Consider the following 57,671-nt stretch of genomic DNA (forward strand, 5'->3'; position numbering starts at 1 on the left):
TAATAAAGCTTTAAAGTCCTTTACCTCTGATAGAGGAAAAGAATTTTCTTGCTATAAAGATGTAGAAAAGATGGGAATAGATTTTTACTTTGCAGATCCATATTCTTCTTGGCAACGAGGTTCTAATGAGAATAGTAATGGTCTTTTTAGGGAGTATTACCCTAAAAAGACTAATTTGAATAATATTAATTTGACTGAACTAATTGAAAATTTAGTCCAATTGAATAATAGACCAAGAAAATGTCTAAATTTTTCAACACCATTCGAAGCATTATTACACGAGATTAATTTATTGAGTTAGGTGTTGCACTTTTATTTGCAATTCACCATATTAATAAACATATTTACAATTAATGTCAATACAGCTACTACTAAGGTTACCATCATACTTATCTCCATCTTCCTCTACATCTCCCTTTCTTCTATTATTTTTACCCCATCAAGTTGACTTCCCAACCACATTTTTATACCATCTCCGTAGCACTCCGCTTCTATTATATGCACATTATCTTTTGACTCTAATATTTTTGCTGTTGGTAGTCTATCTAAGGCAGCTTCTAATGAAGATCCACTAAATTCAAATATAATTTTTTTTAGTTTTCCTCCGTACATAAACTGGATTCTTTTTCTAAATTCTCCTTCATCAAATTTATTTCTATAAGGTATATAAAATGTTTTATCCGTATATTCTATATTACTCATTCTATCTATACGGAATACTAATGGTATATCTTCTTCACTTTTTAAACTATACGCTATTAAATAAAAGTAATATTCAGAGAACATTATAGCAACTGGCTTAACTTCTTTTTTAGTTTCCTTTTTATCCATTCTCACATAATCGTATTTTATAATGCAATTTTCTTTAATTGCGGCTGATAAGTCCCAAATTACATCTAATAAATCTTTCCCGTGCTGTAATTCAGTATAAGAATATTCTTCTCCTTGTAACAACCTACTAACAATCACCTTTGATTCTCTACTTAACTGGTTGAATAATTTCTTTAATAATGTAGACAACTCTTTTTTATTAAATGCTCTGCTTTCTAATAGTATTTTACTCACTGCCAAAATATCTTGTTGGGTTAGATTATTTTGATTTTTATCTATTGATACATATTTATATACTTTTTTGTCATAGTCATAATCTATCTTGTATTCACCTATTTCGTTTTTCTTTTCATAAAGATACATACGAAGCTCATCAATATCTCTTTGAATGGTTTTTTGTGATACACGATATTCTTTTGCTAAATCACCCTTTACTAATTTTTCTCCACGCCTGAATCTGTCATATATTTCTAAAGCACGAAATTTTTTATCACGTAATTTTTTGTTAACATTTACCTTTTCCATTTTATCTCCTAAAAACTTTTAATAAATTTTCAATTTTATATTTATATATTAAAAATAATCTTTGCACAATTATTTTGCTGTATAACAACAAAGCATTAAAATATTTTTTATAATTTTATATTATCCAACGCAAATTCCAAGTCAAACTTTAAATTTTTCAACTTGGAATCTGCTCTAATTATAAACTTCAAAAGTATAACCCTTTTCTATTCTTTATTATAACATATGCAGTAGACGTTATATGTCTATTGGACAAAATTTTTAATTTTTTTATAAAATTTTTTCTATCTATTTTTTCTTTACGTGATTAATAATAAAAAAACTATATTAATTTCTTTGATATTATAAACATTTTCATATGAAAATACCTTTTATTAAGTAAAATTTTTATAATTTTTCTAAGCCTTTTAAATTATATGGCGTTAATTGATAAACTTGGTTTAACCAATTATGGTAAAATAGATATGCTACACCACGCCATCTATTTTTTACTTCTTTTGTATCATCATCTTCTGGATAATAATTAAACGGAACTTTTATATCTAAACCATTATCCTTATCTCTTACATATTCATTATGCAAAGTATTAGCTTCATATTCAATGTGACCCGTTATAAATATTTTTCTAAGATCTTTTGAAGAAATTAATAATGTTCCTGCTTCCTCTGACTTAGCTAAAATATCAATCTCCGAAATTTTCTTCAGCTTTTCTTCTTCTATTATAGTATGTCTAGAATGTGGGGCTAAAAATGTATCGGTAAATCCTCTTGTCAAAGAATGATTTTCTATTAAAGTACTATGTTCGAAAATTCCAAAGATTTTTTCCGAAACTTTTTCTTTTTTTATTCCATATTCGTAATAAAGATTTGCTTGTGCTGCCCAACATATATTTATTGTAGAAAATATATGTGTCTTACTCCATTTGAAGATTTGTTTTAATTCTTCCCAATAATTTACCTCTTCATATTCTAAATGTTCTACAGGCGCACCTGTTATTATAAGTCCATCATAATATTCATCTTTTACTTCTTCAAATGTTTTGTAAAATTTTTCTAAATATGAATTTTCTGTATTTTTTGAAACATGGGTTGCCATGTGAAGAAATTCTATTTTTATCTGCAACGGTGAGTTCCCCAACAATCTTAAAAGCTGTCGTTCTGTTTCTTCTTTTTTAGGCATTAGATTTAAAATTAAAATTTTCAGTGGTCTTATATCCTGATTTTTCGCCCTAACCTCCTCTATTACTATAACTCCTTCTTCTATTAAAGTATTTTTTACTGGTAAATCATTCTCAATACATATTGGCATAAAACTATTCTCCTTTTCTACTTTTTTCTATATCACTAAGTCAAAAAATATATTATGACAAAATTAGCTATGTTTATTTTTTAGGTTTTGTTTTATAGTGTGGATAATCTACACTACTAAGAGTAATAATCTGACTTTTTTCAAATAAAAAACTCGCCACTATTGTATAAAAATACAATAGGGACGAGTATATCGTGTTACCACCCTTGTTTATGTCTATCTCTCAATAAACATCTCTATCAGTACGTATTCATACTGTCTGCTATATCGTGCATAGACGTGCCTACCTATTAGATAAACAAAAACTCCAAGACCATTTTCAATTAGCCGTTACATTATTTTCTCACACCACCCGAAAACTCTCTGTACATAACCTAACTAATTTACTTATCTTTTCTACGTTAATTATATTAAATTAACTATAAGTATAAATAATATAAATAACTTTGTCAAGAAAATTACATAATCATTTTTTTATAAAATTTTACAAATTGTATGCTTCTAATTCAAAATCTTCACCATTGTAATTAAGAATATTTACGCTAGTATTTTTTACATGTTCTTCACTAGGGCGTAAGTTTTTACTATCTAAAAAGATTCTTATACATGCACCGTGACAAACTACTATAATTTTTTCATCTTTGTGCTGTTGATATTTTTCTTTTAGAAAATTCTCAACTCTTTTTGCGATATTCTCATCTTCTTCAACGGTATCAAATCTTCTGCATCACGCCCAGCATGCCACTCTTCATAGGTAGCACCTTCAAACTTGCCGTAATGCTTTTCAATAACACGTTCATCTTTTTCAATTAAAAGTTCGCTGTTATTTGAACCATCTAGCATGTATCGGCATGTATCATAAGCTCTATCCATTGTACTACTAAATGCTGCATCCAACTTCACTCCTTGAAGTTTTTTAGCAGCTTCTTTTGCTTGTTTGATCCCAGTTTCATTAAGTGGAATATTAGTATGACCTTGTACTAAAAAGTTTTTATTATAGTCAGTTTCTCCATGTCTTACTAAATATATTTTCATCTCTATCTCCTATTCAAAAATAAAATCTTCGTCTTCAATTGACTCTACATTCATACTAACTACATAACCATCACCTTTTACACTGAAGAAATCGTGGTTTTTTGTAGTGGTATTCATTGCATTTTCGATAATAGGATTTATTTCTTTATCTTCAAAATATCCAGGATATCCTAGATTTGCTAAAGCACGATTGGCATTATATTCGACATAATCTTTTACCTCTTCGTATAAACCAATTTCTCCATAAATATCTTTTGTATACTTCAATTCATTTTCGTATAAATCTAATAATAATTTATACATTTCTTTATTTGCTCTTTCTTGTTCTTCTTTAGTTAAGGTTTTAAAAATTTCTTGAGCATCAAATCCAGTAAAACTTCCATGAATCGTTTCGTCTAACAAAATTTTACGAATAATTTCTCCTGATGTTGTAACTTTTCCTTGTCCTGCTAAATATAATGGGTAGAAAAATCCACTATAAAAAATGTAACTTTCTAAAAATACAGAAGCTACTCTTGCCATATATAAGTCGTAAGTTTCTACTTCAGGTTTAAATAATTTCATATAATAATTTTCAATAAGTTTAGCTTTGAATTGAAGCTCACTATTATTCGGAACCCATTCATCAAGTAAATAATCTGTTTCTTGACTTGAAATTAAAGATGTGAAGATAGTTGAATAACTTTTAGCATGTATTTGTTCCATCATCCCCATAAAACTATAGACAGCTTGTTTACGCATATCTTCAGTATGAAGTGACACCAAAGGCATACCTATATCCCCTTGTTGAGTATCAAGACCAGTTAGCCCTGCAAGAACCTTTTTATATGCTTCACGTTCTTTTTCATTTAAATCTTCATTCCAACTTTTTATATCCTTTGATACTTTAAATTCAGTATCAACCCAAAATTGTGCAATATTTTGACGCCAATACATAAATGTCAAGTCGTCTTGTTTATTCCAGTTTACTGCTTTCATTTATAAATATCCTCTCTTTATTATATTGCACATGAAGTACATTCTTCTACTGAAAGAAGTTTATTTCTTGTATAATACAACGATTTCAGTCCTTTGTGGTGTGCGTAAATATAGTATCTTGCAAGCTCTCTTGTTGTGATATCCGAATTTACGTATAAAATTACAGAAATACCTTGGTCAACATGTTCTTGAATCACTGACATTAAGTCTATTAATTTCATTTGATCCATAGTAAATGCAGATTTATAGTACCACTGAGTTTTTGGACTTAAGTACGGCATTGGATAAAATGTTTCTGCATTCCCATAAGTTCTACGTTCTATTTTATCAACTATAGGTAGTACACTTGATGTTGAATTTTGAACATAAGAAATACTTTGAGTTGGTGCTATTGCCATTCTATATGCATGGTACAATCCATTTTCTTTAATCCTATTTTTCAAACTATGCCAATCTTCTTTTGTTGGAATATATATTCCTTCAAATAATTCCTTAACTTTTTCTGATTTTGGCATATAGTCTTTTTCTATGTATTTTGTGAAGTAACTTCCATTATAATAATCAGATTTTTTGAAGTCTTTAAATGTTTCTCCACGTTCTTTAGCAATTTGCATCGAGCGTTCCAATGTATAGTAATTCATCATCATAAAGAATACGTTAGCAAAATCTTTTGCATCTTCACTATCATAAGCAATTAAATTTTTTGCTAAATAACCATTTAAGTTCATCGCACCCAACCCAATCGAATGAAATTCTTCATTTGCTTTTACAACACCAGGTGCATTTTTTATTTTTGTTGAGTCACTTACAAAAGTTAGAGCATCCATTCCAGAATAAATTGATTCTTTTATTTTTTTACTTTCCATAACATTAACAATATTTAATGAAGCAAGATTACAAGAAATATCACGTTTTATAATATCTCCTTCACCATAATCTTTAATTATAGAAGTCTCCTGAAGTTGGAAAATCTCCGTACATAAATTACTCATCTTAACTTGACCAATTTCACGTAATGCATGATTTTTATTGGCATTATCCTTAAACATTAAGTATGGATAACCAGATTGCAACTGAGTTTGAGCAATAAGATTTAACATATCACGAGCATCATATTTACGTTTTAGAATATTCTCATTAGCTACAAATTCATCATAATATTTAGCTAAATCTATATCATCCAATACTAAACCATATTCTTCATAAATAGAATGTGGACCAAACATGTAAAAATCTTTATTTTCTCTTGCTAAATCAAAAAATAATGAAGGAACGATAATTCCTGTAGAAATAGTAGGAAGACGAAGCTCTTCATCAGCATTAACTTTTTTAGTATCCAAAAATTCCAAAACATCATAGTGGAAAATATTCAGATAAACAGCTCCTGCTCCAGGACGTTGACCTAGTTGATCAGCATAAGCAAAGCCTTGTTCTAAGGATTTAGCCACAGGAATAACACCTTTAGCCACTCCTTTTATACCTTTAATACTTTCTCCACGAGCACGAAGTTTTGATAAGTTAATTGCAACTCCTCCACCAATTTTTGAAAGTTGTTTTGCAGTTGAATCGATATAGTTAATAGAATTTAGCGAGTCTCCAACTTCTAATAAGAAACATGAGACAAGTTCACCACGACGACTTCTTCCAGAATTTAAAAATGTTGGTGTAGCTGGTTGAATTCTTTGTTCAAGCATGGCAATCATAAGTTCTTTTGCCAAAGTTACATCACCATCAGCTAAGTACATAGCTACTATAAATACATGTTGGTTAAAATTTTCTAAATATTGTTTTTTATCATTAGTTTTTAATGCATAATCTTTATAAAATTTACTCGCCGCCATATAACTCTTAAATTCAAATTTAAAATTGGCCGCAAGTTCTAAACATTCTAAAATTTCATCTTCTATATATTTATCAAATATATTATAGTAAAAATTCTCTTCTACTAGATATTTTAATCTTTTTATTTCTGAACTAAACTTTACAGTTTTATAATCAACCTCACGAAGAAATTCAGCAATAGCTTCTTGATCTTTTTCTAATTTAAAAAAACCATTATCTCCTCTTTTAGTTACTTCATTATTTAGTTCAATATGGTTAAATTTTTCCATTCTTTATACTCTCCAAGTAAATTTTCTTAAATTTTATTAAATCTTTTGTATTTCCATGTAATTCTATTTTCATAAGAAGCGGCACATTATATTGTTCGCTTATAGTTTCAGCAGCCTTTGCAAATCTATTACCCCAATTTCTATTACCACTTCCCACCACACCTTTAAGATGGTTGTGATTTTTTTCTAAAAAACTTTCAACATCTTCGGGAATTTTACCAAAACCAATCGTCGGGGTTACTAGTATATAATCAAAATCTACATCATAATCTATTTCCCATAAATCAACAACATCCTCTTCAGGGATTTTGCACATATCAACAAATCTTTTACAATTACCTGTTAATGAAAATACAATCACTTTCACCTTTCTCACGCTCCCAGTAAAAAAATATTTCCGATATTTCCCGGAAATTTAAAACTTAATATTTATTATACACTTTATTAAATCTTTTTTCAACAGTAAAACTTTGGAATTTATTACAAAAAAAATTTATAAAAAATTTTTACTTTATTTAATATTTAAATCATTATTTATCTCTTACTTCTTGTTTTTATTAAAGAAAATATTTTTTTGGATTAATTTAAAATAAAAAACCACTTCAAAAATAAAGTAGTTTTCTCTAGTATCAGGATAAAAACTAAAATTTCAAATTTCTTAATCTTTTATCTACCCTTTATTAAAATATGCTAATTACTTTTATTGCTCGTCCTTCTAGCAAACTCTGAAAAATAAAATTTATCTACCCTATGACGGCTTTCTGTATAATGAAGAAAATCTGTTCCTTCTGTATAAACATCACTTCTAAGAACTGCTATGTGTTCATTTCCGTTTAAGTCTATGTACCTGATATCTTCCTCACTTACACGCTCTATTTTAAAATCTTTGTTACCGTAAGAAATTTTAATACCAAGATCTTTTTCTAAATATTCATACAACGATTCTTCAACACGTGCTGTTGGTAAATTACCTATGATATTCTTTTTAATATAATCTTTATCTAAAATTACGGCTTCCCCTTCTATTATCCTTTGTCGTAAAAGATAAATCAATCTCTCCCCTTTTTTAACAAAACCCAACTTTATTAAAAATTCTGGAGCTTCAACTTCTTCATTTATTAAAACTTTAGTTTCAGTTTCTAAATTTTGAAGTTCTTGTCTTTCTTTAAAACTTATTAAGCCCGTAACAGGAACTCTATATTTATGCACATCCAAAACTATTGAACCTTTACCTTGAATCTTATGAATATATCCATTTTCTAGTAATAATAGTAAAGCTTTTCTTATAGTTTCCCTAGATACATCATACTCTTTTGCTAAGTCATTTTCGCTTGGCAGCAAACTATTAGACCTATACTCTCTACTTTCTATTTTTTCTTTTAACTCTAAATAGATCTTAAAAAACTTATTCATGATTTCCCCCAAATAAATATATCTGTAAACATTTTAACACAATTTTATATAATTATAAATATTTTTTACTCAAAAATTAGATTTTCAATCAATTTTTTGTTAAAAACTACAAATATGTAAACCAAAAATTTTTATTTCTATTCTCTGTAAGGTTGAACAAAATAAAAATTTTAATTTTAGATCCTACGTTCCTAACTTTTCTATGTTATAATTAAAAAGTATGGAGGAAATTAAATGAAAAAAACTATTATATATTTTCTTATAACAATTCAAAATATTACTTTATTTATTAGTTCTATACTAGCTATAATTTTTTATAATTGTTTTAATATTGAATTTTATAAAAAATTTTACCAACAAGAAAATTTAGCTAGCTTTATAGGAACTAATTATGATGAACTATTAAAAAACACAACCAATCTTTTGGATTATTTAAATGGAAAAAATTCTTTAAATAAAAACTGGTTTACCGATAAGGACATTTTACACATGATAGATGTAAAAGATTTATATGACACCAGCTTTAAGTTTATGATTTTTGGATTTATTATTTTTTCTATAACTACTACACTAATAATATTTCTTAGTCGTTCAAAAACTTTAAACTACATAACTGCGTTATTTAATAAAATTTTATTATGTTTTATTCTTTTAATTGGTTTACTGGCTGGTATTATTTCCACTAATTTCAATTCTTTCTGGATTAAATTTCATACAACATTATTTTCTAATGATCTTTGGTTACTTAGCCCAGATGAATCTAATTTAATAAAAATGGTACCTGAAGAATTTTTTATTAGTTTAATCGAAAAAATAATTATTCAAGTCCTACTATTATTTATTTTATTATTTATTCTAAATTTAGTTGTTAAAAAAAAGGTTAATAAACACTAGGGTGTATAACTTCAAAAGATTCATTTTGCCTCGATATTTATTATTAAACCTTTGTTAATTTTATTAAGTATGGATTAAAAATTTTATTTAAGTTTAGAATGTGTTATAATTAATTCTAACTTATTTAAAAATTTATGAAAGGATATTCTAATGGCAGATAAAGATAAAAATGTTATTACTGAAGATAAAGTAACTTTTAGATTGTGCGATGCTTGCTTGGGTGTTAATTTAAAAACATTAATCCCAAAACTAAAGAAAAAAGCACCTAATGCAGAATTTATAATTGGCTGTCAATCTTATTGTGGACCTGGTCGAACTCAAACTTTTACCCTTGTTAATAGTAGAATTTGTATTGCTGATACCGAAGTGGAACTTATGCCTCTTGTTGATGAAAAACTTCGTGATCGTATGAGTGCAGAAGATGAGGAAAAATATAGAAAACGTCTAGAAAGAAGACTTGAACGTACATTCTACTTTATTGTTCCTGAAAATGTTACGGTGAATATTGGAGAAGATGTTGCTATTGATAAAGAAGGAGTTATAGCACGAAAAGCTGGAAAATCTTACCTTGATATGCTTACGATAGAAAGTAATTTCAACAAAAATATCCCTGGAACTTACGAAGTAGTTTATAAAGTTGATATTGATGGAAAAGAACATAAAAGAACTAGAACTATTGTCGTGAAAAATGAAAGCGAATAATAATTTTAATCTATAAAATATAATAACTATAAAAGCTTTTAACCTTGTACATTTAGTCATTGTTTATTTTAATATATTTTTGTTAATAAAAATAATATTATCCTTAAATAATGAAAACAAACCCCTGATTTTTTTGAAATACATTTTATTTTTTATTAAAGTGTGTTATAATATAAGTAAAGACATACTAAGTCGGGAGGTTTTGACTATGGAAAACAAATATTCTAAAATATTGGTCGCAGTTGACGGTTCTAAACAGGCTGAGTGGGCCTTTAAAAACGCTGTAGCTATAGCACGAAGAAATGAAGATGCTGAACTTTATATTGCTTCTGTTATTGATGCAACAATCGCTACTTCTGGTTTATCAGATCCTTATATTTTTAATTCTTTCTACAAACGTACTAAAGAATTAGTTGATAGCTATGTTGAATCTGCTAAAGAAGATGGTCTTACTAAAGTTTATGGAATCGTTGAACAAGGTATTCCTAAAATTGTTTTAAGTGAAGATATTGTTGATGAAAAAGGTATAGACCTTGTAGTTTGTGGTTCTTCAGGATTAACAGGGTTCAAACGTATGCTTATGGGGTCAGTATCTGAAGGTATCGTAAGATATGCTAAATCAGATGTTATTATTATTAAACAACGCTCTATTCCAGAAGGATTCGAAGCTACAATAGCTAAAAAATTCCAGGAAGAACAAGATAAATAAAAAACACTAACAGCTTCTAGATGAGTTTTATCTAGAAGCTGTTATTAAGTTTTTTATCAACTGTCTTTATTATAAAATTAATTTTTCTATTCTAGTATATTTTCTTTACATTTAAACTATCATAATTTAATGCTGCTAATTGAACTGAACTCGGACCAAAATATTTTACATAGTCGTGAAGTTGTTGAATTTCATTATAAACATATACTCTATCACCTAATCTTATATTTTCATCAATTTCTACTACCAAATGACTCATCATAGTTGAATATATATTTTTCTCTTTATTGTTTATTATACAAGTATTGTTTTTTAATCTGTCTCTTAATATTCCATCACCATATCCTATATTAACTATACCAACTTTTTTATTTGTATCAGCTATGTAAGAATTAGAATAACCTATACACTCTCCTTTTTTCAAAGAAACTATATTGATTATTTCTCCATAAACTGTAATCGGTGGAAATATTTTTAGTCCTTCTAACCTAACTGGATATTTTTTAATATTATATGGCATTGCTCCATAAAGAATTATCCCTAGACGAACATGAGTAGCTTCTTTGAATACTCCATCTCTCAAAAATGACGCGCTATTTTGTAAATGAATAACTTCAAAATCATGTTTTTTTGTAGCTTCTTTTAGTATCTCTAAAACAAGTTGTTTTTCTTTCTCGTATAATCCATTAAATTCATCAGCAAATGCAAAATGCGACCAAAATCCTTTTAATTTCAATTTATTGTCCTGGCAAAATTTTATTATTTCTAAAACTTCTTCTAAATTTTTCGCTCCCGCTCTACGCATACTTCCAGCAAATTCTAACTGTAGTGTTAGGTCTCTTATACTATCTAAATTTTGCTCTAAATATTTTAAACTTGGTATATTTATTTCGATATTATATTTTTTTGCAACGGTAAAATCATACATAGGATTTAATAAAAAAATTTGTGCTTCTTGTCCTAACTCATTTCTTATTATTTTGCATTCTTCAATTTTTGTTGTTGCAAAATAATTTATTCCTACTTCCGAAAAAACTTTTACACACTCTTTAAGATTAAGATTATAAGCATTATTTTTCACTACTGCTACAATATTTTTTGCCTGTTCTTTTAAATTAAATGCATTTTTTTTAATATTATTATAATTTATTTCTAATGTCGCCATAACTCTCCTTTAAATTTTAAAAATGATGGACTCAAAAATCATGATTTTTTTAATGATATTCTAATACAAACTTATATCCATTTTTTATATCACTTTGCTCCTTTAAGGCTCACAAGAGAACTTATCAAAGAAACTCTAATCAATATGCCTTCAATACAAATAGATTAGTAAGTTTCTACTAATTTTATTAAGTTAAGAGAAAAACTCTGAACATAACAAATAAAAGATTACATTATTTCTACTGGGAAATAGCTTACAAGCCTGATTATTTAGGATATATTTTTTGTTCTGAAAATTAATATCACCCTAGGTTAAAAATTTCGAATTTTTGAGAAATTCTTACCTATGTCTGTTTATTATAGTTCTCTATTATACCCAAATAATATTTTACTCCAATTTTTAGAATCTTCTCATCAAAATTAAATGTAGGAGTATGCAACCCAGAAATAAAGTTCTTCTTTTCATTTTTTAAACCTAAAAAACTGTAATTAATTGGAGAAAGTCTACTAAAGAACGAGAAATCTTCTCCATATAAATAGGCTTCTTCTAATTCTATATAGTTTATATTTTTTTCTTCTACTACTTTTCTTATAACTTCATAAGGTTTTTTATCATTTATAACTGCTGGATAACCTTCTGCAAATTCTACTTTTATCTCTGCTCTTGTCAAATATTCTAAACCCTTTTTAGTATCTAGTATAGCTTTTTTTATAATTTCTAAATCACTCATACTATATGTACGAATTGTGCCTTCTAGGTAAGCATTTTCTGCGACCACATTCATGGCATCTCCTCCATACATTTTCCCAATATGAATTATGTTAGTGTTTTTCGCTTTGGTATGAAGTGAATTTAACTTTAACATTTCTCGATAAAACATAGTCGCTACATTTAAAGCATCTACTCCATTATTTTTTAAACCTACATGAGCAGCTTTACCTTTGATATAAATTCTATACTCATTAGCACTTGCCATAATTTCATTTGGTTTAGAAACAATATATTCTTCAGGATAATCTGGATTCATATGAAGCGCATAGCTTGCTAATATATTATAATTTGAAAAGTCGAAATCATTTATTAAAAGATTACCACCTCCAAAAGTTTCTTCTGCTGGTTGAAATACAAAAATACTATTTACTTTTGTTTTATTATTTTTATAGTACTCAGCTGCTTCTATAACGCTTCCCAACAGCATTGTAGTATGACCATCATGACCACATGCATGCATCACTCCATTATTTTTTGATTTAAAATCCACATCATTTTCTTCTAAAATGGGCAATGCATCAATATCTGCTCTGAAAAGCACAGCATCTTTTGTTTGTTCGCTAGCACTTAATATAACTACTAGACCTGTTTCTAAAGTTTCATTATATTTTATATTGTAATCATTTAAAACATTTACAATATACTTTTTTGTTTCATATTCTTTTAGCGATAATTCTGGATATTCATGTAAATATCTACGCCAATTTTTTAAATTTTCTTCAGTTATTACTTTCATTTTTCTAACCTAATTTTTGATATATTATAAATTTCTAAGTTCTGCAATAATATCTACTTTTTCTTCTGCTACTTCATCTCTTGTTTTAATAACTTTTGCTGGAATACCTGCCACTACATCTCCACTCGCTACATCTTTTGTTACAACACTTCCCGCCGCAACTACAGCATTATCTCCAATCTGAACGCCTTCTAAAATCACAGCATTAGCACCGATAAGGACATTATTCCCAACTCTTACTGGTATTGCATTAGCCGGCTCAATAACGCCTGACAAAACAGAGCCTGCACCAATATGGGAATTTTCTCCAACTTCAGCACGTCCACCCAAAATTGCATTCATATCAATCATAGTATTTTTTCCAATTTTAGCACCAATATTTATGACTGCTCCCATCATGATAACAGCATTATCTCCAATACTTACATGATCACGAATAGAACAACCAGGCTCAATGCGTGCATTGAATCGTGTAAAATCTATCATTGGTACACCACTATTACGACGATCGTTTTCTAAACGGAAATTTTTAATCATTTTTTTATTAGATTCTAAAAATTCATTCCAATCCTCTAAATCAGCAAAAATAATTTTTGAATTTCCTTCTCCAAAAACTTCCAAGTTTTTTGGGAATTCTACTTGATTATTAAAATTCACATAAACTTTTACTGGTGTTTTCTTTTTTGACGTTGCTATAAATTTGATTATTTCTTCTGTTGATTTCATTCAATTCTCCTAATCTTCCTCAAATATTTTTATTATAAATTTTATATTACACTACAAGTAAAGTCAAGTTACCATTTTTCAAAAAAGTAAGGAAATAAGTAATTCTTTTGACAATCATGGCGAGTTTATCTTCTGCCTATTTCCCCATTTTTTATTAAACTACTCTATTCCCAAAACATCTTTCATTGAATATAAATTTGGTGTTTTTTGATTCACTAACCATTTGGCCGCAGTTACAGATCCTTTTGCAAACATTTTCTTACTGAGGGCGGTATGTTTGATTTCGATCATCTCATCTTCTCCTGCAAAAATTACTTCATGTTCACCTACTATAGTTCCACCACGTACCGCATGAATTCCTATTTCTTTTTCTGTTCGTTTCATATCTCCATGTCGCCCGTAAACACGATTATATTGCTCTGCATCTTTAACTGCATCTACTAACATCTTAGCTGTTCCACTTGGTGCATCAATCTTTTTATTATGATGTTTTTCTATTACTTCTATATCGTAGCCAAGCAATAACTCACTGGCTTTTTTTACTAATTCAACTAGAACATTTACACCTAAACTATAATTCCCTGCATAAACTACTCCAACTTCTTTTGCTAATTTTCTAATTAAATCTAATTCTTCTAAAGTATGACCAGTTGTCGCTATTACAACTTTTGTCTTTGTTCTAATTGAATACTCTACTAATTCATTCGTTCCTGTATGATGTGAAAAATCAATAATTACATCAGCTATTTCATTCACATCACTATACGAAATATAAGTAGGAAATTTTTCCTTTAACAGTTCACGTCCGACTCCTGCCACAATTTCTAAATCTGTACTTTCTTCAATATAATTTTTTAAAACTTGGCCCATTGTGCCATTATATCCACTTAAAATTACTTTCATACTATTCTCCTTTTTACGAATTAAGTCTTGTAATCTCTTGTTCAAGTTTTGTTGCTAAAGTTGGTGCAACATGTGTCATAGGCAAACGATAGTTACAGGCAGATTTTCCTATTAACTCTACACATTTTTTCACTGGCATTGGGTTTGGTTCAGCAAATAATAAATGAATAAAATCTAAATATTTCAACTGTAAATCCATTGCTTTATCAACTTGTCTTTCTAATGCATATTTGCACATTAAGTGAGTTGCTCTTGGATAAACATTCGCAAGAACTGAAATAGTCCCTTTCCCTCCCGCCAAAATAATCGGCACATTAATATCATCATTTCCTGAGTAAATATCTATACTATCCCCACACAACTTTCTTACAGCTAGCGTGTGCGAAATATCTCCAACTGCATCTTTATATGCTACTATATTTTTATGTTTTGATAAATGAAGAATTGTTTCAGGTGTCATTACTTGGCCAGTTCTTCCTGGGACATTATATAAAACTATTGGAGTATTAACACTGTTTGCAATTTTTTCAAAATGCTCAATTAAACCTTGTTGACTTGTTTTTATATAATAAGGTGTTACTACTAATAATCCATCTGGTCCAAGCTTTTCTATTTCCTTACTTAGTCTTATGGAGTGATTTGTATCATTAACTCCACTTCCTGCAATAACTGGTACACGCCCATTTATTTGTTTTATCGCAAAGTCTATTACCGCTATTTGTTCATCATCTGGCATCGTTGAGCTTTCACCAGTTGTCCCTGCCACAACTATCGCATCAGTTCCTTCACTAATTTGAAATTCTATTAATTCTCCAAAAGTTTTATAATCCACACTTCCATCTTCAAAAAATGGTGTTACTATCGCTACCGCACTTCCTGTATAAATTGTCATAATTTTTTCTCCTTGTTCTATATTTTTACTAATATTATTGACATTACAAAATTAAATATCATTCCTTAATAAATCTTCAACCGTTTCACCTTTAACTACTAGTCTACTACTTCCATTTTTTACAAACACAACTGGTAATTTTGGTAATCTATTATAGTTACTACTCATACTATAATTATATGCTCCTGTTGATGATATTAATAATAAGTCTCCTGATTCCACCTTTGGTAATTTCACATCCATCACTAACATGTCTCCTGATTCACAACATTTTCCTGCTATCGTATAAACAGTATCTTTTTCTTTATCCATTTTATTTACAATAGCAGCTTCATACTCAGCTTTATAAAGCGCATAGCGTGGATTATCTGCCATTCCTCCATCTACAAAAACGTACTCTCTTCCAGCAAAAGTTTTCTTCACTCCACCTACAGTGTAAAGTGTACTACCTGCATTACAAACTAAACTACGTCCTGGTTCAATAATAACTTTATTAAGATTTAAATCAAAATTTTCACTTTCTTCTTCGATAACTTTTATAAATCTTTGTAAAAATTCAGCGAGTTCAAACGGTTTATCTGCATCTGTATAATAAACTCCAAATCCACCACCAAAGTTTAAAACTTTAATAACTATGTTTAATTTATCTTGAACCTTTTTACTAAATTCCATAACTACTTTGACAGCTTCAAAGAAGGAAGATTCTTCAAAAATTTGCGAACCTATATGGGAATGAAAACCTAAAAAATTCAAATGACTTTGACGATTAATATCATCAATTAAATCAAAGATTGTATCATCATAAACTGAATATCCAAATTTTGAATCGTCTTTAGCTGTTTTTATATATTCATGGGTATGAGCGTCTATACCTGTGTTAATTCGCAAAATTACATCAATAATTTTATTATTTTTTTTCGCAATTTCATTAATTATTTCATATTCGTAGTCATTGTCAAGAACGATTGTTCCTACACCAACTTCTATTGCATATGCCAGTTCTTCAAGGGTTTTATTATTTCCATGAAAATATGCTTTTGACATATCAAATCCTGATTTTATAGCAGTATAAATTTCACCTAAAGATACTACATCAACACCCAATCCCTCTCTACTTGCAATACGCAATACTTCTAAACAGCTAAATGCCTTCGATGCATAAAGGATTTCTGTTTTAAATTTACTACTTTTAAAATTATTTATAAAAATTCTACATTGTTTTTCTAACAAATTTTCATCATAAATATATAGCGGTGTTCTATATTTTTTCTTTAAATCTCCTACCCTGACACCAGAAATTGATAATTCTCCATTCAAAACATTCATTCCATTAAAAAGTTTCACTTACATTCTCTCCTTTTAAATACATATATAAAAATAGACTACAAGAACAAAAGGTTCCTGTAGTCTAGTCTATAACTATTCTATATCCTCTTGCCCTTATTATAAAAAGCTCACCATAAAGAAAATGGGCATTTTCTAATGACAGTGTTATACCTATTCGATATAACCCCAGTGAAAAAATCACTTCGGCGATGCTACCTTTTAAATTAGTCATCGCGGCCTCTTTTTATAATACTTAATCTATTTACTTAAGAAAGATGATAACATATATAATTATTAATGTCAATTATTTTTTTGCTAATTTTTAAAAGTTTTCTGAAAATATATAATAAAAGTAATTGTGTATTTATATGATTTCACTTAGTTATGATTAAAACCAAAAATTTTATAATAAAATTTGTTTTCCTCATGAATTCGAATTATATGATTTTTCTCTAAGGAATTATTCGACTGTCCGTCTATAAATAATAATTTTATATACTAGTAAAATAAGAAGTAATAAATCAACAAAAAGACTGGCAAAATAATATATAGCTGCATTAGTATTACTCCTTACACCACTTTCATCTTCATAAAGATGTCCCTGAGAACTAAAAACTTCTATTTTATCACCCATACTATATGAAAATCCTCTTTTAACATTTTCTAATTCTTTGCTAACTCCCTTATCAAGAACGGTAATTTTATATTGTATTCCAGCTCTTGTAAGTTCAGACTCGACATTACTTACAATAACCTCTACTTTTTCATAATTTATGGCAGTCTGATTAACATTACACCAGAGACATACACTAAAAATAATACCAGCTAACAATAGTATTGTGCGAACAACAATACTTCTTCTGATCTCTTCTTTCATTTTTTATCTCCTATAATACCTATACTATATTTACTCTCAATTACTTATCTAATATACTATTTCATACCCAATAGTTCACTTTCTTCTATTTCCTTTAATGTTATACCATTCTTATTTTTCCGATCTACTTTTCCATTTGTATACCCACCCAATACAAATGCTCCTGCATAAGATGAACTACTTAATAATTGATTACTCATCAATACACTATTTTTAATAATATTTTTACCCTTTGTCATAACATCTCCTATAAGATCATACAATATATTACTCTTAATTATAACATATAGCTATAATAATTGAAAAATACAATCAGTTAAAAGTAAGGTTAAATAAAATTTACTGAGTTAAACGCAGTCAAATCTCCACATTTAATATTAAAAAGTACATTCGTTATCTAGATAAAATTCTACTTCAATAATAGTTTAATATTTTTACACATTTTTTGAGAAAATAAGAAGCAAAGTTTTCTTGTTTCAATACATTCAAAATTTACATATTAAGGGTATCTCCGTCCCAAGCCTCAAAAAGTATTTCCAAATAAATTTTGTTTGAACTTAACTATTTAAAATAGTTTCTTAAGACAAAGATCTTTTTAATGTTAACTTATACTAATTACAAAATTACATATTTAATTTTGACTGCAAAAAAACAAGATACAAAAATTCAATCTTGTATCTTGTTTAAAAAATTAAAAATAAAGTTTTTTCAATTAATTATTTTCTTTTAAGAAATCAACAACTTTTTGAATTGATAATTCCGCACGTAGATCTTCTATACTAATACGTTCTCTTACACCATCATCTGTCATTGAGTACATTTCAGCTAGTTTTTTAACCTCAGCATCTATTTCTTCATCTGTTACTTCAACTTTTTCAGTTTCAGAAATTTCTCCTAATACAAACGAAGTTTTTATTTTATTTTCTGCATCTGCTCTCATTTCAGATTTTAATTCATCCGAAGACTTACCTGTGAATTGCTCATATAAATCAAATGATAATCCTTGACGAGATAAGTTTCCTGTAAATTGTTCAAACATGGAATCTACTTCTTGATCAATTAATTTTGCAGGTACTGATAATTTTGCATTTTCCACTACTGTAGAAATTACTTTATCTGAGTAAGTTTTTTCTGCCAAATCTTCTTTTTCTAATTTGATTTCTTCTTTTAATTTTTCTTTGTATTCTGCTACAGTTGATGCTGATTCTTTTGAAAATTCTTTAACAAATTCATCTGTTAATTCTGGTAAAACTTTTTCTTTTACATCATGAATAGTAACTTCAAATCTTGCTTCTTTTCCTGCAAGATCAGCAACTTGGTAATTTTCTGGGAATGTTACATTAACCTCAGTATCAACTGGTGCAACTTTTCCTTCTAATTGTTCCTCAAATCCTGGGATAAATGAACCTGATCCAAGTTCTAATTCATAACCTTTAGCTTCTCCACCATCAAATGCTTTATCACCAATATATCCTTTAAAGTCGATTACAACAGTATCACCTTTTTTAGATTCTTCTTCTTTTACTTGCCATTCAGCTTCACGACTTAAAATACCATTAACTCTTTCTTCCACATCTGTTTCAGATACTTCCACAACTTCTTTTTCTATTCCTAAGTTTTTATATTCTCCAAGTTCAACATTAGGTTTTACAGTTATTGTTGCCTCAAATTGAACACCAGTTTCTTTGCTAATTTCTTTAACATCAACATCAGGCATAGCAAGTGGTGAAATTTCTAATTCACTAATCGCTTTAGTATATGCTGTTGGTAATACAAAATCGACAGCTTCTTGGAATAATGACTCTTCTCCATACATTTTGTTAAAAACAGTTCTTGGTAATTTTCCTTTCCTAAATCCTGGTGCATTTACTCTTTTAACCACTCTTGCAAATGCTCTATCTAATCCTTTACCAAAATCTTCTTTCGATGCTGAAAAAGAGATAACTACTTTTCCATCTTCTTTGTTTAAAATTTGTGACATTTATTCTTCCTCCAAAACACTTCTAAGTATCATAAAAATATTAGTATAAAATACTAAAAACTCTTGATTTATTATATAGTAAATGCTCTAAAAAGTCAATCATTAGTATTATAAACATCATATTTCTATAAAGTTTTTTAATAAAATTTATTTTATTCTTTTTTAAAGAATTATAAGTATATAAAAACTAATTTTTTTAGTAATTTATAAAATAAGGGTCGTTCAAAAAGCAAAATTCTCATAAAATCACATCAATTATACACAGAGATAATAACTCACCTGTCTTCAAGTTTACTTCATCAAGAGTTTCTTTTAACCAAATAAAACCAATAGATTCTTGTTGACTTGTTTATTCTAAAATTTATATAGATTAGAGTTCTCTTGAGTATTTTTCTCAGAAGATACTGTCCACATTTTTTCTCCGCAGGAAAAGTTTGCATGTAATGATTTTTAAAATCTTATTATCAAGAAATTATGTTTTTCAAATCAATCCTCACCTATCTTCCATTTAAAAATTGTGTGAATTCTTTTATTAATTTATCATTTTCTCTATGAAGTAGGAAAATATGTTTCTAATAAGCTATAAAATCTCTTTGTATGATTTGTCTCCAAAAGATGTGTTAATTCATGCACAACTATATGCTCTAGACATTCTATAGGATATTTTATTAATTCTTCATTTATCCAAATTCTTTTTTTTATTGTATTACAAGTACCCCATCTTGTTTTCATTTTTTTGATTCTAAGTTCTTCTACTCTTATATTCATGAGAACTTCATACTTCTTTACAAAATCTAAACTTTTGTTATACAAAATTTCTCTTAAGTTTTTACGGAAAATTTTTTCCAAATCTTGCATGGGATTCCTAGTACCCAAAAGTATTTTATTGTCTTTAACTAAAAAATAATCTTTATTACTTTTTAAAATAACTAGTTCTTTTTCTTCCCCAAAAATAAAGTATTTCTCCCCTGTTTTATATTCTCTTTTTTTCGGTATAGTGTTTAAAATATTACTTCTTCGTTTTTTTATTTCTAATATATTATCGAAAACTAATTTTTTTATAATATAATTTTGAGTTCGAAGTGGTGCGCTTACTACTACATCACCATTTTTTTCTACTTTTAGATATATATTTTTCATATTTTTTCTGTATTTTATTGTTATATCCAAATCTTTCACTTTTATAATTTTTTTCAAATTAACCTCCTCTATATTTTCATTGTTCAAGAAATATTTTTTCTAGCACCCTAAAAATATTATTTCAATTCAGCACCTACTAAGGCTGTACCTATTCTTATATGAGTCGCTCCTTCTTCTATAGCTATTTTATAATCATTACTCATCCCCATTGACAAAAATTCACATGGTGCATAAATTAATTCTAAATTTTTGATATCATCTTGCAATTCTTTTAATTTTTTGAAACAATTCCTTATAGTTTCTTCATCGTCAACAAAAGGTGCCATAGTCATAAGTCCTACTACTTTTATTTTTGGATACTTTTCTAGTGATTTTATAAAATCAACTACTTCTTCAACTTTTAGTCCATGCTTACTTTCTTCTCCTGAAACATTTACCTGTACAAAACATTTAATTACTTTTTCAGCTCTTTTATTTATTTCTTGTGCTAAACTTTGTCTATCAAGTGCATGGAAATAGTCTACCTTATCTATAACATCTTTTACTTTTCTAGTCTGTAAACTTCCAATCAAATGCCAAATTTGATTAGGAAATTTTGCTTTTCTTTCTAAATAATTCACTGATCTATTTTCCGCAAAATTTGTTAATCCTACTTTTTGAGCTTGTTCAACACGTTCATCGCTCACGTACTTAGTAACTGCTATTAATTTTATATCTTCAAAATTTCGATTACTTTTTTTGCAAATCTGTAAAATATCTTTATTTATTTTTTCAAAATTTTCTTTAACATCCACTTTTTTCAATACCTCTTCTCTTTTATTCATTACTATACTCTACTAGTTTTATATTATCATATTTTTATTAAAAATAATTAAAAAAAGAAAATTTTCCCATAAAAAATAAGTAAAGATTAATTCAAAAGATAGTAAATTTTTTTCAACTTCGAATTAATCCTTACCCATTTTATTTAAATTTATTTTCTAGCAACCAACTCTAGAGTTTTCTCTGCTTCAATTTTTGTGATAGTTTCACTGTTATATGTTCCCTCTATCCAATCTTGAACTTGGTTATCATAATATGGGCTCATAAAATGTCCACTCTGTCCTGGTCCTACAATATGATGACCTGTCTGATTTTCAAAATCATAAACAAATCTCCAAGATGCACCATGATTCACCAAACCTTCTTCATTTTGCTTCGCTGCTTGAACGGTTACCTTAGAACCTGAAATCGGAGATTCTTTTGGGTTTAAGAAATATGCTAGTATATCAGACGATTTTGATAGCGGATGTCTAAAACCTAATTTATGCTCTTCTCCCCATTTCCAAGAAGAAATATTTTCTCCGTATTTATTTTTTAGTTCAGATATTGTATCATTTAGACTATTTTGTAAAATAGTGTTTAAACCGCCCTTTTCTTCTATAAGATTTACTTTTTTACCATTTATAGCATCTCTCAATATCTTATCTACATAACTCTCTTTGTGAGGCATAAACTTGTATACTTCTTCACTCATTTTATCCTTAAGAATAGTTTCTCTTATTTTTTTCATCCATGTATCATAAATTAATGGAGCTGCTTCATTTTTATCATCAATATAATTCCACGATTTTAAAGTTTCATACACATCTTTTTTTGAAATTTTATTTTCGTCTACATTTTTTAATAAATCTGAAAGAAAGTCTACTGCATACAGATTTTTAGTATCCATCTGCAATTTTTTCATATCGTCAACTGTTAAATTATTTTTCTCTGATAAAAATTCATCTATTCTTGCTTTTCTATATGGTTGAGCCCAAACATTAGAAGTATGATACGATGTTTTAATAGTTTCCGTATTTGCTGTTGATATAAACCCTTCCTTAGGATTTACAACTTTTGGTAATTCATTATAAGGAACATAGCCATTCCAACCATATTCACTACTGTATCCTGGTACAGGTAGATTCCCATCTCCTTTTTTACGAATTGGCACATTCCCATTTGATTTATATGCAATATTTCCGTTATTATCTGCAAAGACAAAATTTTGAGCTGGTGCTTTAAAATCTTCCAATGCTTTTTCAAATTCTTCCCAGTTTTTTGCTTTATCAATTTTTAAAATTGCTTCTAATTCTTGAGTAGATTCTAAAGCTGTCCACTGCATTGAAAAACTTTTATCATTTTGTCCCAATGGTTTTAACAATTCATCAATTATAGGTCCATGTTTTGTCCTCACAACTTCAAAATCTTCCTCATTTTCACCTTTGACTTTAATTTTATATTTATCAACCTGTGCATTATAATACTCTCCATCATATTCAAATCTATGAGGGTTATTCTTATCCTTTTTTTCTATATATAAATCTTGGACATCAGGTCCAAAATTAGTAACGCCCCATGCTATATTTTCATTATGACCTAGTATAATTCCTGGAATCCCCGGAAAAATTACCCCTGATACTTTGTGCTCTGGTGTTCTAAGACTCATCTGATACCAAACCGATGGTGTTGATAAACCCAAGTGAGGATCATCTGCAAGAAGAGGTTTCCCCGATTTTGTTTTTTTACCAGATACAACCCAGTTGTTACTACCATTCTCCATCGGAGGGCGTGGAATTTCTGACAATTTTTTATCAATTTTTACATCTAACCCTAAGTTCGCATTGATAATATCTTCATTATCTTTATTTTTAGAAAAACTTTCTGGCAGTAATTGTTTTAAATTTTCTTTACCTAAATTATTTAAAACCCAATTATTAAAACCCAAATGATCCCAATGTCCACCTAAATCATATGCCATATATTTTCCTATCGTCAACGAATCAATAGGAGTCCAATGCTCTGGCTTATATCCTAAAAGTGAAAATTCATAAGGCAGTTTGTTATTTTTTATTGCTTCATCTATATATGCATTAACACCTTCTGCATAATAATCTAAAATTTTCTTCGCTTCATCTGAATAACCTTCATAAGAATCCTCAGCTGCTCGTCTTAAAGAAAATATTAAAAACTTTTTATCATTTTCTAGTGCTGCCTTACCAACGACTTCTGATAATCTACCACTAGCCTGTCTTCTTGCTAGATCCATCTGGAATAATCTATCTTGTGCATGTACGTACCCTTGTGCTTTGTACAAATCTTTTTCATTTTTTGCTTCTACTGTTGGAATTCCTTTTGCATTTCGATAAATTTTTACATTCTCATCTAAAACACTAACATTTACTTTCCCTTCTACTGTTGGTAATGATTTATTAAGAAAATAATATCCGTAACCAACACCTATCATAATCAAAGCTAATAAAAATATTAATGATCTTCTTATAATCCTAAAAATTTTCTTTTTCATAATACCTCCTAGTAACTTATGAATAAATATATTTTAAATTATATTCCTATTATAATATTTTTGCAAACCATGTTTTATTAAAAATATTGGTATTTATTTGTCGTAAATCCTTTAATAATTAATTATATATCATAAAATCTACTTTGATTATCTTTAATTATTTAAATAAATATTTTAAAATATCAATCTAAGATTTATATATTCATAATTATCTTTATTATCTTTTTTTATAATTTAGTAAAAATAATTTTATTAATCTTCTTTAGTTAATTTATATTTTTTTAAAAATTTTTTCTTCCAAACTAAAAAATAGAATTAGAAATTTTTATTCTCTAACTCTATTTTTTATCATATTCTTTTCTGCATTCCTAGTTAATATAATTCTTAAACCTAGGAAGAAGTATATTATACAACTTATAAACAAAATTCCTAAACTAAAAATAAGTAACAAGATACTATAAACTAAAAGTAAAAATGCAACAATGTTATGATTTATACCTTTTTTAAGCATAACAAATGTTAATAACAAAAATAAAAATATTAATAATGCAAAATATAACCATGCTAATTGTCCCATTACTTGAAAAATAAAATGCATGTCTTTTGTAGAAACATTAGCACTATCTTGTGTAAGTTTTGTTTGTTCACGTATTTGGTCTACAATCTTCGTTCTTAAGTATTCATTTCCCACATAACTTTTAAATAACTTTACAGTTGTTCCTAAAAAAATTATATACGCAATATACACCACATTTGCAACAAGTAGTAAAATTTTTTCCAGTTTATCAAAAACCATCTATTTGTCACCTTTTCCTCTGCATTTAGAACAGGTTCCATAAAACGAGAAAGAATTATCTTGAACTTCAAATGAATATTCTTTCTTCATGTATTCTATAAGTTTATTAAATATAGGATTTGAAACTTTCTCTATAGCATTACATTTTGTACATATCAAATGGTGATGAAGCTCTCCATCAATAGATTGCCTCAAATGATATTTAGAGACACCATTACTAAATGATATTTTTTCCAAAACATTTAGCTCATAAAAAATATCTAAAGTTCTATATACAGTTGCTATCCCAATATCTGGAGTTTTTTCTTTCAAAATAAAATATAATTCTTCAGCACTAAGGTGCAAATCATTATTTTCTACTAAAATTTCTACTATTTTCTCTCGTTGCGGTGTCAACTTATACGGAGATTTTTGAATGGTTTTAATTATCTCATCGTAAATACTCATATATTAATCTTTACCCTTCCTTGTTTTCAAATAAGCCAGTGCCAACATAGTTTTACTATCTGTTATTTCATTGTTGTCTAAAAGTCTAAAAGCATCTTGCAATTTATATTTTTTTAAATTAATAAATTCATCTTCATCTGGACTTTGTTCACCTGCATATTCTAATTTATCCACATAATAAATAGTAATAAGCTCTGAGCTATACCCTACAGCAACATGAACATCACAAAGTTTTTCCAATCTACTTTCATCCACTACATAACCAGTCTCTTCCTGGAGCTCTCTTATTGCCGAAGCTTTTTTGTCCTCTCCAGCTTCCAGTTTCCCAGCAGGAATTTCCAAAGTTACTGCTTCTATCGCTTTTCTGTATTGTTCTACAAAAATAATCTCATCATCTTTAGTAAGAGCGAGAATAGCAACAGCCCCACGATGATTAATCAACTCACGCTTAGAGGTTTCTCCATTTGGTAAACTTACGGTATGAACTTCTACATCAAGAACTTTACCTTTAAAAATCTTTTCTACACTAATAGTTTTTTCTTCCAAATTTTTTCCCATAATTTCCTCCAAATTATAATTTATATTCAGCTAAATCATGTGCAATATGAACTTCTATGTTAGTTGATAGACTATTACAGGCTTCCAATTCATCTTTTTTATCATATCTTGCACTTATATGTGTTAAAAATAACCTTTTTACTTTACTTTTAGAAACCAATTTTTCAATATCCAAAATGCTTAAATGAAAATAATTACTCGCAAGTTTTGAATCTTTCTTACTAAGATATGTACACTCCGAAATAATTATATCACTGTCTTTAACAAAACTTTCTAATTCTAAAAAATATTTTGTATCAGGAATTATAACAATTTCTTTTCTTGGTTTATCCTCAGCCAAAAAATCTCTTGAATTATATAAGATACCATCAAACTCAAAAGAATCTTCATTCTTAATGATTTTATAAAACGGTCCTGGCATAATTCCAAGTTTTTTTAATTTTTCTGCATTCAAACTGCCTTTTTGGGTTTTAAAAACAATTTTATAACCATAACATTTTACATTATGTTTCAGAGGATAAGTATGCACTTCTACAGTTTTATTATCTATTATACACTGTTCAGTAGAAAATTCAACGTATTTGATACTATAAGTTAGTGAACAATATGTGAACTTTAAATTTTCCTCAACAAACTCTTTTATTCCCACTGGACCATAAATTGTTATATCCGAATTTTTATTATCTAAAAGAAAACTTCGTGATGACAAGAAGCCTATAAGCCCCAAAATATGATCTGCGTGGAGATGACTTATAAATATTTTTGAAATTTTTGTAGGTCTAATATTTGTTTTTAAAATTTGATGTTGTGTTGCTTCTCCGCAGTCAAACATCCAACACTCCTTTAATTCTTGCATAAAATTAAAAACAAAACTCTGTGTATTCCTAAATTTAGCAGGTAGCCCTGCCCCTGTTCCTAAAAATTGTAATTCCATCGAACTTCCTCAAAATTAATAAAATTATTTTATGTAGCAATTTAAATATATATTTAAAATTTTGTTGCAATGATAGTTGTTATTTCTACAATTTAACTACAAAAATTTGTGCATCTTGCAAACAAGTAATAACGTGTTCTACTCCTGCTGGAATTTCTAAAAGTTCAAACTCTGAAAGTGATTCTACTTCTTCTTCAAAAGTAACAGTAATTTTTCCACTAACATTGAACAACAAAATATTTTTATCATTACTATAAGAATCTGTTTGATTCCCTACCTTCAAATTCATATGTACTACTTGGTACTTTTCATTTTCTAAAATTATTCCACCTAACAATGTATTTTTATCCAATTTTATTTTTTTCATTTTTTATCTTCCTTTACGTTTATATATTCCATCTTCTTCAATCATAATTAACTTATTTTTGAATAATCTTCCTACAGCACGTTTAAAACTACCTTTACTCATTCCAAATACAGCCTTGATATCTTCAGGAGAAGATTTATCTGTAAAATCACAATAACCATTATTTTCAATGTAATCTAAAATTGCTTGTCCATCACTATCCATTCTCTCATGTGCTCGTGGTAAAAACGAACCATTAATTTCACCATTATCTTTAAAACCAATTACCCTAAGAGTGGTTTTCTCTCCAAGGCGTGGTTCACGCTCTCTTTCAGATTCATGAACAAAAATTTTATACCCCTCTTTTGATAATAAAAACGTTCCAACTCTCATAAGACGATATGGATATGCTTCAATATCCTGATTTTTCAAATCTTTAGTTGCCTTTGAATACAATGAAGCTACAATAGTTTCAGTTGCAAGTCGTGCAAAAAGTTGACCACTATAATCACGTCTTAGAGTTATAAACAACTCATCGCCTTCCTTTGGCCAAACACTTCTAAGCTTTGGTAAGTCTTCTGCCAAGAGTGGAATTTCACGAGAAAATCCTATATCTAATCCTACTTTATCCTCTTCTACTTTTACTACCTTACTAAAAGCATAATCCCCATATATAACCTCTGGGATATTTGGTGTAGCAAAGAGTTTTCCACTACGTGATGGATAGATAAACATTGAATACTCCTCACCAATTTCAAAATCATCCAAACTCTCAACATCAGATTCATTACAATTTACTTCTTCCTCATTAGGTCCTTTAAAAACTAAAGAAGAACTCTTCTTTTCAACTAACTCTAAGAAATGAATCTCTCCTGTTATAAATTTATTATTTCCTTTTTCCATCTAATACCTCTTTCTTAATAATGTAATTTAAAATTAATTCAAGTAGTGCACTCATAAAAAAAGGTTGATACCTAATATCAACCTTATAACTCTCGGTAAAAGCAGTATCAGGGCGTACTTACTTAACCATATTCTTTATTTGTTTCAACTGATTTACTCTTATTTCCTTAGGAAGAAACCTTCTTATTTCATCCTCATTATACCCTACTTGTAATCTTTTATCGTCTACGATGATAGGTCTTCTTAGCATTCCTGGATTGTCTTGAATAATTTTATACAATTCTTGTATTGACATACTATCTATATCTAAATTTAATTTTTGAAATGTTTTAGATCTAAAAGAAATTATATCCTCCGTCCCATGCTCTGTGATAGATAAAATATTCTTTATCTCATCAGTTGTTAATGCTTCAGAAAAAATATTTCTCTCGACAAATTCTATATCATTTTCTATAAGCCAAGCCTTTGCTTTCCTACAAGAAGTACAACTAGGCGATGTAAACAATGTAACTACCACCAGCACTCACACTCCTTTATAAAAATAACATTAATATTTTTATAATTCTATATACCATTATATTATACTACATATATCGTACTTTGGCAACATTATATCGAAGAAATATTTAGCAAAGATTAATAAAATATCTCTACACTTTTTTATAACAAAATTTTTCTTACTTAACTAAAAGCAATGCCCTTATAAAAAAATCCTAATAAAAAACAAATTCAAAATCCTTACAATCAAAATTATAAAAACAAATTTCGATAAAATAATATCACGAATAGTAGTAAAACATAATATTAAGTTTAATATCTTAATTTTTCACGACTACTATTATAACTTTTTTAATTAAAATTTAAATAAAATTTATTTATAAATTAGAAAAATTTTAAAATTACTTTAAAAATTTAATTAATACATGAGAAGATACTTGACATAATATTATAAGCTCAAATTTTTTAATTGAAAATTTTTTTCAGAAAAAATTGACAACAAGATAAGTTTTATGTTATTATATATTTTGTAATGCCAGCATGGCGGAATTGGCAGACGCACTGGACTCAAAATCCAGCGATGGTAACATCGTGCCGGTTCGACCCCGGCTGCTGGTATCTCTTAAAAGGCTTCAATAACTTGAAGCTTTTTTATTTTTAGCATATTCCCATAATTATCTTTTTGAAAAATCCATTTTATTTATATTCTTAAAAAGGATCAATCTTTTCATATCATAAATCATTTTCAAATAAATTCAAAGTTATTTCTTGACATTCAATATATTTTATAATACTATCATGTTAAACAAGATAGTTGAAAATATTTTCTTCACTTTACCCTATATAAAAATTATTGAAAGGACAGTTTAAGTATGAAAGTAAATTCTTCTCAAATTCTAAAAGGAACGTTAGAAGCGTGTATCTTAAAATTAATTAAACACAAAGATATGTACGGTTATGAGATAACAGAAAATTTATCAAAATATGGTTTAAGCATGGTGGCAAAAGGGACAATATATCCTCTTCTTTTAAAACTAGAAAAAGAACATTTACTAGATAGTTATTTAAAAGAAAGTTTTGATGGTCCACCTAGAAAGTATTATAAAATATCAGATAATGGCATAAAATTTATCATAGACTTCGAAAAAACTTGGAATGAAATAAAAAATTCCATTGATACTATTTTAAATTTACAAGGAGAGTCCTATGGAAACGAAAAAAATAATTAAATTTAACAACACACTAAAAAAAACAATTAAACAAGGAAAATAAAAAATATTATGATGAACTTTTGTTAAGCCTTAGAAGTAAATCTTTTTTAAAAGATGAAACCAAACTAGAAATTATTACACTTGAAATTTTGCAAGATTTAGTTAGCTATCAAGAGCAAGGAAAAAAATTTACTGAAGTTTATGGAGATGATATAGATAAATTCGCAAATTCTATTTTTGAAAATTTACCTAATGAAAATAAAAAGCAAATGTTAAGTCTCTTGTTAGTATCAATATTAATGTTTATTACATCATCAACATTTTTTTACGTTTTCAACTCCAATATCGAACCATATATTATACTACTTAATGTTATTACATCTGGAATTTTCGGCATGATTTTATTATATATTTTGGTTTATAGAAAGACTAAACAAAATAAAATTTTTATCTACACACTAGCATTTATTTCATATAATCTTTCCATATTTTTAATACCGATTTTAAAAACATTTGACGTTTTTAAATCCCCACTAATATTATCAGTAGAAAATTCAATTTATATTAAACTAGCATACCTTTGTTTTGCACTGTTTTCTATAATTTACACTGTCAATTTCTTTAAAAAAAATTAACGCAATAAGTTCGCTTAAGGAAAAGAATTTTATTTTAAAAATAATTAATTTTCTCTTGATTAATTTTTTTAAACTTGATATAATAATCAAACACACAATTTAGGAGTTGATTATTGTGAATAATTCTATTTTTGAAAATTTAAAAAAAGCTGAGCAAGGTGCAAAACTTAGTATTTTTTCTTATTTATTTCTAACATTATTAAAGTTAGGAGCTGGAGTTTTCTTTAAATCCTCAGCATTAGTTGCTGATGGTATTAATAACGCTACTGATGTTATCTCATCTATTTGCGTTTTAATCGGATTAAAAATTTCAAGAAAACCTGCCGACGAAGATCACCTTTATGGTCACTTTAGAGCTGAGCTTATTTCTACTCTTGTCGCATCTTTTATTATGTTATATGCTGGTATTGAGGTTATAATTTATGCTATAAAAAAAATTCTTACCCACAGTTATGAACAACCTAATATACTTTCTGCTGCCGTTGCATTTATTGCAAGTTTCTTAATGTTTGGTGTTTATTTTTATAATATAAGACTTTCAAAAAAGCTCGGAAGTAAATCCCTTAAAGCTGCCGCTTTGGATAATCTCAGTGATGCACTAGTTTCAGTTGGTACCGTAGTTGGTATTATAGCTACCTATTTAGGATTTCCTATTGCAGATTCTATTGTTGCTATTATTGTAGGTTTTCTTATCGTTTGGACTGCTGTTAGTATTTTTAAAGAATCTACTCATGTTCTTACAGATGGAGTAGAAACTGAAACTATTGAAAAAATTAATGATATTGTTGAAAGTACTCCCGACGTTATTTCTATCATTGATATTAAAGGTCGAACACATGGACTTTTGTATTTTATTGATATAACTATAACCGTAAACCCAAAATTAAACGTTAAACAAAGCCACGATATTACAATAAAAATAGAAAAAGCTCTAGCTAAAGAATTCTATTACTGTGAAACTTTAATTCACCTAGAACCACATGGAATAGAATGTCATCCATCTAAAACTAATCTTTGAAAAATTTAAGATTAGTTTTTTTCTTTATAATATTCTTGTTAACTAACTATCTAACTCAAAATTTCTTTATTCTACCATATTTGACAAAAACATCTACTAAAAGTATAATTATAATGCATATAGATGTATTTTTATCAAAGTTTATATATACTAATTTATTTTAAGTTATTTTTGCTAAAATAAGTACTAATTTTAATTGGAGTTAGATGATTATGACACACGCTAAGGCTATTTTTTTTGGTGAGCATGCTGTTGTTTATGGATACAAAGGGATAACTATTCCCCTTCCTGAGATGAGAGTTGATGTTACACTAAATCAAACCAACACCATTCAACAAAGAGATGAAATTTTAGATTACATTGCTAAAACTTGTGGTATTGATGATAAAACCGAAATCAATATTACTAGCACGATCCCAGTTGGGCGTGGTTTAGGATCTTCTGCTGCACTTAGCATTGCTGTTGCAAGAGCAAAAAAATTAGAGAATGTTAGAGAAATTGCCAATAAGTGTGAAAAATTTATTCATGGAAATCCGAGTGGGATTGATGTCAATCAGGTATTAAGTGATACCCCCCTTCTTTTTTCAAAAAAGAAAGGTGCAAGTGAACTTAACTTTTCTTTAGATAGCTATCTTCTTATTATTGATACTGGTGTTATCGGTATTACTAAAGAAACTTTAGAGCATATTGGAAAAAATTATGAGAAGTATAAGAAATATATTTCTGAACTTGGAAATATTACAGAAAAAGTTATTGAACCACTAAAAAATAAAAATATTAATCTTATTGGAGAGTATATGTATATGGCACATTCTCTTCTTCAAAAAATTGGTGTTAGCCACAAGAGTAATGATGACGTGGTCGAAATTTGTAAAAAAAACAATGCAAAGGGCGCTAAACTAACTGGTGGTGGTGCTGGCGGTTGTTGCATTTGTCTTAATGATACACTAGAAAATACTCTAAAAATTCAAGCCGCATTAAAAGAGAAAGGATATTCATCATGGATAGTTACAGTTTAGGTTATGCAAATATTGCCTTAGTTAAATATTGGGGGAAAAAATCTAAGAATCCTGTTCTTCCTTATAACCCAAATATTTCATTAAGATTAGACAAATTATTATCAAAAACTAAAATCGAAAAAAGCATATCTGATGAAGATGAATTTTATATAAATGATGAAAAACAAAGCAAAGATGAAGTTGAAAAAATAATTAATTTTATTTCAAAATTCACACCAAAAGAACGTGAAAAAATTTGTATAAAAAGTTATAACACTGTTCCTACTGCAGCTGGACTTTCTTCTAGTTCAAGCGGTACTATGGCTTTAGTTTTAGCTTGCAATAAGTATTTCAATCTCAATAAAACTACAAGCGAGCTAATTGAAATTTCTAAAGAAGGATCTGGATCATCTTGCCGTAGTTTTTATAAACTCGCCTCTTGGTTAGAAGACGGAAGTGTAGAAGAACTTTCTTGTGATTTAAATTTAGCCATGATGGTTCTTGTTGTTAATGAAGAAAGAAAAAAAATCTCTAGTAGAGTAGCTATGGAACGATGTGTCCAAACTTCCTCTACTTTTAATTCTTGGATAAAAAAAGCTAAAGATGATTTTAACCTTATGAAAAAAGCACTTAATAATAATGACTTTAAACAAATTGGTGAAATCGCAGAAAGTAACGCCCTTGCTATGCATGATACTACAAGAACTTCAACTCCCAGTTTTAGCTTTTTAACTGAAGAAAGTTATAGAGCTATGGAGATTGTAAAAGAACTTCGTAAAAATGGATATAATTGTTATTTCACCATGGATGCTGGTCCTAATGTTAAAGTTCTTTATTTAAAAGAAAATCAAGAAAAAATATATAAGGAAATTTCTAAATTATGGAAGAAAAAAATAATTTTGTGTATGGAGTAGCTTATGGAAAATTGTATCTAGCTGGTGAATATGCAATTTTAGAAAATTATTCTAAAGCACTTTTAACAAGTGTCCCTAAAAAAATAATGGCAATAATAGAACCTAGCAAAAAGATAACTATTTTTGATACAGTTCATAAAGACGAGGTCACACTCAATGATAATAATAAAAATTTTACCTTAATTCAAAAATTTATTATTTTTATACAAAAATATCTGAACAGCTCAAAAACTTTTTCTTTAACAATTTACAATGAACTTCATGGCGAAGGGAAAAAATATGGACTTGGTTCATCTGGAGCCGTTTTAGTAGCTATTGCAAAAGCAATATTAAATTTTGAAAAAATAAATTTTGATAATATTACTATATTTAAAATAGTTTCTCTTTTCAATATTACACATAATCTTGGTGGATCTATGGGTGATATTGCAGCTAGCCTTAATGATGGACTTACCTACTACAAAAAATTTAATAATTCATTTGTAGAAAAACTAATTTCGGCGAAAAAATCTACCCAAGACATAGTTAATACTGATTGGGATGGTTTAATTATTAAAAGTATCGTTCCCAATATAGATATTGATATTTTTGCAAAATGGACTGGAGAAGTTGTTGATACTAAAGAACATGTAAAACTTTGGCATCAACATAAAAATAATTTTGTTACAGAATACTCAAACTTCGTCAACACTTCTAATTTATTAACTGAAAGATTAATACATTCATTAGAAAATAATGACGCTGAGAAGTTTTTAAATACTATAAGATGTTTACGCTCCAATTTATTATTTTTGGAAAGTTTTTCGAAAATTCCAATGGAAACTCTAGCGATGAAAGATTATATTAAAAAGTATTCTGCTGGAAAACAGAGTGGTTCTGGTAGTGGTGATATCGTGCTTGGCTTTAATAAGAGCAAAGGTAATTTTAATTTACATCTAAATCTTGAAAAATTATAACTATTTTAGAAAGGACAACTATGAGAAAAGAAGATCATATTCGTTTAGCACTAGCAGACAAAACCAAATTAACTAGTTTAGACGCCTATGCTATTGATTATAATAGTATCCCTCGTTTTGGACTTAGTGATATTAATACTTCAACCTCTGTTTGTGGAAAAACTTGGGACTATCCATTTTTTATAAACGCAATAACTGCTGGTGGTAAGGAATGTAATAAAATTAATAAAGATTTTATGGAAGTAAGTAAAGTTTGTGATATTGAATTTTTTCCTGGTTCATATTCTCCAGCTTTAAAAAATAAAGAAGACGCACTCTCTTATCCTAAAGGGTATTCTGTTAATTTAGGGTTGGACAAAAAGCCACAAGCAATATTAACTGCAATAAAAAACACAAATGCTCAGTATCTACAACTTCATACTAACCCTTTGCAAGAAATAGTTATGCCAGAAGGAGATCATAATTTTGAAACTTGGGAAAGTACTTTAAGAGAAGTCAGTAAAAAATCTTATATTCCCATAATTCTTAAAGAAACTGGTTTTGGAATGAATGAAGACACTATAAAATTAGCTTGCGAATTAAACCTAGCCGCTATTGATGTGAGTGGTATGGGAGGAACTAATTTCGCACGTATTGAAAATGGTCGAAGAAAAGATAAATCAAGTTATTTGGAAAATATTGGTTATACAACTGCAGAAAGTCTAGAAATCGCAAAAAAATACCGTGATAAAATTGATGTTATTGCAAGTGGTGGAATCAGAAACCCACTAGATGTCATTAAGTGCCTGGCCTTAGGCGCAAAAGCTGTAGGTGTTTCAAAAATTTTTCTTGAGATTTTATTAAATAATGGAAAAGAAGCATTAATTTCCGAAATCGAAAAATGGAAAAAAGAAATAAAATTTTTGATGATACTTATGAATTCAAAAAATATAGAAGAATTATATGGAAAAATTAGAAAAATAGATTAAAGTGATAAGTAGGAATTGAGTGAATATCACCAATTCCTACTTATAGTTTATTTTATTTCCAAATCTGCTATTCTCTTAATAACTTTTTTCAAATCATCTTCGATTTTATTAATCTTCACCTTATTTTTTTGATTCTCTGCTATTAAATACCAACAAGAAATGAGTAACATTATATTTAAACAAATTATTGCGAACATCTTTTTCTCCAATCTTATTTAAATTTTCAAAAATAAATATAGTATTACAATGAAACATACTAATATTTATAAAAAACCTCATCTAGGTTAAAGATGAGGCTTTTTGTATTCTAAATAAATCTAAAAGAGGGAAATCTCTAGATTTTTATAAATAAATCTTTATAATTTACCAATTAATATTTACGTTTTCTTGCCGCTTCTGATTTTTTCTTACGACGAACGCTTGGTTTTTCATAAAACTCACGTTTACGAACTTCTTGGATAGTTCCGTTTTTAGAAACAGCACGTTTGAAACGACGTAGTGCATCTTCTAGTGATTCATTTTTACGAACTACAGTTTTTGACATTGGATTTCCCTCCCTCCGATACTAAAAAAATCTTAATCTAATTTAAATTAAATGCTTATAACTAAAAATAAATACATTAAAGCAATTTAATTATAGTTAAAATTGCCTGTGTAGACAATCTACTTACATATTGTATTATATTCTCAGGGTATTGTCAACCTTAAACGCTATTTTATTCAATATATTTTTTGAATTTTTATAATTTACCAAGTTTAAAATTTCTTATCTTTGATAAAACTTCCTATATACTAATTTCAAACTCTGGGCTATTTATATCAACATATCCTATTTGAGTTTTACAATTAAATATTTCTTTTAGGTAGTATTCTAATTCTTTTTGTGCTTTTAGCACCTTATTTTTATTAAAATTTGTAAACCCATCAATTGGGAAAAATATATATTCTGTGTTTTCCTCAAATTTTTCCATATTCACTTTGTCGCCAAGTCCAGCGTCTTGTTCTAACTTGATTTCCCACTGTATAAACTACTTCATTTTCTGTTAACTGCTCTACTTCATTACCTCCAAATGGAAGAAAAGTGTCTTCTTTTTTTGACATTCTTACTTCTATATTTTTATCATCTATATTTCCCAAATCATGCGCTCCCATTGGCAATGTGTATTTTAAAGATATAGCATTACCTAAATCCACTATAGGATTAATAGATGGCATACCTTTTCCTTTTGATATTCTAGTAAACAGTGCTTCAATTGAGCACATATATTTATTAGGATTAATTCCTAATTTTTTGAACGCTTCTCGATAAGGAATAATTTCTGCTTCTTCTTTTACTTTTTTTCATTAAAACGATTTGTAGCTTCTTTAATATTATTATCTAAAAGTTCGGTTATTTTTGAGTAAACTTTTTTATTATCAACACCACTAGCAACCACTACCCCAAAACATACTGTAGGCATTTTTTTCAAAAATTTCTTTTTCAACTATAAATTTCATTTTGATCCCTCCAAGCAAATCTATATTTGATTGAAAATCAACTCTTTTAAAATTTTATTTTTCCTCTATCCATTCCCTAAACTCTTCTATGAAGTTTGCATATTGTTTCTTGTTTTGATAACTTGGAATTTGTGCTAAAAATACTTGATTCGGCAATTTGGTTTGCTCTTTTTTTGTAATCAATATAATTGCTTTAGCTTGTGAAGAATTTTTAAACATCTCTTCTGGCAAGGTAATTACTGCATTAAGATTAATATCATCTTCTAAAAATTTCTTAAAATTGTCCTCTAATTCTAATATTTTTTTGGGAACAACTAAAATTCCAACTCCATTATCTTTTAAATAATTTGATGCTTGTTCAACAAACAATAACGAGTTAATACTATAACCCTCACTACTACACAATTTATAATTTAAGCTATTATTCTCATCTGCATAATATCCAAATGGAGTATCACTAATAATAATATCTTGTTTTTTTATATTAAGTGGCTTCAATACATCTTGATTAATTATTTCTACATTGGTTTCTAAAAGATTAAAAATATTTTGTTGCAATTTCACATAATTACTATCCACATCAATCGAAGTTAATTCTTTATCGCTATTTGACAGGGCAGAAATATTTATTAAAAAATTTCCACTTCCACTAGCAAAATCAGCAATAGAAATTTTTTCATTTGGATACAAGCAATCTATTAAATGCGTTACATACATTGTTATAATCTCCGGCGTAATATCATAACTGGGATTATTCAACTCTTTCAACGCCTTTAATAATAAAAATTGATAAACTTTTCTTATATCCTCTTTTGAATAATTATCAACAATATCAAAATAATCATCATCTTTTTCTAACGCTAAGTATTTAATCAAGGCTTCAAAATATAAATTCTCTTTTTTTATCTCTTCTACCTCTTTATCTATCTTAAAAAATAATTTTTCTAAATCTGACAATTTTATTCCTCCATACTGAAATTTTACTAAAATTATTAATATATCATTCTATAATTATACAAGAAAAAAATATTTTTAAAAAGCGATTTTATAAGTCAAATATAAAAAATATCAATAAAAATTATTTTTTCAATTTATCACTCTTTCTATCGCATAAATTTTTAATCTAATTCGCTGTAACTCACAACAATACTTTTTCTGTATTATTAAATTTTGTTAAAATTTTCTGCTCCTACCTTATCAATAACTCTAATTCGGTTGTATTTATTTCAAAATTAAATAAATAATAAATTCTCCCATGTATCCTCCTATCTTCCCCTAACATTTAAGAAGAGAAATAAAATTTTTAAATTTTATAATTCTCTTCTCTCTTATACTATTTATTTCAAATTTCCTCCGATAATTAAATTTACATCGAACTTTCCCAACCACCTTTTACAAAGACACCAGTATTTTCTGCAATTTTTTCCAACATAAGAATTTCTTCTTCAGTTAGTTCGATATTTGATGCTAATTCTGCATCTACTACTTGCTCTACTTTTGTTACTCCGATAATTGGTATTGTTCCTTTTCCTATAGCCCACGCTGTAGGTATTATCGCTTCTCCTACATTATATTTTTCAGCAAGGCGTCTTTGTTCAGCAAATAATGGTTCCAATTTTTCTAAGATTTCTACCGGGAATGCTTCTCCACGGCGTGTTCTAGCAGGTAGTGGATTTTTCGCTGTATATTTTCCTGACAATGCACCTTGTTCTAACACCATATATGAAAATACTGCAATATTTTCTTCTTTACAATATTCTAATATTCCTGTTGTTTCGATAGTTCTATATATTAAGCTATAATGATTTTGAATAGCATCTAATCTATATCCCGCCGCTTTTAATGCTTCATGAACATATTTTACTTGTTCAAGATTATGATTTGATACACCTACTTTTTTCACTCTCCCTGTTTTTAATAAATCTATAAGTTTATTTGTCCAACCTATAACATCTTGAGTATTATGAATCCAATAAATTTCAATTTCATTACGATACAGTCTTTCGCAGCTCTCATCAAATAATTTCTGCATTGCATCCTCACCGCGACCTTCTGCTAAATTCGGTGTAAACTTAGTTGAAATAATTGCATCTTTTCTATCTTTTACGAAGTTTCCTAAAATAGTTTCTGATGCTCCGCTAGCGTAAACTGTTGCTGTATCCCAAAGTGTAAGTCCTAAACTCATAGCTTTGTCAAACACAGGTTTTAAATCTTCTTCCCCAAGTTTATTTCCGAATATACTATCTCCACCTGCGATTCCTCCAAACCCCCATGACCAAGTTCCTAGTGCTACATTTGGTACTTTCATTTCTTGAATATTTGTTTTTCTCATTAATGTTACCTCGCTATTTTATTATGTAAATTTATTATAACACTTGGAGTGGACTTCGAGTCAAGAGATTTTTTTACTGAATTTTTATTAAAAATAGCCCTCCAAAACTTGAATAAGTTTTGGAGGCTAGTACAACTCTTCTGTTACATATTTCTTTTTAGATTTTCTATTACTTTATTTAAAGTATATTTCTCCATTTCTTTTTGTGTTGCTTCTTCTACATTATTATAAAATTCATCCATTATTAATGGTACATTCTTTCCTATTGGGCAATTTATATTTGTATCGTAATATCTATAAAATATATTTTCTTCTGAAACTGCCTGAAAAATATCCAAAAATGTTATATCTTCAGGCTTTTTTAAAATTTTTACTTTAGCACTTCCTCTAACAGTTTCAATAAATCCTGCTGCCTTTAAATTCCCCATAATTTGGCGAACAGTAATAGGTGTAACATTCAAGCTTGCAGCCATTTTTTCACTAGAGATTTTTTCTTCATTATGCCGTTCGTTAATAATATAAATATAACTTAAAATGTGAACTGCATAACTAAGTCTATTCGAATTTCTCAATAATTCTCTCCTTATTTTTTAATTAATTCTCTAATAGAATCATCCAAATTAGTAACTGGTCTTCCTAATAGTTTTTCAAAATCTTCAGAAACAACATCCACCGCTCCATTTCTAATAGCTACACTAGTTTGTGTTAATAATGTTGCTGCTTCTGTAGGAAGAAATTGCTCTAAACTATTTTTATATTCTTCATCTGTAATATTCTCAAGTTTAACTTCACGATCTAATACTTTAGAAAGTGAAGATGAAAATTCTTTATAATCTACCACATTAGCTGATAAATCATATACTCTATTAACTGGAAAATCTTTGATTAAACTATTAACAGCTGCTTGTGCATACTCTTTGCGTAGAACTAAACCAAAACGCCCATCAGCTATGTTAGACGAAATAGTTCTACCTTCCAAAATACTTTGTATATCACTTTCTTTTGCTTCAATATAATAATTATTTCTTAGTATAATATAGTTTAATCCTGAATTTTTCAAAACTTCTTCTGTTTTGATATGCGCCAAGCCCAATGGACTTTTATCTGGATTTATTGCACTAGTATATGCTATCGTTTTTACACCTGCTTCTTTGGCAGCTTTAATTGCATTTGTATGTTGTTCTATTCTTTTCACTGGATTTATTTCTGGTGTTGACACCAAAAGAAGTTTCTCTACTCCTTGTAACGCTAATAATAATTGTTTATAGTTATTAAAATCACCTTCTCTTATATCAAATCCCTGTGTTGCAAGTTCTTTGACCTTACTCTTATCACGAACTATTAAAACAATATTGTCTTTCGAATAATTTTCTTTCAATAAATACTCTAATGCTGCACGTCCAAAGTTTCCTGTAACTCCTGTAATCGCTAATTTCATTTTTTATCCTCCAGAAATCTAAAATTTACTTTTTTATGATAAAATTATTATAATATACCTTCTACAAGTTGTAAAGTATTTTTTTACAACTTTTTCCGGAATTTTATTGGAGTATCTTAATAAATCCCTTTAAATCAATAAAAGATCTACTAAAATTTTTTAGTAAATCCTTTATTTTTTAATTTTTACTTTGTTACTTCTTCTAGAGCTGCTTTTACTATGTCAAACTCACGTGTACGAAGTGTCCTCATATCTAAAATAATGCTGTTATCTTTTATACGTGTAATTATTGGAATATCTACTTCTAACAAACGTCGTTCGACTTCTGTTGAACTAAGTGTACTATGAGTAAGTTTCACAACAACGCTTTCTAAATAGCTAGCTGGATAACTTCCCCCACCAACTTCAGCCTTATCATCTTCTATTTTTATGTCAAAATCTAAATCAATTAATTTTCTTTTTAGAACATCCGCTTTACCAAATAAACGCTCTTTTGATAATGAGATCATATGTAATGTTGGGATATGTTCTAAGGCCTCTTTTTCATCTAAATACAATTTCAATGTTGCTTCTAAAGCTGCTAAAGTCATTTTATCGACACGAAGTGTGCGAGTAAGTTGATTTTTTTTCATTTTTTCTATGTATTCTTTTTTACCAACTATTACTCCTGCTTGTGGTCCTCCAAGAAGTTTATCTCCACTAAAAGTTACCACATCAATTCCACTATCGAGTACCTCTTTTACAGTCGGCTCATAGGGTAGTCCATATTTTGAAAAATCTAAGAACTGCCCACTTCCTAAATCATTTATCGATACAAGATTATTCTCGCGAGCTAGGTACGAAATCTCTTCATTAGATACATCTTTAGTAAATCCTAAAATCTTATAATTACTAGTATGAACTTTTAACAAAGCACCCGTTTGCTCATTAATAGCATTCTCATAATCTTTTAAATGTGTTTTATTTGTTGTTCCTACTTCTATTGGAACTCCACCACTTAACTTTATAATTTCTGGAATTCTAAATGCTCCACCAATTTCAACTAATTCTCCACGAGAAACTACTATTTCTTTATCTTTTACCAAAGTATTTAAAGTAAGCAATACTGCAGCAGCATTATTATTTACTACAAGTACATCTTCTGCACCTGTTAATTTTTTTATAATGTCTGTAAGGTGGACATATCTACTACCACGTTTTTTATTTTCTATATCAAACTCTAAGTTTGAATAATTGAATGCAACACTTTCAATATTCTCTTTTATCTTTTGACTAAGTAAGCTACGACCCAAATTTGTGTGCAAAATAGTTCCTGTTGCATTTATTATTCTTCTTAATGAATTTTTATCTTCTTGCTCTACTATTTTTGTTACTTCATCTAGTATTTCTTCCAAAGTAGGCACTTCTTTTAATTCTTCATTAAGAATATCTTGTTTTATACTATCAATATAATTTTTAATAGCTGATTTTACCGCTACTTCTGAATAAGAATTTATCAATTCTTTTGTTTTACCTAACAATAATATTTTATTTATTGCCGGAATCTTAGAAAGTAATTGTTTCGCCATAATACTTCTCCTATTTATTTTTCTAAATTTGCTCAGCTAATGTTTTTATTGCCTTTATAGCATAATCTATTTCTTCTTCTGTATTCATACTTGAAAAAGAAAATCTTACTATTCCCTGATTTACAGTTCCAAGTACTTCATGCATAAGTGGTGCACAGTGGACACCAGCACGAACAGCAATATTATATTCTTCTGATAATATCTCCGCTATATCCGAAGCTGACACTTCTTTAAAATTAAGTGACACTACTGCTGTTTTTTCCTTTTCGAAATCTCCATAAAACTCTAGACAATCTAAATCTTTTAACTCATTATAAAATTTATTTGCAAAACTCATTTGCTTGTTATAAAGATATTCTATCCCCTGTTTTTTTATATATTTTATCCCCTCACAAAGACCTAATATTCCTGATGTATTCAAAGTTCCCGCTTCAAGACGCAATGGATATTCTCCTGGATGAATCTTGTCAAAAGTCCTTACTCCACTTCCACCAACTTTATATCTTTTTATCTTTGGCGTTTTCAAATTCACACACAATCCACCGATACCTTGAGGCCCATAAAGACTTTTATGACCAGTAAAGCATAAAATATCTATTCCAATATCCTCTACATTAATAGGAATTATCCCTGCTGTCTGAGAAGCATCCACTACTAAAATTAAGTTATGTTTTTTACAAATACTAGATACTTTTTTCAAGTCAACAATATTTCCAGTAACATTTGAACCATGTGTAATAACTATCATTTTCGTATTTGACTTTATAACTTTTTCTAAATCTTTATAATCTATTAAACCTTTACTATTCCCTCTAACGATAGTAAATTCACTACCTATAGTTTCATGTGCTAAATAAATAGGTCTTAGTACAGAATTGTGTTCCATCGTTGTAGTAATAACATGGTCTTCTTTATTAAGGAGTCCTAATATCGCAATATTTAAACTTTCTGTTGAGTTACTAGTAAAGACTAACCTACTCTCATCGCTAAGTCCAAAAAAGTTTGCAATTTCTTTTCTTGCTACATATACTTCTCGAAAGGCGTTATTAGCTTCATAATAACTTCCGCGTGAAGCGTTCGCATATTTAGCTGAAGATAAAACTTCATATACTTTATCAGCAACTTCTTTAGGTTTTTTCAATGAAGTTGCACCATAATCAAAATAATAACTCATATGTATGTTTTCTAATCTAAAAGTTTAAAAATAAATTCACTGATTTTTACAGCACATTTTACACCTTAGATTATTTTCCCCCTCTCCTACTTATTTTTTTGCTAGAATACGATAGTTTTCTACTCTTCTTGTTACTCCAAGTTTATCTATATATTCCAAAATTGCCATTGAATATTTTCTACTAGAACCCGTCATATCTCTAAATTCTGCTAGAGTCAATTTTTCTGATGAAATAAAATGTTCTTCAATTTTTTTTATTGCTTCATCCAAGATATCCATATGAAGAACAAGCTCTGCATCCAAACGAATTATAGTATTGTCTACTAAAGAATCTAAAAGTTCTATATTCGATTTAATTCCATTAGTTAATTCTTTAATAGTAGGTGGTGTAAAAGCACCTTTTAATAATTCTCTTTCTATTCTTTCTTTTTCCGCGATTTGCTTCTTGTCATAATTTACTTCAAAATCTTTTTCTGCTACTAAGTTCCCCTCAAGTCGTACTTCATTATTCTTAATAAACAACTCAAAAATTTCCAAAAATTCTTTTTGAGATAACTTAAACTTAGACATTAATTCTATTTTAGGAATCCCTACTTTTAACTTATAGCGTTTATGATAGTCGCTTAAAATAGTTTTTAATTTTTCCAAAAGCTCTTCATATTTTTTTATATGAATATAGCCCAATTTGGTTTTAAAAATAATTCTATCACTTAATAATTCTTCTAAATCATTTTCAAGATCCAATTCCACAAGTTGAAGATCTTTTTTTATCTCATCTCTTAAAACTAAATAATTGTTATGTGATAATAGATAATTTGAAATTAATTCTTTCGAATTTCCTTCAAGTTGAACTTTTAATTTTGCTAAAATTTCTTCATTAAATCTACTATGTTTTTTCGGATTAGCATCTAATATAACACCACCACCAATAGTAATCATCGGAGAATAAGTTCGAATTATAAATTTATCATAATTTTTTACGGCAACTTCTTCTTCTAGACGAAGTTGAACAAAACCACTTTCTCCCTTAGTAATACCATCTGTTCCAAGAGGAACTACCCTTGCCATGACTTCAACCGTTCCCACATAAACACGTACTCTATCCCAAAGTTCAAGATTAGCACGCTCATCGTTTATAAGTTTAATTTCACTATCAAGCATATAAGTTTTTATTAAACTACCCGTCGTCGCTAAAGTATCTCCTCTTCTGATTTCATCAAATTTTATATTTGATAAATTAATTGCAGTCCTTTGTCCCGCATATGCTTTTTCAACATCGGTAGAGTGTACTTGAATATTTCTTACCTTAGTACGTATTTCACGTGGATAAATTGTTAATTCATCACCTACATTAACTGCACCTTCAATTAAAGTTCCAGTAACTACCGTTCCAAAACCTTTAACTTGGAATGCACGATCTACATTAAGCCTTGCATTCTTTTCTACATTCTTCGCCTCTATGTCTTCTGTCTTTTTATCAATAATCTCCAGCAGAGTGCCAATTCCTTTTTTACTAATTGAATCTACTTCCACTATTGGAGAACTTTCTAAAACAGTTCCTTTTATAAATTCTTTAATATCTTCTTTTACCAGCTCACGATACTCTTCTTCAACAAGATCTATTTTAGTCATAACTATAATATAATTTTCTATACCTAGCAATGAAAGTATATCTATATGTTCTTTCGTTTGTGGCATAATTCCTTCACGTGAATCTACAAGAAGTAATACTAAATTTATTCCACTTACTCCTGCCAACATATTTTTTATAAATCTTTCATGTCCTGGAACATCAACGACCCCACATCGTTTTCCACTAGGCAAGTCAAAATAAGCAAAACCTAAATTTATTGACATTCCTCTTTCTTTTTCTTCTGTTGTTGTATCAGTTTCTATACCACTAAGTGCCTTTATTAAAGTTGTTTTACCGTGGTCAATATGCCCTGCTGTTCCTATTATTACATTACTATTCATCAAATTCCACCTTATAAACTTATTATGTTAAGAGTAGAAAAAGATAAAATTTTTATATCCTTCTCTACTCTAAAAATTTTATTTTAGTTTGTAGTCTTCTAACTCCACTACCATTCTTTTAATTCCCGCTTTTTTTGAATAGTACAAACTTTTATACTCTATTTTTTCATCATTCAATAATTTTACAAGCTCATCAAATTTTTCCCAAGAAATTTTTAACATAAATCCACATCCTGCCGATATGCTAGGATGAGTTGGAATAAGTGCAGTTCCCATATTTTTTTCAGCACAAATATTATCTGCCTTTATTGAATCATGTGTACTATTAAAGATGATTAAGCCTTCTTCTATCATACTACCTCCTATGGTTGAACAACTTTATTGGCCTTTCTCATATCTTCTACTATGAAATACATATTAGTTGGATTTCCTACTGCTAAATCTATTTTATTATAATCAATACAAGCACCACAACACACTATCTCTACACCATTATCTTCCAATTGTCTAAGTTCATCAAGAACATGACTACGCTCTTTATCTACAAGTATTGAACCATCATTATAGAAAATGATTTTTTTGGGAAGTACTTCTTGCTCACCTAATGCATACAAAAATCCTTTTATCAGTCTTTTTCCTAATTCTTCACTACTATGCCCCATAATTTTTTTATTAATAACCACTATATAGCTGTCATCTTTTACTATTGGAAGTTTTTCTTCTTGCTCTTCTACCTCTTCTCTTTGAATTTCCACCTTAAAACCTTCTTCTAAATTAGAAACTTTAAACACATAATTATTTTTCTCAGCAAATCTTCTAAGATTTTCTACATTTTCTTCTGCTCTTACTAATAGAATCACTCGAGTTTCAGTTTCCAAGGTTCTTCTAGCTTGAGTCACAGGTACCACACATTTATCACTTAAAGTATCTATTACTACTCCATCCTCTTGTTTTTCTTTTGAAATAGTAACTACATATTTATTTTTATTTTCTTCCTTAACAGAATATTCATAACCTAACTGAGTTGCCATTTTTTCTAAATTTTGAGTCGCAATAAAGTTATCAACGATAGTTTCCACTACATCATTATCTACTAGTAATTTTTTTGTTTGAATTACTGGAAGTGGACATGCTAACCCTTGTGCATCTAATTGTTGTTTTTTCATATTTGAATATCTCCTTCAACTTTATTTTTTATCTAATGGTAGCGACTCAAAAATCGTAGTTCATAAAAATTCAGTTTTTAAAGTCGCTCTCACAAAACTATCAAGTTTTCAAAAAACTTCTACGAAGCAAATTTGAAAATGAATATATCATTGTATCTATTTATAATCCGTCAAATTTGTTAAAATTTTTTACTTTTATTTTGTTATTATTTTATAATAACAGATTTTTCTTGCTTTTCTATTACTCTTCCTACTATAGCACTTTTTATTTCTAATGTATTCAATTTTTCTAAAAGTTCAGTCGCATCTTTTTCAGGAACACTTATTAATAATCCACCTGAAGTTTGTGGGTCATACATTATTTCCTCCAATGCAAAATCTTTCACTTCGTATTTCACATTAGGTTCAACATGCGTTCTATTCAACTGGCCACCTGCCGTAATAATAAATTCGCTAGCACATTTATATGCTTCTTCTATATAGGGTATATTTTTTGAAAATACTTCTGCTGAATGTTTATTATCTAACATCTCTACTAGGTGACCTAAAAAACCAAATCCTGTTATGTCTGTACAACTATTAACATTATAATTCTTCATGATCTCCGCAGCATATTTATTCAAAGTAGTCATTTGTTTTATACATTGACTAAACGCTTCTTCTGAACATTCTTTTATCATATGTGCAGTATTAATAATACTAACACCAAGTGGTTTAGTTACAATAAGTACATCACCCACTTTACAACTATTGTTTTGTAAAATCTTATCAGGATGTACTATCCCCGTAACAGAAAGACCATATTTAGGTGTAGCATCATGAATTGAATGTCCACCTGCAAGAACACCCCCGGCTTCATGAACCTTTTCTGCTCCACCTTTTAGTATTTGATGAAGAATTTCTAAATCCATATTTTCTGGAAAAGCAACAATATTTAGTGCCGATATAACTTCTCCACCCATAGCATATACATCACTTAAGGCATTTGTTGCAGCAATTTGTCCATAGAGGTATGGATCGTTTATCATAGTTGTAAAGAAGTCTAATGTTTGGATTATTGCTTTATCATCTGAAATTTTATATACTGCGGCATCATCTGATGATTCATATCCTACTATTAAATTTTTATCTTCTTTTTTTGGAAGATCGCTCAAAATATCTGATAAAGCCCCCGGCCCTATTTTTGAGTTTCAACCTCCACAAACTATCATATTTAATTTTTTTTCTGACATAAATACCCTCCTGCTCTGTTATATATAATATAATTATACTATTTTAACAACTTTTTTAAAAGCCTTATCTATTTATTAATTTATATATATGAAAAAAAGTTAGCATAAATCCATATATGCTAACTTTTTTATTAAAATTTACTTATTAATGTCTTTTCCCATCTAAATAAACTGACGGAATTGGTTTTTTCCCTTGAAATGCTCCACTGTGATTTTGGTGCTGAACTATAGAAACTCTATTCCCTACTATTGTTACCCCTACTCCAACTTCCGTCGCACTTGGATCTAACAATGTATTTCTATGTCCATATGGAAAAGCAGTTGTAACATTGTTAATTTCAAAATACAATGCATCTATTAATCTTTGTGCAACTTGATCAGGAGTTCCACTATTAGTATTAACTGCTACGTTATATAAAATATGTTGTGCTCCTGGATACCCTGCTCTTGCAGCTGCTGCTTTCTCTAATGATCCACCTTTCCCATGAACACTAGCAGTTAATGGACTTTTAATAACAGTATTTGCTCTAGCTTTAGTCGAAGCATTTAAAGCAGCATTTTCACGTAATGGTGTTAATTTATTTGCAATACGAAGTTGATTAACTTTATTTAAAAATGCTTGTCTTATTTGCTCTTCTCTTGTTCCAGTCAGCGGTTTTGTTATTGTTGATTTTTGAACTTTTGTTGACACCTGCTGCGTTGTCGCTACTTTTTTAGATTCAGTTGTCGTCTCTAATCTTTGTACACCAGCTGATGCTACCTTATTATCCATAATAGTTGGTGCTTTAGTTGATCGTGTTATCATTGCAGGAACTTTAAGAAATGTCGTTCTTCCTACTGGAGTTTCTGCTGGTTTTACTACAGGAGTTGGTTTAACTTCTGCTTTAACCTCAGATTTTTTCTCTACTTGCACTGTAGTTTCCTTTTTATCACTTTGTACTTGTTCTTTTGACTCAGTAGATGTAGCCTTTTTCTCTTCTGTTGGTGCTTGTTTTGGTTTTGGTGTTTCTTGTTTTTGAGTTTCTTTAACACCATTTTCTTTAGATTTTTCTTTTTGTAGCTCTTTTACTTCAGGAGTTGCTACCTCATAAGTAACTGTAATATTAAATTTATGTCCACCAACCATACTAGTTTCTTTTACAGTTTCCTTTTTCACGGCTGTATGTGGTAACTTTTTCGTAGGAATTTCTGCTTTAATATTTAGCTCATACTCTACTACTTCACCAGCTTTAACAATATCTTTTTTTATTATAAATTCTGATTTATTATCTACTGTCACCCTTGCTACAACATTTGCCACCTCTTTATCTGCAACAAGTTTAGCATAATAATGACCATTTTTTTCATAAACACTAGCTTTAACATTTTTTACATTAATGTCTACTGCAGGATTCTTAACCTCTACTGCGTTGGTTGGAATAGCACCTACTCCAGTTAATAACACTAGTCCGGTCAATACTTTTCCAGTTACTTTCAAACTACTCTTTTTCATTCTGTATTCTCCTTATTTTTATTTTCGAAATTATTGTCCTCTTAATTATAAATATAGTTTGAATATAATTCAATAGTAGTCACTACTTTGTAATAAAAATTAAATTTTGTAATAAATCTGAAATATAATTCTATATACTTTTTACCATTATAAGATAAAATTAACTACACTTATCCACTCCCAAAAAACAATTTTACCCTTTAAAATTATAAATTCATTTTTTAAGTTCAATTTTAATTATATTTAAGGTTCAATGCTTATAATATAGTCATAACTAGTAGATAGTTATAAACTTCATAAACTTTCATTTTCTATAAAAGGCCGAGACGAAATATTCTCGGCTCTTTTTTTATTTTTAAATATCAAATTTCACATTTGTTTCAAATGCATAAATTTTTTATTATTTTTAATTTTTTTATTTAGTACTTAAATTATTATTTACTAATGACAACTCTTCAATTTTTTACATTTCAGAAGTCTAATCCATTGCTTCCATCATTTTTTTTGAAATCATCACAACTTCTGTAGTCAAATCTTTTGAACCAAAACTCTTATCAATACACTTTTCCCAATATTTTAAATGTTTTCTATCAACCTCATGTTCTGAAGTCTCAACATCTTGTCCATTCTCTCCTTGAACTGAATACCAATATAAATACTCATGTCCATCTAGCACTTCTCTAAAAATAGTTTCTACATACATTTTTTCTCTATCTAGCGTTAATAAAACGTCCTTCATATTATTATTTAAGAATTCAAGCCATTCATCCACCATTTCACTCATACCGTCTTTTACTCTAAACCTTGTTAGTTCAACTATCATCTTTTTTCCTCCAATTCTTTATAAATATCTTTTTCTAATATTCTACTTTGTTTTATTTCTATATTACTGTCTCCATCTATTACAACTATGTTTAATTTCCCATCATATACACAACCACCATCAATATTAATTCTATTTTCTTTTATATCATAATGCGGAACTTCTTTGACAGGTGTATGACCATGAAAAATTTTCTTGCTATATTTTTTTGTACTACTTAAATATGGTTCTCTTATCCAAATCATATCTCTATGTGTTTGATTCCAAAAATTTTTTTCAAAATCTACACCAGCATGAACAAAATAAAAATCCTGACTTTCATACCTAGTCTGTAATTTTTTTACCCACATTCTTATTTCTTTATATTCCTTTGCCATTTTTTTGAAATAATAACGTCTAGTTTCTTCTGTTGCATCTGGATAAAAAGATTTAAGCGTTGTTAGCCCTCCATTTCTAAAATAATGATTTTGTCTGCGATTATCATATTCATTGTACAATGCTTCTTTCATTGCCAGATTAAACATGTCTTCATGATTCCCCAAAAGAACAACATGCCCGCTATAATTTTTTTGTAGATTATAAAAATACTCCCACACCAATTTAGTATTCTTCCCTCTATCACACATATCTCCAAGACATATAAGTTTATCTTCGCTAGGATTAAACTTCACTTCTTCAAGTAATTTCTTCATTGTATAAAAACTTCCATGGATATCTGAAATAACTATTTTCCTCATCTAAACACCTGCTTATTTTTTAATTATATAAATTTTCTTCTTGGGAGTGACTCAAAAATCGTGATTTCGTAGAAATCGATTTTATCAAGTCGCTCCCGCATAGTTTATTAGATTTCGAAAAAGCTTCTGCTAAGCATACCTCGAAATCAATAAACCACTGCGCCTTATTATATTTTCAATAAATTTCTTGAAATTTTAGACTTTTGGGTCAGCACTTTCCTTCTCATTTATATCTTTTTGATACCAAACCACATCATACCAACGACTGAACTTATATCCTACTTTTTCAAAATGGGCTACTTTTCTAAAACCATGTTTTTCATGAAAAGAAACACTTCCTTCATCTGGATATGCTATACATGATGCTAAACGACATATTCCTCTTTCGTACAATCTTTTCTCCAATTCGTTGTAAAGGATATCTCCTATTCCTCGTCCTCGTTTATTTTCATCCAAATAAATTGTAATTTCCGCAGTCCATGAATATGCTATTTTAGAGTAAAATTCTCCTGCATATGCATAACCCAAAATTTTATTATCTTCTATGGCTACTAGAAATGGATATTTTTGTAAAGTTTTACTAATCTTCTCTTCAAACTCCATAACGTTTGGAGTTTCGTAATCAAAAGTTATCGCCGTAGTTTCTACATATGGTCGATAAATTTCAACTATTTTTCCTGCATCTTCTAAATTTACATCTCTTATTTCTATCATAATTTTACCTATCTTATACTTTCTTTTAAAAACTCATTAATATATTTTTGAGTTTCCTCCTGTTGCCTTGTATTAAATCCATGACCTGCTCCTAAAATTTCCTTTAATGTTGCATTAGAGAAAGTTTCAATAGCTCTTCTTGAGTAAGAAATTGGAGCTATATTATCATTTGTTCCATGAACGATAAGAACCTTTCCTTTGTAATCTTTCATATCTTTAAAGATATCATAGTCTAAAGATTTTTCAAAATACACTCGTCCTACATTGTTTCCCCTATGGTTATACACTTCTGGAATTTCCGCCACTGATTTAAATACATCACGTGCATCATCAAAAAGTACAAAGGCTGGAAAAACAAGTATTAAACCCTTGATTTCATCTTTTAATTTTGCTCCTTCCATAGTAGAAACTACACCACCCTGACTTTGACCTAATAAAAATATATTATTTTTATCTACAAAAATTTGTTCTTGTAAATTTTTTACAACAACATCCAAATCATCCATTTCCGTAAAGACAGACATAGCTAGAGTATTATTTCCACTTCTACTATTTCTATTACCACCCATAAAATCAAATGAATAAACAACGTATCCTTCCTTAGCTAAATTTTGAGCGTAATAATCACCACGTTCTGCAAGCCCTCCAAATCCATGAGAAATAATTATGGTTGGCAATTTATTTTCTTTATAATTTTTAGGAGCTGTTATGTATCCATAAATTCTTCTTCCATTACCTTCTGAATACAATTCTTCTTTTACAATATTACCAATATCAAGACTGCTCGTATCAGTCGAACTACTTTCTATCAAATCATTATTTTGTGATAAAGTTTGTTCTGTTTTACCTTTATTTAATACTCCCGTTATTGACAAAGCACTTACTCCTAAGACTAAGATGCTACTACCTAAAATCAATGCCAATCCTTTTTTATTCATTTAAATCTCCTACAAATTTTCCTTTTTTATTTTTTCCAACAATGCTATACACCCTTTGATAACATCATTATAAGTTTTTTCAAAATCCCTAGTATACCAAGGATCATCAATAATTCTATTCTCTCCTGCATACTCAAGAAGTTTTTTTATTTCTCCCGACTTCCTATTGTTCACAAAATTTTTGATATTTTCAATATTACTATTATCCATTCCTACTATGTAATCAAAAGTTAAGTCATTATCATTTAGTACTCGCGAATACATTCCTTCTACATCTATTCCAACTTTCGCTAGTTGTTTTCTCGTCCCAGAATGAACTGGATTCCCATGTTCCCAAGAACTTGTTGCTGCAGAATCGATTAATATTTTATCAGACAAACCTTCTTGTTCTACCATATTACGAAATACTGCTTCTGCCATTGGAGAACGACAAATATTTCCTAAACATACAAATAATACTTTTACCATTTTTCCACCTCTCTTACTTATCTTAAAATTATACCACAGCTTATTTATAGTTGGAAATATTAAAAATTAAAAGATTGGTTCTAACTTTGTTTATTACACAAAACTAAATTCCTTAGTAATTAATTAATCTTACTATAATTATTTAGATTTTATTTTTATTTTATTAACTATCATGATATAATATAGTTGACTTTATATTGAAGGAGAATTTTATGGAAAATAACTTAGTATGTTTTAAACGCACTCCTAATTGGACTGCTCTTTCTCTACCAAAAGAGTTTAGAGAAAAATATAGTACTAAGACAGGAGTTTGGTCTAAATTAATAATATTAAAGGGAAAATTAAAAATTGTCTTTCTTACTGAAACTGGAGAATCTATTAAAGATCATACTTTTAGTAAAAAAGATAATGAATTCTTTATTCAACCAAATAGTTTTTTTAGAATTATTCCCCTGACTACGGATTTAAACTTTTTCTTTGAATTTTATTGCGAGGTTAAAGATTATTTTTCTAATAAATATGATTTAAATCCTGCTCATCCTGAAATAGTTAAGGCGATGAATTTTATTTCTCCATGTAAGACTCTAGATCTTGGAGCTGGTCAAGGAAAAAATGCTCTTTATTTATCTACACTCGGTTTTAATGTTACAGCAGTTGATAACAATGCACAGTTTTTGCAATATTTAGCAAATATCTCGCTTGAAGAAAAATTAAATCTTAGTGTGTTTAAACATGATATTAATGAAGCAAATATTCGCAATACCTATGATTTCATTTTTTCAACAGATGTATTTATGTTTTTGAATCCAACTCGTATTACAAGTATTATTCACAATATACAAGAGCAAACAAATATTGGTGGTTATAATCTGATTGTAAGTGCTATGTCAATGCCTAATGATAAATTATCACAAATTCCATTTCCATTTACCTTTATTGAAAATGAACTGAAAAATTATTATAAAGGTTGGGATGTTGTAATATATAAAGAAGAACTAGACTCATTGAGCAAAGTAGATGATAATGAAAAATATACACCTCGTTTCGTCACACTACTAGCTAAAAAAATATAACTCCAAACTAAAAAAATATTAATCTAATTTTCAATCTATAAAATAAAAATGCATAGAGCAAAACATAATATGTTTTACACTCTTATGCATTTTTATTTTTTATTTATTTAAATACGCAATGCAATTTTTTGATAACAGTAGATAATATAGCCAAATAATTGCGTCTTTTATTTTTCTTCTTATGCTACTTTTAATTTAAATTGTCTTCTTACATATAAGGCAAGTAGTACACCTAATAAAGTAATACCGGCATTAAACAATACGATATTTACTGGTCCATTAGCTGGACTAGCTTTTGTGATATATCCTGCAATTTCTAAAATCACATAATTAGCAACACTTGATGCTATCATAACAATAGACGTAATTTTCCCTTTATTAGTTGGGAATAACTCATTAGCAGTCGAAACCGCAAGTTGAAGAACTCCTCCTGCTCCAGCATATCCAATAACAAATCCTGCAATCAAACAAATTGATGGTGTTTTAATAAAATAAGTTAATACTAACATTACAAATGAAATTGTTGGATAAAGAACCAGTACATCAACGGGTTTTAATTTTTTTAGAACTACTAATGCAGTGAATAATACTGCACAAATTGTTCCTGCTGCATACATTGTTTGTATCATACGTGGATTTTCCAGACCATACATTTTTCCTAATTCTTGGTTACAGTTTAACCATAATTGGAAAGTTGCTGTACAAGTTAATCCAATCAGAATTAAAGAAATAGCTGTTGCATCAAATTTCATTTTTGTCTCTTGTGCTTTTGTTGCTGAAACATCTGCATTTAATTTAGGGAATTTTAAGAAAATAATTAATAATCCATCAAGTGCAATTAAAATTCCTGCTAAATAAAACAATGTTGTATAAGGAAGATTCATTCCTGAAACTATACCTATGCAAAATGGTAAGACAAGTTGCCCAATAGAAATTGAGAATTTTGTAAACATGTTAGCAACTGCACCTTTTTCTTTGAAAATCTCTAAACATGAAGGTGTTACACAAGTATCTAAAAATGAGTTAGCAATACCACCCATAATGGCAAAACCATATGCCACCCACATAGATCCTGAGCTAGCTACTCCAACAAAATACAAAACATAAAACGCTATACCAATAAGTCCTGATGTTTTACGTCCAAATTTGTCCGATATTGCTCCAGAAAATGGTAACGAAATAAGTCTTCCTAGACCAAGTGCAGCACTAACACGAATAACTAAGCCTAAATTCGTTTCACCCCATGCTGCTACTAAATCACTTTTATATTGTGCTAGTATTGATACCCCAATACCATGAATAAAATACGTAAAATACAACGCTAAAGCTGTAAGTATAAATGGATTTTTTGCTTTTTGTACCATATTTTTTCTCCTAACCTAATTTTAATATTTCTAAAATTTTTCTGAGTTCTGCTACTGGAACTTGACCAGGTGCTGAAGATTTTTTGGCAGCTCCAAATGTTGCTGTTGAACCAAATACTTCCCCTGATACACGACTAATCATCCCTAACGCTCCCATTGACATAGTAATCAATGGTTTATTTATTTTCTCTTTTGCTATTCTTGTAGCATCTAATAAAGTCAACACATCTTCATTACTATTTGGCATTACAGCTATTTTACAAATATCTGCACCTTTTTCTTCCATCAACATCAAGCGTCTTATTATTTCATCACGTCCTGGTGTTGCATCAAAGTCATGGTTACACATAACAATTTTCACATTTCTTTTGTGTGCAGCTTTTACTAATTTAGAAACAGCATCTGCATCCATAAATAATTCAACATCTAATAAATCTACATCACCATTTTCTATAATTTCATGATAAATTTCAAAATACTTATCATCTTCTAATTCTAGAACTCCACCTTCTTTTTTTGTTCTAAATGTCACTAAAAGTGGTCTTTTGATTATCTCTTTTATTTTTTTTGAAACTCTGGAAACTTCTCCTAGTCTCTCTACCTTATTAAAAAAATCTATTCTCCATTCTACCAAATCATAGTCTATTTCTTTAATATCATTTGCAATTTCTAATATTTCGTTTTCATCTACTCCAACAATAGGAACTATTATTTTAGGACGCCCTTCTCCAAAAACAACATTATCTACTACTAGCTTTGCCATAAAATTTCTCCTTATGTTTTTCCTTATATTAAGAAAAATCTTAATATTACTCTTATTTGCTATATGCTTAAAACTAATTTAAATTACTATTTTCCCCATATTAAATCATAAAACATAGAAGAAAAGCTTTTATTTCATTTCTAAAGTACTAACCAAAAAACTTTTCTTCTCATTTCTAATTATTACTCTTCATCAAACAATACACTTTTAACATGGTCTACTGGCATATCTTCTCCAGTAAACAACTTAAATGCTTCTGCTCCTTGATAAATCATCATGCCTAATCCATTAATTGCTTTTTTCGCTCCATGTGCTTTAGCAAATTTTAATAGTTCTGTTTCTCTTGGAGCATAAACCACATCAAATACAACTAAGTCTGGACGAATAACCTCAGGATCGTTAATTAATTTTTCTTTTTCTAAAGGCTTCATACCTACTCCTGTTGCGTCAATATAAATGCTACTTTCTGCAATAGATTTTTTGAACGCATCTTGATTTTCTAAATCAGTTAATGTAGCAATACAATCTGTATTTTCATTAATTTTTTTGACTGTCTGCTCTCCATTTTTATAAGCTGCATCATTTATATTGAAAATACGAATTTCTTTTGCACCATCCAATGCAGCCTGAATAGCAATAGCTGTTCCAGCACCACCACAACCTGTTAATGTAATAACTTGTCCTTTAATATCCACACCTTCTTCTGCTAAAGCACGAACAGCCCCAGTTCCATCAGTAACATGTCCTACTAAATGTCCTTTCCCATCTTTGTTTACTACAGTGTTAACTGCACCTACTAATCTTGCTGCTGGAGAAAGTTCATCCAATAATGGTAAGATAGCTTGTTTATTTGGCATTGATACGTTAGAACCACGGATACCTAAAGCACGAATTCCTTGAACAGCATCTGCTAATTCTTCATTTCCTACTTCAAATGCTAAGTATGCATAGTCTAACCCAAGTTTTTTGAAACTTTCATTATGCATTGTTGGAGACATGCTGTGTCTAATTGGTGTAGCTATTAAGCTAATTAATAATGTATGTCCTGTTAAACGTTCTGTAATTTTTGTCATTTTTCCTTACCTCTTTCTTTTTATCTTAATTATTTTTTAATGGTTTTAATACTTTATTATAACGATACAATACTACTAATAATAAAATTGCTCCTATAAACCCTAAGACCATATTATACGCAAATACAGATTTTATTGATTTTTCTGCAATTAATCCTGTTAAATATGGTGTTACCATCAATGAAATAGATGTAGATAGTGAGTACATTCCGGTGAACTTTCCTTTTTTCTCTGGGAAAAAGTTTAATAGAAGCGATACTCCTAATTGCCATATTCCTCCCGCTGCGAAAAATCCAACCACTAAACTAACTA

Annotated in this window: 63 protein-coding genes, 1 tRNA gene, 1 pseudogene, 1 riboswitch and 1 other annotated feature (1 of these 67 running past the window's edge); of the genes and pseudogenes, 13 read left to right on the top strand and 52 right to left on the bottom strand. The window is 28.7% G+C overall.

The features are described from left to right. The coding region (locus H612_RS08855) for an IS30 family transposase (protein ID WP_035500069.1) at nt 1-301 on the top strand (301 nt) is incomplete at its 5' end. A 104-nt stretch (nt 302-405) separates the two neighbouring features. Here H612_RS08855 and H612_RS0100630 read toward each other — a convergent pair. The 8 genes from H612_RS0100630 to treR all read right to left on the bottom strand — a co-directional run bounded on the left by H612_RS0100630 (nt 406) and on the right by treR (nt 8,201). Continuing rightward, entirely contained in the window at nt 406-1,356 is a 951-nt protein-coding gene (locus H612_RS0100630) for a helix-turn-helix transcriptional regulator (RefSeq protein WP_027129711.1), read from the bottom strand. 387 nt (nt 1,357-1,743) lie between these two features. Then, entirely contained in the window at nt 1,744-2,664 is a 921-nt protein-coding gene (locus H612_RS0100635; protein ID WP_027129712.1) for a homoserine O-succinyltransferase, read from the bottom strand. 176 nt (nt 2,665-2,840) lie between these two features. Next, nucleotides 2,841-3,072, bottom strand: a binding site (T-box leader). A gap of 76 nt (nt 3,073-3,148) precedes the next feature. Continuing rightward, nucleotides 3,149-3,355, bottom strand: a complete 207-nt coding sequence (locus tag H612_RS10340; RefSeq protein ID WP_281170283.1) for a histidine phosphatase family protein — start codon at nt 3,353-3,355, stop codon at nt 3,149-3,151. After that, nucleotides 3,328-3,699 (bottom strand): histidine phosphatase family protein, encoded by a 372-nt coding sequence (locus H612_RS08860; protein ID WP_281170279.1) that lies wholly within the window; start codon nt 3,697-3,699, stop codon nt 3,328-3,330. Before H612_RS08860 ends, H612_RS10340 begins: the two co-directional genes overlap by 28 nt. A 9-nt stretch (nt 3,700-3,708) precedes the next feature. Further along, nucleotides 3,709-4,677 (bottom strand): class 1b ribonucleoside-diphosphate reductase subunit beta, encoded by a 969-nt coding sequence (gene nrdF, locus H612_RS0100645; RefSeq protein WP_027129713.1) that lies wholly within the window; start codon nt 4,675-4,677, stop codon nt 3,709-3,711. A 20-nt stretch (nt 4,678-4,697) separates the two neighbouring features. Further along, nucleotides 4,698-6,788 (bottom strand): class 1b ribonucleoside-diphosphate reductase subunit alpha, encoded by a 2,091-nt coding sequence (nrdE, locus tag H612_RS0100650; RefSeq protein ID WP_027129714.1) that lies wholly within the window; start codon nt 6,786-6,788, stop codon nt 4,698-4,700. Further along, nucleotides 6,775-7,155, bottom strand: coding sequence for a class Ib ribonucleoside-diphosphate reductase assembly flavoprotein NrdI (nrdI, locus tag H612_RS0100655; protein WP_027129715.1), 381 nt, complete (start codon nt 7,153-7,155; stop codon nt 6,775-6,777). Before nrdI ends, nrdE begins: the two co-directional genes overlap by 14 nt. 323 nt (nt 7,156-7,478) lie before the next feature. After that, nucleotides 7,479-8,201 (bottom strand): trehalose operon repressor, encoded by a 723-nt coding sequence (gene treR, locus H612_RS0100660; protein WP_035500073.1) that lies wholly within the window; start codon nt 8,199-8,201, stop codon nt 7,479-7,481. Between the two features lie 234 nt (nt 8,202-8,435). Between treR and H612_RS0100665 the strand changes: the two genes are divergently transcribed. The 3 genes and pseudogenes from H612_RS0100665 (at nt 8,436) to H612_RS0100675 (ending at nt 10,506) form a co-directional block, all read left to right on the top strand. Next, on the top strand, nt 8,436-9,095 hold the full coding sequence (locus H612_RS0100665; protein WP_027129717.1) for a TIGR01906 family membrane protein: 660 nt from the start codon (nt 8,436-8,438) through the stop codon (nt 9,093-9,095). A gap of 150 nt (nt 9,096-9,245) precedes the next feature. Next, nucleotides 9,246-9,560, top strand: a pseudogene (locus H612_RS10455) (YuzB family protein); the annotation flags it as partial. Nucleotides 9,561-10,005: 445 nt separating this feature from the next. Then, nucleotides 10,006-10,506: a universal stress protein gene (locus H612_RS0100675; protein ID WP_027129718.1), complete on the top strand. Its 501-nt coding sequence runs from the start codon at nt 10,006-10,008 to the stop codon at nt 10,504-10,506. Nucleotides 10,507-10,597: 91 nt separating this feature from the next. Here the strand turns inward: H612_RS0100675 and alr are convergent, their stop codons facing one another. From alr to spxA, 19 genes are all read right to left on the bottom strand, one after another. Beyond that, nucleotides 10,598-11,671, bottom strand: coding sequence for an alanine racemase (gene alr / locus H612_RS0100680; RefSeq protein WP_027129719.1), 1,074 nt, complete (start codon nt 11,669-11,671; stop codon nt 10,598-10,600). A gap of 343 nt (nt 11,672-12,014) precedes the next feature. Next, nucleotides 12,015-13,178, bottom strand: a complete 1,164-nt coding sequence (locus H612_RS0100685) for a M20 metallopeptidase family protein (RefSeq protein WP_027129720.1) — start codon at nt 13,176-13,178, stop codon at nt 12,015-12,017. A 24-nt stretch (nt 13,179-13,202) separates the two neighbouring features. Beyond that, complete coding sequence (gene dapD, locus H612_RS0100690) at nt 13,203-13,904, bottom strand: 2,3,4,5-tetrahydropyridine-2,6-dicarboxylate N-acetyltransferase (protein ID WP_027129721.1); 702 nt, start codon at nt 13,902-13,904, stop codon at nt 13,203-13,205. 159 nt (nt 13,905-14,063) lie between these two features. Further along, nucleotides 14,064-14,807, bottom strand: coding sequence for a 4-hydroxy-tetrahydrodipicolinate reductase (gene dapB / locus H612_RS0100695; RefSeq protein WP_027129722.1), 744 nt, complete (start codon nt 14,805-14,807; stop codon nt 14,064-14,066). Between the two features lie 13 nt (nt 14,808-14,820). Further along, nucleotides 14,821-15,699 (bottom strand): 4-hydroxy-tetrahydrodipicolinate synthase, encoded by an 879-nt coding sequence (gene dapA, locus H612_RS0100700; RefSeq protein WP_027129723.1) that lies wholly within the window; start codon nt 15,697-15,699, stop codon nt 14,821-14,823. Nucleotides 15,700-15,750: 51 nt separating this feature from the next. Next, nucleotides 15,751-17,043 (bottom strand): diaminopimelate decarboxylase, encoded by a 1,293-nt coding sequence (gene lysA, locus H612_RS0100705; RefSeq protein WP_027129724.1) that lies wholly within the window; start codon nt 17,041-17,043, stop codon nt 15,751-15,753. Nucleotides 17,044-17,141: 98 nt separating this feature from the next. Next, nucleotides 17,142-17,276: riboswitch (Lysine riboswitch) on the bottom strand. Between the two features lie 209 nt (nt 17,277-17,485). After that, entirely contained in the window at nt 17,486-17,902 is a 417-nt protein-coding gene (locus tag H612_RS0100715) for a hypothetical protein (protein ID WP_027129725.1), read from the bottom strand. A gap of 56 nt (nt 17,903-17,958) precedes the next feature. Continuing rightward, nucleotides 17,959-18,141: a DUF4357 domain-containing protein gene (locus H612_RS0100720; RefSeq protein WP_027129726.1), complete on the bottom strand. Its 183-nt coding sequence runs from the start codon at nt 18,139-18,141 to the stop codon at nt 17,959-17,961. 473 nt (nt 18,142-18,614) lie between these two features. Beyond that, entirely contained in the window at nt 18,615-19,883 is a 1,269-nt protein-coding gene (gene tig, locus H612_RS0100730; protein ID WP_027129727.1) for a trigger factor, read from the bottom strand. 549 nt (nt 19,884-20,432) lie between these two features. Continuing rightward, on the bottom strand, nt 20,433-21,080 hold the full coding sequence (locus H612_RS08870; RefSeq protein WP_245570428.1) for a M48 family metallopeptidase: 648 nt from the start codon (nt 21,078-21,080) through the stop codon (nt 20,433-20,435). Between the two features lie 59 nt (nt 21,081-21,139). Next, nucleotides 21,140-21,847 (bottom strand): YggS family pyridoxal phosphate-dependent enzyme, encoded by a 708-nt coding sequence (locus H612_RS0100740; protein ID WP_051210076.1) that lies wholly within the window; start codon nt 21,845-21,847, stop codon nt 21,140-21,142. 149 nt (nt 21,848-21,996) lie between these two features. Continuing rightward, the gene (locus H612_RS0100745; protein ID WP_027129729.1) at nt 21,997-24,351 is read right to left on the bottom strand and encodes a penicillin acylase family protein; all 2,355 of its coding nucleotides are present in this window, start codon (nt 24,349-24,351) and stop codon (nt 21,997-21,999) included. A gap of 325 nt (nt 24,352-24,676) precedes the next feature. Further along, nucleotides 24,677-25,147: a hypothetical protein gene (locus H612_RS0100750; RefSeq protein ID WP_027129730.1), complete on the bottom strand. Its 471-nt coding sequence runs from the start codon at nt 25,145-25,147 to the stop codon at nt 24,677-24,679. Then, the gene (locus H612_RS0100755; RefSeq protein ID WP_027129731.1) at nt 25,148-25,594 is read right to left on the bottom strand and encodes a Fur family transcriptional regulator; all 447 of its coding nucleotides are present in this window, start codon (nt 25,592-25,594) and stop codon (nt 25,148-25,150) included. Between the two features lie 3 nt (nt 25,595-25,597). Beyond that, nucleotides 25,598-26,152, bottom strand: a complete 555-nt coding sequence (locus tag H612_RS0100760; RefSeq protein ID WP_027129732.1) for an NUDIX hydrolase — start codon at nt 26,150-26,152, stop codon at nt 25,598-25,600. A gap of 13 nt (nt 26,153-26,165) precedes the next feature. After that, nucleotides 26,166-27,086, bottom strand: a complete 921-nt coding sequence (rnz, locus tag H612_RS0100765; protein ID WP_027129733.1) for a ribonuclease Z — start codon at nt 27,084-27,086, stop codon at nt 26,166-26,168. A gap of 85 nt (nt 27,087-27,171) precedes the next feature. Further along, nucleotides 27,172-27,453, bottom strand: a complete 282-nt coding sequence (locus H612_RS0100770) for a cupin domain-containing protein (RefSeq protein WP_027129734.1) — start codon at nt 27,451-27,453, stop codon at nt 27,172-27,174. A gap of 3 nt (nt 27,454-27,456) precedes the next feature. Continuing rightward, complete coding sequence (locus tag H612_RS0100775; protein ID WP_027129735.1) at nt 27,457-28,335, bottom strand: CvfB family protein; 879 nt, start codon at nt 28,333-28,335, stop codon at nt 27,457-27,459. Between the two features lie 118 nt (nt 28,336-28,453). Next, nucleotides 28,454-28,852 (bottom strand): transcriptional regulator SpxA, encoded by a 399-nt coding sequence (gene spxA / locus H612_RS0100780; RefSeq protein ID WP_211223585.1) that lies wholly within the window; start codon nt 28,850-28,852, stop codon nt 28,454-28,456. A 515-nt stretch (nt 28,853-29,367) separates the two neighbouring features. Between spxA and H612_RS0100785 the strand changes: the two genes are divergently transcribed. The 8 genes from H612_RS0100785 to fni all read left to right on the top strand — a co-directional run bounded on the left by H612_RS0100785 (nt 29,368) and on the right by fni (nt 35,533). Then, a tRNA-Leu gene (locus H612_RS0100785) sits at nt 29,368-29,451 on the top strand. Between the two features lie 254 nt (nt 29,452-29,705). Beyond that, nucleotides 29,706-30,062 carry a PadR family transcriptional regulator gene (locus H612_RS08875; protein WP_035500079.1) on the top strand — a complete coding sequence of 119 codons (357 nt, stop codon included), beginning with the start codon at nt 29,706-29,708 and terminating at the stop codon, nt 30,060-30,062. A gap of 62 nt (nt 30,063-30,124) precedes the next feature. Then, a complete protein-coding gene (locus H612_RS08880) occupies nt 30,125-30,679 on the top strand; it encodes a hypothetical protein (protein ID WP_051210078.1) in 555 nt (184 codons plus the stop codon). A gap of 115 nt (nt 30,680-30,794) precedes the next feature. Further along, nucleotides 30,795-31,697, top strand: coding sequence for a cation diffusion facilitator family transporter (locus tag H612_RS0100800; protein ID WP_027129737.1), 903 nt, complete (start codon nt 30,795-30,797; stop codon nt 31,695-31,697). Between the two features lie 212 nt (nt 31,698-31,909). Then, nucleotides 31,910-32,716: a mevalonate kinase gene (gene mvk, locus H612_RS0100805; protein ID WP_027129738.1), complete on the top strand. Its 807-nt coding sequence runs from the start codon at nt 31,910-31,912 to the stop codon at nt 32,714-32,716. After that, a complete protein-coding gene (gene mvaD, locus H612_RS0100810; protein WP_027129739.1) occupies nt 32,698-33,609 on the top strand; it encodes a diphosphomevalonate decarboxylase in 912 nt (303 codons plus the stop codon). The genes mvk and mvaD overlap by 19 nt, the downstream gene beginning before the upstream one ends. Next, complete coding sequence (locus tag H612_RS0100815) at nt 33,576-34,565, top strand: mevalonate kinase family protein (RefSeq protein WP_027129740.1); 990 nt, start codon at nt 33,576-33,578, stop codon at nt 34,563-34,565. The genes mvaD and H612_RS0100815 overlap by 34 nt, the downstream gene beginning before the upstream one ends. A 20-nt stretch (nt 34,566-34,585) precedes the next feature. Beyond that, nucleotides 34,586-35,533, top strand: a complete 948-nt coding sequence (fni, locus tag H612_RS0100820) for a type 2 isopentenyl-diphosphate Delta-isomerase (protein WP_027129741.1) — start codon at nt 34,586-34,588, stop codon at nt 35,531-35,533. 47 nt (nt 35,534-35,580) lie between these two features. On the opposite strand, the gene H612_RS0100825 is transcribed toward fni, so the two are convergent. From H612_RS0100825 to H612_RS0100915, 21 genes are all read right to left on the bottom strand, one after another. Next, a complete protein-coding gene (locus H612_RS0100825) occupies nt 35,581-35,703 on the bottom strand; it encodes a cytochrome C biogenesis protein (RefSeq protein ID WP_245570429.1) in 123 nt (40 codons plus the stop codon). Between the two features lie 200 nt (nt 35,704-35,903). Beyond that, a complete protein-coding gene (gene rpsU / locus H612_RS0100830) occupies nt 35,904-36,077 on the bottom strand; it encodes a 30S ribosomal protein S21 (protein WP_003147339.1) in 174 nt (57 codons plus the stop codon). A gap of 241 nt (nt 36,078-36,318) precedes the next feature. After that, the gene (locus H612_RS10130; RefSeq protein WP_211223576.1) at nt 36,319-36,504 is read right to left on the bottom strand and encodes a hypothetical protein; all 186 of its coding nucleotides are present in this window, start codon (nt 36,502-36,504) and stop codon (nt 36,319-36,321) included. Continuing rightward, the gene (locus H612_RS10135; protein ID WP_211223586.1) at nt 36,491-36,796 is read right to left on the bottom strand and encodes a B3/B4 domain-containing protein; all 306 of its coding nucleotides are present in this window, start codon (nt 36,794-36,796) and stop codon (nt 36,491-36,493) included. Before H612_RS10135 ends, H612_RS10130 begins: the two co-directional genes overlap by 14 nt. A gap of 68 nt (nt 36,797-36,864) precedes the next feature. After that, nucleotides 36,865-36,993: a hypothetical protein gene (locus tag H612_RS10345; protein WP_281170280.1), complete on the bottom strand. Its 129-nt coding sequence runs from the start codon at nt 36,991-36,993 to the stop codon at nt 36,865-36,867. Between the two features lie 91 nt (nt 36,994-37,084). Beyond that, entirely contained in the window at nt 37,085-37,987 is a 903-nt protein-coding gene (locus tag H612_RS0100840) for a class I SAM-dependent methyltransferase (protein ID WP_027129743.1), read from the bottom strand. A gap of 409 nt (nt 37,988-38,396) precedes the next feature. Next, nucleotides 38,397-39,362, bottom strand: a complete 966-nt coding sequence (locus H612_RS0100845; protein ID WP_027129744.1) for an aldo/keto reductase — start codon at nt 39,360-39,362, stop codon at nt 38,397-38,399. Between the two features lie 143 nt (nt 39,363-39,505). After that, on the bottom strand, nt 39,506-39,934 hold the full coding sequence (locus H612_RS0100850) for an Rrf2 family transcriptional regulator (protein ID WP_027129745.1): 429 nt from the start codon (nt 39,932-39,934) through the stop codon (nt 39,506-39,508). 11 nt (nt 39,935-39,945) lie between these two features. Then, nucleotides 39,946-40,800 (bottom strand): NAD(P)H-binding protein, encoded by an 855-nt coding sequence (locus H612_RS0100855; protein WP_027129746.1) that lies wholly within the window; start codon nt 40,798-40,800, stop codon nt 39,946-39,948. 185 nt (nt 40,801-40,985) lie between these two features. After that, the gene (gene selA, locus H612_RS0100860; RefSeq protein ID WP_027129747.1) at nt 40,986-42,368 is read right to left on the bottom strand and encodes an L-seryl-tRNA(Sec) selenium transferase; all 1,383 of its coding nucleotides are present in this window, start codon (nt 42,366-42,368) and stop codon (nt 40,986-40,988) included. A 22-nt stretch (nt 42,369-42,390) separates the two neighbouring features. Beyond that, complete coding sequence (locus tag H612_RS0100865; protein WP_027129748.1) at nt 42,391-43,542, bottom strand: aminotransferase class V-fold PLP-dependent enzyme; 1,152 nt, start codon at nt 43,540-43,542, stop codon at nt 42,391-42,393. Between the two features lie 90 nt (nt 43,543-43,632). Further along, on the bottom strand, nt 43,633-45,516 hold the full coding sequence (gene selB, locus H612_RS0100870) for a selenocysteine-specific translation elongation factor (protein ID WP_027129749.1): 1,884 nt from the start codon (nt 45,514-45,516) through the stop codon (nt 43,633-43,635). Nucleotides 45,517-45,594: 78 nt separating this feature from the next. Next, complete coding sequence (locus tag H612_RS0100875; protein ID WP_027129750.1) at nt 45,595-45,870, bottom strand: putative Se/S carrier protein; 276 nt, start codon at nt 45,868-45,870, stop codon at nt 45,595-45,597. Nucleotides 45,871-45,878: 8 nt separating this feature from the next. After that, the gene (gene yedF, locus H612_RS0100880) at nt 45,879-46,682 is read right to left on the bottom strand and encodes a sulfurtransferase-like selenium metabolism protein YedF (protein WP_027129751.1); all 804 of its coding nucleotides are present in this window, start codon (nt 46,680-46,682) and stop codon (nt 45,879-45,881) included. A gap of 206 nt (nt 46,683-46,888) precedes the next feature. Continuing rightward, nucleotides 46,889-47,863, bottom strand: coding sequence for a selenide, water dikinase SelD (selD, locus tag H612_RS0100885; protein ID WP_425402092.1), 975 nt, complete (start codon nt 47,861-47,863; stop codon nt 46,889-46,891). 196 nt (nt 47,864-48,059) lie between these two features. After that, nucleotides 48,060-49,406 (bottom strand): CAP domain-containing protein, encoded by a 1,347-nt coding sequence (locus H612_RS0100890; protein ID WP_027129753.1) that lies wholly within the window; start codon nt 49,404-49,406, stop codon nt 48,060-48,062. Between the two features lie 478 nt (nt 49,407-49,884). Then, nucleotides 49,885-50,229, bottom strand: coding sequence for a DUF6176 family protein (locus H612_RS0100895; protein ID WP_027129754.1), 345 nt, complete (start codon nt 50,227-50,229; stop codon nt 49,885-49,887). After that, complete coding sequence (locus H612_RS0100900) at nt 50,226-50,966, bottom strand: metallophosphoesterase family protein (protein WP_027129755.1); 741 nt, start codon at nt 50,964-50,966, stop codon at nt 50,226-50,228. The genes H612_RS0100895 and H612_RS0100900 overlap by 4 nt, the downstream gene beginning before the upstream one ends. Before the next feature lie 195 nt (nt 50,967-51,161). After that, complete coding sequence (locus H612_RS0100905) at nt 51,162-51,680, bottom strand: GNAT family N-acetyltransferase (RefSeq protein WP_027129756.1); 519 nt, start codon at nt 51,678-51,680, stop codon at nt 51,162-51,164. An 8-nt stretch (nt 51,681-51,688) separates the two neighbouring features. Continuing rightward, nucleotides 51,689-52,618, bottom strand: a complete 930-nt coding sequence (locus H612_RS08890; protein WP_051210080.1) for an alpha/beta hydrolase family protein — start codon at nt 52,616-52,618, stop codon at nt 51,689-51,691. Nucleotides 52,619-52,627: 9 nt separating this feature from the next. After that, nucleotides 52,628-53,086: a low molecular weight protein-tyrosine-phosphatase gene (locus H612_RS0100915; protein ID WP_027129757.1), complete on the bottom strand. Its 459-nt coding sequence runs from the start codon at nt 53,084-53,086 to the stop codon at nt 52,628-52,630. A 212-nt stretch (nt 53,087-53,298) separates the two neighbouring features. Here H612_RS0100915 and tehB point away from each other — a divergent pair, with 212 nt between their 5' ends. Next, nucleotides 53,299-54,159: an SAM-dependent methyltransferase TehB gene (gene tehB, locus H612_RS0100920; protein WP_027129758.1), complete on the top strand. Its 861-nt coding sequence runs from the start codon at nt 53,299-53,301 to the stop codon at nt 54,157-54,159. A 179-nt stretch (nt 54,160-54,338) separates the two neighbouring features. Here tehB and H612_RS0100925 read toward each other — a convergent pair whose 3' ends face one another. The 4 genes from H612_RS0100925 to H612_RS0100940 form a co-directional block, all read right to left on the bottom strand. Further along, nucleotides 54,339-55,523, bottom strand: a complete 1,185-nt coding sequence (locus tag H612_RS0100925; protein WP_027129759.1) for an MFS transporter — start codon at nt 55,521-55,523, stop codon at nt 54,339-54,341. Between the two features lie 10 nt (nt 55,524-55,533). Then, the gene (gene aroD, locus H612_RS0100930) at nt 55,534-56,286 is read right to left on the bottom strand and encodes a type I 3-dehydroquinate dehydratase (RefSeq protein ID WP_027129760.1); all 753 of its coding nucleotides are present in this window, start codon (nt 56,284-56,286) and stop codon (nt 55,534-55,536) included. A gap of 182 nt (nt 56,287-56,468) precedes the next feature. Further along, a complete protein-coding gene (locus H612_RS0100935) occupies nt 56,469-57,359 on the bottom strand; it encodes a shikimate dehydrogenase (protein ID WP_211223578.1) in 891 nt (296 codons plus the stop codon). 25 nt (nt 57,360-57,384) lie between these two features. Then, nucleotides 57,385-57,671 carry the 3' end of an MFS transporter gene (locus H612_RS0100940; protein WP_027129762.1) on the bottom strand. Its footprint extends 907 nt past the window's final position, so 287 of the gene's 1,194 nt are visible here — the last part of the coding sequence; its start codon lies off the right edge, out of view; it ends in the stop codon at nt 57,385-57,387.

It is taken from the genome of Gemella cuniculi DSM 15828, from assembly GCF_000425665.1.
Taxonomy (GTDB): domain Bacteria; phylum Bacillota; class Bacilli; order Staphylococcales; family Gemellaceae; genus Gemella; species Gemella cuniculi.

What these genes read in the sequence shown, in the direction of transcription:
- H612_RS0100630 (WP_027129711.1), bottom strand. Translation starts at nt 1,356, where the DNA reads ATGGAAAAGGTAAATGTTAACAAAAAATTACGTGATAAAAAATTTCGT.
- H612_RS0100635 (WP_027129712.1), bottom strand. Translation starts at nt 2,664, where the DNA reads ATGCCAATATGTATTGAGAATGATTTACCAGTAAAAAATACTTTAATA.
- H612_RS08860 (WP_281170279.1), bottom strand. Translation starts at nt 3,699, where the DNA reads ATGAAAATATATTTAGTAAGACATGGAGAAACTGACTATAATAAAAAC.
- nrdF (WP_027129713.1), bottom strand. Translation starts at nt 4,677, where the DNA reads ATGAAAGCAGTAAACTGGAATAAACAAGACGACTTGACATTTATGTAT.
- nrdE (WP_027129714.1), bottom strand. Translation starts at nt 6,788, where the DNA reads ATGGAAAAATTTAACCATATTGAACTAAATAATGAAGTAACTAAAAGA.
- treR (WP_035500073.1), bottom strand. Translation starts at nt 8,201, where the DNA reads ATGAATAAGTTTTTTAAGATCTATTTAGAGTTAAAAGAAAAAATAGAA.
- H612_RS0100665 (WP_027129717.1), top strand. Translation starts at nt 8,436, where the DNA reads ATGAAAAAAACTATTATATATTTTCTTATAACAATTCAAAATATTACT.
- H612_RS0100675 (WP_027129718.1), top strand. Translation starts at nt 10,006, where the DNA reads ATGGAAAACAAATATTCTAAAATATTGGTCGCAGTTGACGGTTCTAAA.
- alr (WP_027129719.1), bottom strand. Translation starts at nt 11,671, where the DNA reads ATGGCGACATTAGAAATAAATTATAATAATATTAAAAAAAATGCATTT.
- H612_RS0100685 (WP_027129720.1), bottom strand. Translation starts at nt 13,178, where the DNA reads ATGAAAGTAATAACTGAAGAAAATTTAAAAAATTGGCGTAGATATTTA.
- dapD (WP_027129721.1), bottom strand. Translation starts at nt 13,904, where the DNA reads ATGAAATCAACAGAAGAAATAATCAAATTTATAGCAACGTCAAAAAAG.
- dapB (WP_027129722.1), bottom strand. Translation starts at nt 14,807, where the DNA reads ATGAAAGTAATTTTAAGTGGATATAATGGCACAATGGGCCAAGTTTTA.
- dapA (WP_027129723.1), bottom strand. Translation starts at nt 15,699, where the DNA reads ATGACAATTTATACAGGAAGTGCGGTAGCGATAGTAACACCATTTTTT.
- H612_RS0100715 (WP_027129725.1), bottom strand. Translation starts at nt 17,902, where the DNA reads ATGAAAGAAGAGATCAGAAGAAGTATTGTTGTTCGCACAATACTATTG.
- H612_RS0100720 (WP_027129726.1), bottom strand. Translation starts at nt 18,141, where the DNA reads ATGACAAAGGGTAAAAATATTATTAAAAATAGTGTATTGATGAGTAAT.
- tig (WP_027129727.1), bottom strand. Translation starts at nt 19,883, where the DNA reads ATGTCACAAATTTTAAACAAAGAAGATGGAAAAGTAGTTATCTCTTTT.
- H612_RS0100740 (WP_051210076.1), bottom strand. Translation starts at nt 21,847, where the DNA reads ATGAATAAAAGAGAAGAGGTATTGAAAAAAGTGGATGTTAAAGAAAAT.
- H612_RS0100745 (WP_027129729.1), bottom strand. Translation starts at nt 24,351, where the DNA reads ATGAAAAAGAAAATTTTTAGGATTATAAGAAGATCATTAATATTTTTA.
- H612_RS0100750 (WP_027129730.1), bottom strand. Translation starts at nt 25,147, where the DNA reads ATGGTTTTTGATAAACTGGAAAAAATTTTACTACTTGTTGCAAATGTG.
- H612_RS0100755 (WP_027129731.1), bottom strand. Translation starts at nt 25,594, where the DNA reads ATGAGTATTTACGATGAGATAATTAAAACCATTCAAAAATCTCCGTAT.
- H612_RS0100760 (WP_027129732.1), bottom strand. Translation starts at nt 26,152, where the DNA reads ATGGGAAAAAATTTGGAAGAAAAAACTATTAGTGTAGAAAAGATTTTT.
- rnz (WP_027129733.1), bottom strand. Translation starts at nt 27,086, where the DNA reads ATGGAATTACAATTTTTAGGAACAGGGGCAGGGCTACCTGCTAAATTT.
- H612_RS0100770 (WP_027129734.1), bottom strand. Translation starts at nt 27,453, where the DNA reads ATGAAAAAAATAAAATTGGATAAAAATACATTGTTAGGTGGAATAATT.
- H612_RS0100775 (WP_027129735.1), bottom strand. Translation starts at nt 28,335, where the DNA reads ATGGAAAAAGGAAATAATAAATTTATAACAGGAGAGATTCATTTCTTA.
- H612_RS08875 (WP_035500079.1), top strand. Translation starts at nt 29,706, where the DNA reads ATGAAAGTAAATTCTTCTCAAATTCTAAAAGGAACGTTAGAAGCGTGT.
- mvk (WP_027129738.1), top strand. Translation starts at nt 31,910, where the DNA reads ATGACACACGCTAAGGCTATTTTTTTTGGTGAGCATGCTGTTGTTTAT.
- mvaD (WP_027129739.1), top strand. Translation starts at nt 32,698, where the DNA reads ATGGATAGTTACAGTTTAGGTTATGCAAATATTGCCTTAGTTAAATAT.
- H612_RS0100815 (WP_027129740.1), top strand. Translation starts at nt 33,576, where the DNA reads ATGGAAGAAAAAAATAATTTTGTGTATGGAGTAGCTTATGGAAAATTG.
- fni (WP_027129741.1), top strand. Translation starts at nt 34,586, where the DNA reads ATGAGAAAAGAAGATCATATTCGTTTAGCACTAGCAGACAAAACCAAA.
- H612_RS0100825 (WP_245570429.1), bottom strand. Translation starts at nt 35,703, where the DNA reads ATGTTACTCATTTCTTGTTGGTATTTAATAGCAGAGAATCAAAAAAAT.
- rpsU (WP_003147339.1), bottom strand. Translation starts at nt 36,077, where the DNA reads ATGTCAAAAACTGTAGTTCGTAAAAATGAATCACTAGAAGATGCACTA.
- H612_RS10130 (WP_211223576.1), bottom strand. Translation starts at nt 36,504, where the DNA reads ATGGAAAAATTTGAGGAAAACACAGAATATATATTTTTCCCAATTGAT.
- H612_RS10135 (WP_211223586.1), bottom strand. Translation starts at nt 36,796, where the DNA reads ATGTGCTCAATTGAAGCACTGTTTACTAGAATATCAAAAGGAAAAGGT.
- H612_RS10345 (WP_281170280.1), bottom strand. Translation starts at nt 36,993, where the DNA reads ATGCCTACAGTATGTTTTGGGGTAGTGGTTGCTAGTGGTGTTGATAAT.
- H612_RS0100845 (WP_027129744.1), bottom strand. Translation starts at nt 39,362, where the DNA reads ATGAGAAAAACAAATATTCAAGAAATGAAAGTACCAAATGTAGCACTA.
- H612_RS0100855 (WP_027129746.1), bottom strand. Translation starts at nt 40,800, where the DNA reads ATGAAATTAGCGATTACAGGAGTTACAGGAAACTTTGGACGTGCAGCA.
- selA (WP_027129747.1), bottom strand. Translation starts at nt 42,368, where the DNA reads ATGGCGAAACAATTACTTTCTAAGATTCCGGCAATAAATAAAATATTA.
- H612_RS0100865 (WP_027129748.1), bottom strand. Translation starts at nt 43,542, where the DNA reads ATGAGTTATTATTTTGATTATGGTGCAACTTCATTGAAAAAACCTAAA.
- selB (WP_027129749.1), bottom strand. Translation starts at nt 45,516, where the DNA reads ATGAATAGTAATGTAATAATAGGAACAGCAGGGCATATTGACCACGGT.
- H612_RS0100875 (WP_027129750.1), bottom strand. Translation starts at nt 45,870, where the DNA reads ATGATAGAAGAAGGCTTAATCATCTTTAATAGTACACATGATTCAATA.
- yedF (WP_027129751.1), bottom strand. Translation starts at nt 46,682, where the DNA reads ATGAAAAAACAACAATTAGATGCACAAGGGTTAGCATGTCCACTTCCA.
- H612_RS0100890 (WP_027129753.1), bottom strand. Translation starts at nt 49,406, where the DNA reads ATGAAAAAGAGTAGTTTGAAAGTAACTGGAAAAGTATTGACCGGACTA.
- H612_RS0100895 (WP_027129754.1), bottom strand. Translation starts at nt 50,229, where the DNA reads ATGATAGTTGAACTAACAAGGTTTAGAGTAAAAGACGGTATGAGTGAA.
- H612_RS0100900 (WP_027129755.1), bottom strand. Translation starts at nt 50,966, where the DNA reads ATGAGGAAAATAGTTATTTCAGATATCCATGGAAGTTTTTATACAATG.
- H612_RS0100905 (WP_027129756.1), bottom strand. Translation starts at nt 51,680, where the DNA reads ATGATAGAAATAAGAGATGTAAATTTAGAAGATGCAGGAAAAATAGTT.
- H612_RS08890 (WP_051210080.1), bottom strand. Translation starts at nt 52,618, where the DNA reads ATGAATAAAAAAGGATTGGCATTGATTTTAGGTAGTAGCATCTTAGTC.
- H612_RS0100915 (WP_027129757.1), bottom strand. Translation starts at nt 53,086, where the DNA reads ATGGTAAAAGTATTATTTGTATGTTTAGGAAATATTTGTCGTTCTCCA.
- tehB (WP_027129758.1), top strand. Translation starts at nt 53,299, where the DNA reads ATGGAAAATAACTTAGTATGTTTTAAACGCACTCCTAATTGGACTGCT.
- H612_RS0100925 (WP_027129759.1), bottom strand. Translation starts at nt 55,523, where the DNA reads ATGGTACAAAAAGCAAAAAATCCATTTATACTTACAGCTTTAGCGTTG.
- aroD (WP_027129760.1), bottom strand. Translation starts at nt 56,286, where the DNA reads ATGGCAAAGCTAGTAGTAGATAATGTTGTTTTTGGAGAAGGGCGTCCT.
- H612_RS0100935 (WP_211223578.1), bottom strand. Translation starts at nt 57,359, where the DNA reads ATGACAAAAATTACAGAACGTTTAACAGGACATACATTATTAATTAGC.